The organism is Streptomyces sp. NPDC088923, from assembly GCF_044749745.1.
Taxonomy (GTDB): domain Bacteria; phylum Actinomycetota; class Actinomycetes; order Streptomycetales; family Streptomycetaceae; genus Streptomyces.
On the sequence record NZ_JBIVIO010000001.1, the window covers coordinates 1,535,771 to 1,593,164 of the forward strand.

Annotated in this window: 47 protein-coding genes and 1 pseudogene (1 of these 48 only partly in view); 17 read left to right on the top strand and 31 right to left on the bottom strand. The window is 73.9% G+C overall.

Translation table 11 applies throughout. From position 1 onward, the window contains the following. Positions 1-562: 562 nt before the first annotated feature. Genes ettA through ACIP4O_RS07055 form a run of 3 tightly spaced genes read left to right on the top strand, consistent with a single transcriptional unit; the run spans position 563 to position 3,451 of the window. Complete coding sequence (gene ettA / locus ACIP4O_RS07045) at positions 563-2,227, top strand: energy-dependent translational throttle protein EttA (protein ID WP_401572489.1); 1,665 nt, start codon at positions 563-565, stop codon at positions 2,225-2,227. A 6-nt stretch (positions 2,228-2,233) separates the two neighbouring features. Beyond that, positions 2,234-2,683, top strand: a complete 450-nt coding sequence (locus tag ACIP4O_RS07050; protein WP_361322883.1) for a thioesterase family protein — start codon at positions 2,234-2,236, stop codon at positions 2,681-2,683. A gap of 30 nt (positions 2,684-2,713) precedes the next feature. Beyond that, complete coding sequence (locus tag ACIP4O_RS07055; protein ID WP_401572492.1) at positions 2,714-3,451, top strand: hypothetical protein; 738 nt, start codon at positions 2,714-2,716, stop codon at positions 3,449-3,451. Here ACIP4O_RS07055 and ACIP4O_RS07060 read toward each other — a convergent pair. Beyond that, the gene (locus ACIP4O_RS07060) at positions 3,435-4,220 is read right to left on the bottom strand and encodes an ArsR/SmtB family transcription factor (RefSeq protein ID WP_401572495.1); all 786 of its coding nucleotides are present in this window, start codon (positions 4,218-4,220) and stop codon (positions 3,435-3,437) included. The genes ACIP4O_RS07055 and ACIP4O_RS07060 overlap by 17 nt on opposite strands. A gap of 65 nt (positions 4,221-4,285) precedes the next feature. On the opposite strand from ACIP4O_RS07060, the gene ACIP4O_RS07065 reads away from it, so the two are divergent. After that, positions 4,286-4,759, top strand: coding sequence for an OsmC family protein (locus tag ACIP4O_RS07065; protein WP_401572497.1), 474 nt, complete (start codon positions 4,286-4,288; stop codon positions 4,757-4,759). Here ACIP4O_RS07065 and ACIP4O_RS07070 read toward each other — a convergent pair. Beyond that, entirely contained in the window at positions 4,743-5,147 is a 405-nt protein-coding gene (locus ACIP4O_RS07070) for a globin (RefSeq protein ID WP_361322871.1), read from the bottom strand. The two genes, ACIP4O_RS07065 and ACIP4O_RS07070, sit on opposite strands and share 17 nt — an antisense overlap. Before the next feature lie 132 nt (positions 5,148-5,279). On the opposite strand from ACIP4O_RS07070, the gene ACIP4O_RS07075 reads away from it, so the two are divergent. After that, the gene (locus ACIP4O_RS07075; RefSeq protein ID WP_401572500.1) at positions 5,280-6,290 is read left to right on the top strand and encodes a methyltransferase domain-containing protein; all 1,011 of its coding nucleotides are present in this window, start codon (positions 5,280-5,282) and stop codon (positions 6,288-6,290) included. Between the two features lie 52 nt (positions 6,291-6,342). Here ACIP4O_RS07075 and ACIP4O_RS07080 read toward each other — a convergent pair whose 3' ends face one another. From ACIP4O_RS07080 to ACIP4O_RS07180, 21 genes are all read right to left on the bottom strand, one after another. After that, a complete protein-coding gene (locus ACIP4O_RS07080) occupies positions 6,343-7,611 on the bottom strand; it encodes an FHA domain-containing protein (RefSeq protein ID WP_401572503.1) in 1,269 nt (422 codons plus the stop codon). A gap of 128 nt (positions 7,612-7,739) precedes the next feature. Then, positions 7,740-9,062, bottom strand: a complete 1,323-nt coding sequence (locus ACIP4O_RS07085; RefSeq protein WP_401572506.1) for a VWA domain-containing protein — start codon at positions 9,060-9,062, stop codon at positions 7,740-7,742. Between the two features lie 49 nt (positions 9,063-9,111). Beyond that, entirely contained in the window at positions 9,112-10,641 is a 1,530-nt protein-coding gene (locus ACIP4O_RS07090; protein ID WP_401572509.1) for a PP2C family protein-serine/threonine phosphatase, read from the bottom strand. A 3-nt stretch (positions 10,642-10,644) separates the two neighbouring features. Then, positions 10,645-13,470 carry a tetratricopeptide repeat protein gene (locus ACIP4O_RS07095; protein ID WP_401572512.1) on the bottom strand — a complete coding sequence of 942 codons (2,826 nt, stop codon included), beginning with the start codon at positions 13,468-13,470 and terminating at the stop codon, positions 10,645-10,647. Between the two features lie 49 nt (positions 13,471-13,519). Beyond that, positions 13,520-14,842 (bottom strand): hypothetical protein, encoded by a 1,323-nt coding sequence (locus ACIP4O_RS07100; RefSeq protein WP_401572515.1) that lies wholly within the window; start codon positions 14,840-14,842, stop codon positions 13,520-13,522. A 146-nt stretch (positions 14,843-14,988) separates the two neighbouring features. Continuing rightward, positions 14,989-16,113 carry a sugar-binding protein gene (locus tag ACIP4O_RS07105; protein ID WP_401572518.1) on the bottom strand — a complete coding sequence of 375 codons (1,125 nt, stop codon included), beginning with the start codon at positions 16,111-16,113 and terminating at the stop codon, positions 14,989-14,991. Between the two features lie 65 nt (positions 16,114-16,178). Then, positions 16,179-17,687 (bottom strand): hypothetical protein, encoded by a 1,509-nt coding sequence (locus ACIP4O_RS07110; protein ID WP_401572520.1) that lies wholly within the window; start codon positions 17,685-17,687, stop codon positions 16,179-16,181. 332 nt (positions 17,688-18,019) lie between these two features. Beyond that, on the bottom strand, positions 18,020-19,078 hold the full coding sequence (locus tag ACIP4O_RS07115) for an N-acetylglucosamine kinase (protein WP_401572523.1): 1,059 nt from the start codon (positions 19,076-19,078) through the stop codon (positions 18,020-18,022). Beyond that, positions 19,069-20,355: a 6-phospho-beta-glucosidase gene (locus ACIP4O_RS07120; protein ID WP_401572526.1), complete on the bottom strand. Its 1,287-nt coding sequence runs from the start codon at positions 20,353-20,355 to the stop codon at positions 19,069-19,071. The genes ACIP4O_RS07115 and ACIP4O_RS07120 overlap by 10 nt, the downstream gene beginning before the upstream one ends. Before the next feature lie 30 nt (positions 20,356-20,385). Next, positions 20,386-21,291, bottom strand: a complete 906-nt coding sequence (locus ACIP4O_RS07125; protein ID WP_401572529.1) for a carbohydrate ABC transporter permease — start codon at positions 21,289-21,291, stop codon at positions 20,386-20,388. A gap of 3 nt (positions 21,292-21,294) precedes the next feature. After that, positions 21,295-22,344: a carbohydrate ABC transporter permease gene (locus ACIP4O_RS07130; RefSeq protein ID WP_401572532.1), complete on the bottom strand. Its 1,050-nt coding sequence runs from the start codon at positions 22,342-22,344 to the stop codon at positions 21,295-21,297. A gap of 11 nt (positions 22,345-22,355) precedes the next feature. Further along, positions 22,356-23,675, bottom strand: a complete 1,320-nt coding sequence (locus tag ACIP4O_RS07135; RefSeq protein WP_401573871.1) for an extracellular solute-binding protein — start codon at positions 23,673-23,675, stop codon at positions 22,356-22,358. A gap of 397 nt (positions 23,676-24,072) precedes the next feature. Then, a complete protein-coding gene (locus ACIP4O_RS07140) occupies positions 24,073-25,257 on the bottom strand; it encodes an ROK family protein (RefSeq protein WP_401572534.1) in 1,185 nt (394 codons plus the stop codon). 171 nt (positions 25,258-25,428) lie between these two features. Continuing rightward, positions 25,429-26,451 (bottom strand): beta-ketoacyl-ACP synthase III, encoded by a 1,023-nt coding sequence (locus ACIP4O_RS07145; protein ID WP_401573873.1) that lies wholly within the window; start codon positions 26,449-26,451, stop codon positions 25,429-25,431. 408 nt (positions 26,452-26,859) lie between these two features. Then, positions 26,860-28,074: a beta-ketoacyl-[acyl-carrier-protein] synthase family protein gene (locus ACIP4O_RS07150; RefSeq protein ID WP_401572537.1), complete on the bottom strand. Its 1,215-nt coding sequence runs from the start codon at positions 28,072-28,074 to the stop codon at positions 26,860-26,862. Then, the gene (locus ACIP4O_RS07155; RefSeq protein WP_361322827.1) at positions 28,071-28,325 is read right to left on the bottom strand and encodes a phosphopantetheine-binding protein; all 255 of its coding nucleotides are present in this window, start codon (positions 28,323-28,325) and stop codon (positions 28,071-28,073) included. Before ACIP4O_RS07155 ends, ACIP4O_RS07150 begins: the two co-directional genes overlap by 4 nt. Before the next feature lie 45 nt (positions 28,326-28,370). Beyond that, complete coding sequence (locus ACIP4O_RS07160; RefSeq protein ID WP_401572541.1) at positions 28,371-29,414, bottom strand: TauD/TfdA family dioxygenase; 1,044 nt, start codon at positions 29,412-29,414, stop codon at positions 28,371-28,373. Next, on the bottom strand, positions 29,411-30,493 hold the full coding sequence (locus ACIP4O_RS07165) for a ThiF family adenylyltransferase (protein WP_361322821.1): 1,083 nt from the start codon (positions 30,491-30,493) through the stop codon (positions 29,411-29,413). The genes ACIP4O_RS07160 and ACIP4O_RS07165 overlap by 4 nt, the downstream gene beginning before the upstream one ends. Beyond that, positions 30,490-31,452, bottom strand: a complete 963-nt coding sequence (locus ACIP4O_RS07170) for a hypothetical protein (RefSeq protein ID WP_401572545.1) — start codon at positions 31,450-31,452, stop codon at positions 30,490-30,492. The genes ACIP4O_RS07165 and ACIP4O_RS07170 overlap by 4 nt, the downstream gene beginning before the upstream one ends. Further along, positions 31,449-32,660, bottom strand: coding sequence for an acyl-CoA dehydrogenase family protein (locus tag ACIP4O_RS07175; protein WP_401572548.1), 1,212 nt, complete (start codon positions 32,658-32,660; stop codon positions 31,449-31,451). Before ACIP4O_RS07175 ends, ACIP4O_RS07170 begins: the two co-directional genes overlap by 4 nt. 504 nt (positions 32,661-33,164) lie before the next feature. Beyond that, entirely contained in the window at positions 33,165-33,485 is a 321-nt protein-coding gene (locus ACIP4O_RS07180) for a hypothetical protein (protein ID WP_361322812.1), read from the bottom strand. A 128-nt stretch (positions 33,486-33,613) separates the two neighbouring features. On the opposite strand from ACIP4O_RS07180, the gene ACIP4O_RS07185 reads away from it, so the two are divergent. Further along, the gene (locus ACIP4O_RS07185) at positions 33,614-34,000 is read left to right on the top strand and encodes a winged helix-turn-helix transcriptional regulator (RefSeq protein ID WP_401572551.1); all 387 of its coding nucleotides are present in this window, start codon (positions 33,614-33,616) and stop codon (positions 33,998-34,000) included. A gap of 161 nt (positions 34,001-34,161) precedes the next feature. Here ACIP4O_RS07185 and ACIP4O_RS07190 read toward each other — a convergent pair whose 3' ends face one another. The 3 genes from ACIP4O_RS07190 to ACIP4O_RS07200 all read right to left on the bottom strand — a co-directional run bounded on the left by ACIP4O_RS07190 (position 34,162) and on the right by ACIP4O_RS07200 (position 37,464). After that, positions 34,162-34,317: a hypothetical protein gene (locus ACIP4O_RS07190; RefSeq protein WP_401572558.1), complete on the bottom strand. Its 156-nt coding sequence runs from the start codon at positions 34,315-34,317 to the stop codon at positions 34,162-34,164. A gap of 97 nt (positions 34,318-34,414) precedes the next feature. Further along, on the bottom strand, positions 34,415-35,842 hold the full coding sequence (locus tag ACIP4O_RS07195) for an amidase (RefSeq protein WP_401572561.1): 1,428 nt from the start codon (positions 35,840-35,842) through the stop codon (positions 34,415-34,417). 11 nt (positions 35,843-35,853) lie between these two features. Then, positions 35,854-37,464 carry an MFS transporter gene (locus ACIP4O_RS07200; RefSeq protein WP_401572563.1) on the bottom strand — a complete coding sequence of 537 codons (1,611 nt, stop codon included), beginning with the start codon at positions 37,462-37,464 and terminating at the stop codon, positions 35,854-35,856. A gap of 83 nt (positions 37,465-37,547) precedes the next feature. On the opposite strand from ACIP4O_RS07200, the gene ACIP4O_RS07205 reads away from it, so the two are divergent. Beyond that, positions 37,548-37,961 carry a MarR family winged helix-turn-helix transcriptional regulator gene (locus ACIP4O_RS07205; protein WP_361322797.1) on the top strand — a complete coding sequence of 138 codons (414 nt, stop codon included), beginning with the start codon at positions 37,548-37,550 and terminating at the stop codon, positions 37,959-37,961. A 119-nt stretch (positions 37,962-38,080) separates the two neighbouring features. Here the strand turns inward: ACIP4O_RS07205 and ACIP4O_RS07210 are convergent, their stop codons facing one another. Next, positions 38,081-39,157 carry a mechanosensitive ion channel family protein gene (locus ACIP4O_RS07210; protein WP_401573875.1) on the bottom strand — a complete coding sequence of 359 codons (1,077 nt, stop codon included), beginning with the start codon at positions 39,155-39,157 and terminating at the stop codon, positions 38,081-38,083. A 228-nt stretch (positions 39,158-39,385) separates the two neighbouring features. Here ACIP4O_RS07210 and ACIP4O_RS07215 point away from each other — a divergent pair. Further along, positions 39,386-39,913, top strand: a pseudogene (locus ACIP4O_RS07215) (HNH endonuclease); the annotation flags it as partial. Positions 39,914-40,163: 250 nt separating this feature from the next. Here ACIP4O_RS07215 and ACIP4O_RS07220 read toward each other — a convergent pair. Continuing rightward, the gene (locus ACIP4O_RS07220) at positions 40,164-41,192 is read right to left on the bottom strand and encodes an LLM class flavin-dependent oxidoreductase (RefSeq protein ID WP_401572566.1); all 1,029 of its coding nucleotides are present in this window, start codon (positions 41,190-41,192) and stop codon (positions 40,164-40,166) included. 84 nt (positions 41,193-41,276) lie between these two features. Then, the gene (locus ACIP4O_RS07225; RefSeq protein WP_401572569.1) at positions 41,277-43,088 is read right to left on the bottom strand and encodes a protein kinase; all 1,812 of its coding nucleotides are present in this window, start codon (positions 43,086-43,088) and stop codon (positions 41,277-41,279) included. A gap of 364 nt (positions 43,089-43,452) precedes the next feature. Between ACIP4O_RS07225 and ACIP4O_RS07230 the strand changes: the two genes are divergently transcribed. From ACIP4O_RS07230 to ACIP4O_RS07265, 8 genes are all read left to right on the top strand, one after another. Then, positions 43,453-43,986 carry an EF-hand domain-containing protein gene (locus tag ACIP4O_RS07230; protein WP_361322788.1) on the top strand — a complete coding sequence of 178 codons (534 nt, stop codon included), beginning with the start codon at positions 43,453-43,455 and terminating at the stop codon, positions 43,984-43,986. Positions 43,987-44,046: 60 nt separating this feature from the next. Continuing rightward, entirely contained in the window at positions 44,047-45,351 is a 1,305-nt protein-coding gene (locus tag ACIP4O_RS07235) for an isocitrate/isopropylmalate family dehydrogenase (protein ID WP_401572573.1), read from the top strand. After that, the gene (locus tag ACIP4O_RS07240; RefSeq protein WP_401572576.1) at positions 45,348-45,995 is read left to right on the top strand and encodes a cysteine hydrolase family protein; all 648 of its coding nucleotides are present in this window, start codon (positions 45,348-45,350) and stop codon (positions 45,993-45,995) included. Before ACIP4O_RS07235 ends, ACIP4O_RS07240 begins: the two co-directional genes overlap by 4 nt. After that, complete coding sequence (locus tag ACIP4O_RS07245) at positions 45,992-46,954, top strand: SAM-dependent methyltransferase (protein WP_401572579.1); 963 nt, start codon at positions 45,992-45,994, stop codon at positions 46,952-46,954. The genes ACIP4O_RS07240 and ACIP4O_RS07245 overlap by 4 nt, the downstream gene beginning before the upstream one ends. A gap of 223 nt (positions 46,955-47,177) precedes the next feature. Next, positions 47,178-47,516: a hypothetical protein gene (locus ACIP4O_RS07250; protein WP_361322776.1), complete on the top strand. Its 339-nt coding sequence runs from the start codon at positions 47,178-47,180 to the stop codon at positions 47,514-47,516. A gap of 36 nt (positions 47,517-47,552) precedes the next feature. Continuing rightward, entirely contained in the window at positions 47,553-49,655 is a 2,103-nt protein-coding gene (gene malQ / locus ACIP4O_RS07255) for a 4-alpha-glucanotransferase (protein WP_401572582.1), read from the top strand. A 136-nt stretch (positions 49,656-49,791) separates the two neighbouring features. Then, positions 49,792-50,034 carry a hypothetical protein gene (locus tag ACIP4O_RS07260; RefSeq protein ID WP_361323082.1) on the top strand — a complete coding sequence of 81 codons (243 nt, stop codon included), beginning with the start codon at positions 49,792-49,794 and terminating at the stop codon, positions 50,032-50,034. Between the two features lie 209 nt (positions 50,035-50,243). Beyond that, positions 50,244-50,651, top strand: a complete 408-nt coding sequence (locus tag ACIP4O_RS07265) for a PPOX class F420-dependent oxidoreductase (RefSeq protein WP_401572585.1) — start codon at positions 50,244-50,246, stop codon at positions 50,649-50,651. Positions 50,652-50,833: 182 nt separating this feature from the next. Here the strand turns inward: ACIP4O_RS07265 and pssA are convergent, their stop codons facing one another. Next, a complete protein-coding gene (gene pssA / locus ACIP4O_RS07270) occupies positions 50,834-51,871 on the bottom strand; it encodes a CDP-diacylglycerol--serine O-phosphatidyltransferase (protein WP_401572588.1) in 1,038 nt (345 codons plus the stop codon). Between the two features lie 1,216 nt (positions 51,872-53,087). Then, positions 53,088-55,688, bottom strand: coding sequence for an aminopeptidase N (gene pepN, locus ACIP4O_RS07275; RefSeq protein WP_401572591.1), 2,601 nt, complete (start codon positions 55,686-55,688; stop codon positions 53,088-53,090). 526 nt (positions 55,689-56,214) lie between these two features. Here pepN and ACIP4O_RS07280 point away from each other — a divergent pair. Beyond that, positions 56,215-57,394 carry the 5' portion of an FAD-dependent monooxygenase gene (locus ACIP4O_RS07280; protein ID WP_401572593.1) on the top strand. 149 nt of this gene lie beyond the right edge of the window, so only the first 1,180 of its 1,329 coding nucleotides appear in the window; it begins with the start codon at positions 56,215-56,217; the stop codon falls past the right edge of the window.

The following is a 57,394-nucleotide window of genomic DNA, read 5'->3' on the forward strand; positions in this document are numbered from 1 at the left end:
CTCCGTCCGCGCCCCCCGCCGTCCCCGCCGTCCGCGCCCCCCGCCGTCCGCGCGCCTCCTCCGCCCCCTCCGTCCCCGCCGTCCCGGCCGCCCCCGCCGTCCCGGCCGCCCCCGCCGTCCCGGCCGCCCCCGGCGTCCCCGCCGTCCGCGCACCCCCCGCCGTCCCCACCGTCCGCACACCCCCCGCCATCCCGCCATCCGCCAGAGCCCGCCAGCCCCCGCTCAGCAGTCGCGCCCCCCGCCCCCCCGCAGTGACCCCGCCCTCACCCTCCCCCGCGAACCCAGCCGACCCCGAGCCCCCACCCCCGAGCCCCCACCCCCGACTCCCCACCCCCGAGCCCCTCCCGCCCTGCCCCCCACCCCCCCGAATCCGCAGCTCACATCCCCCAGAGGGGAACGGGTTTCCGCCCGAGGGGCAGCGTGCGGCAAGATGGGTGTGTCTGCCCTCCGGTGGGGCCCCGGGGCTCGGGGGAGGGCGGAGTCCCCCTTCACGGGGTGTCCCGTCGATCCTGGCGGGCTCCCCAGGACGACTGTCAGAATCCAGACTGCCGGACGGTTTCTCTTGGCTGAGTACATCTACACCATGCGCAAGACGCGCAAGGCTCATGGCGACAAGGTGATCCTTGACGACGTGACGCTGAGCTTCCTGCCGGGCGCGAAGATCGGTGTTGTCGGGCCGAACGGCGCCGGTAAGTCGACCGTCCTGAAGATCATGGCGGGCCTTGAGCAGCCCTCCAACGGGGACGCCTTCCTCTCACCCGGCTACAGCGTCGGCATCCTGCTCCAGGAGCCCCCGCTCGACGAGTCGAAGACCGTGCTGGAGAACGTGCAGGACGGCGTCGCGGAGACCATGAAGAAGGTCAACCGCTTCAACGAGATCGCCGAACTCATGGCGACCGACTACTCCGACGCGCTGCTCGAAGAGATGGGCAAGCTCCAGGAGCAGCTCGACCACGCCAACGCCTGGGACCTCGAAGCCCAGCTCGAACAGGCCATGGACGCCCTGGGCTGCCCGCCCGGTGACTGGCCCGTCGTCAACCTCTCCGGTGGCGAGAAGCGTCGCGTCGCGCTCTGCAAGCTGCTCCTCGAAGCCCCCGACCTGCTGCTCCTCGACGAGCCCACCAACCACCTCGACGCCGAGTCGGTGAACTGGCTGGAGCAGCACCTCTCCAAGTACGAGGGCACCGTCGTCGCCATCACCCACGACCGGTACTTCCTCGACAACGTCGCGGGCTGGATTCTGGAGCTGGACCGGGGCCGCGCCATCGGCTACGAGGGCAACTACTCCACGTACCTGGAGACGAAGCAGACCCGTCTCAAGGTCGAGGGCGCCAAGGACGCCAAGCGCGCCAAGCGCCTCAAGGAGGAGCTGGAGTGGGTGCGCTCCAACGCCAAGGGGCGACAGGCCAAGTCGAAGGCGCGCCTGGCCCGTTACGAGGAGATGGCCGCCGAGGCCGAGAAGACCAGGAAGCTGGACTTCGAGGAGATCCAGATCCCGCCGGGGCCCCGCCTGGGCAACGTCGTGATCGAGGTCGACCACCTCAACAAGGCGTTCGGCGAGAAGGTCCTCATCGACGACCTCTCCTTCACCCTCCCGCGCAACGGCATCGTCGGCGTCATCGGCCCCAACGGCGCCGGCAAGACCACGCTCTTCAAGATGCTCCAGGGCTTCGAGGACCCGGACTCGGGCAACATCAAGGTCGGCGAGACCGTCAAGGTCTCCTACGTCGACCAGGGCCGCTCCAACATCGACCCGAAGAAGACGCTGTGGGAGGTCGTCTCGGACGGTCTCGACTACATCAACGTCGGCCAGGTCGAGATGCCCTCGCGCGCCTACGTCTCCGCCTTCGGCTTCAAGGGCCCCGACCAGCAGAAGCCCGCCGGAGTCCTCTCCGGCGGTGAGCGCAACCGCCTCAACCTCGCGCTCACCCTCAAGCAGGGCGGCAACCTGCTCCTCCTCGACGAGCCCACGAACGACCTCGACGTCGAGACCCTCTCCTCGCTGGAGAACGCGCTCCTGGAGTTCCCGGGCTGCGCCGTGGTCGTCTCCCACGACCGCTGGTTCCTCGACCGTGTGGCGACGCACATCCTCGCCTACGAGGGCGAGTCCAAGTGGTTCTGGTTCGAGGGCAACTACGAGTCGTACGAGAAGAACAAGGTCGAACGACTCGGCGCCGACGCGGCCCGCCCGCACCGCGCCACCTACAAGAAGCTGACCCGGGGCTGAGGGAACGTGGCGCGTCACCTCTACCACTGCCCGCTGCGCTGGGCCGACATGGACGCCTTCGGGCACGTCAACAACGTGGTGTTCCTCCGCTACCTGGAGGAGGCCCGTATCGACTTCATGTTCCGGCTCAAGCCCGAGGGCGACGGACCGTCCTTCTCGGGCGGCTCCGTCGTGGCCCGGCACGAGATCGACTACCTGCGCCCGCTGGTGCACCGGCACACACCGGTCACCATCGAGTCGTGGGTGACGAACCTGCGCGCCGCGGCCCTCACCATCGCCTACGAGGTGAAGGACCCGGAGAGCGCGGACAGTCCCGAGGTGGTGTACGCGCGCGCCGCCACGGTCGTCGTCCCGTACGACCTGGAGGCCGGACGGCCGCGCCGTATCACCGCGTACGAGCGCGAGTACCTGGAGAAGTACCGCGACGACGCCGGGCCCGGCGGGCTCGTCGCGTGAGGGGGCGGCGCCTGTGACGGGACAGCTCGCATGAGTGATACGCCGGTGCGGTGCGCCGACCCGGGGGAGGCCGCGGACCTCGCGGCCTTCCTCGGGCGGCTGCTCCACTACGACAAGGCCGCCGCGGTGCGGCTCCAGGCCGCGGCGGGGGCGCTCGCCGTCTTCGGCCGCCCCCCGTCCTTCGAGGTCCTCGCGATCCGTACGGTGCGGCTCGCGCCGCAACCGGCCGCGCGGACCTTCGACGTGACCGTCTCGGCGGGCGACCTCCTGGAGACCGTGGACGAGGCCACGGCGCGCTTCGCCGTGCCCGCGCCCGTCACGGGCCCGCCCTGGGCGGGGCTCCTGCCCCCGCGCGGCGGCTGGCACCGCGAACCGGTCGCGCTCCTGCCCCAGGCGGTACGCGGCGCCGTCGCCCAGGCCGTGGCGGAGTTCCGTACCCGCATGGAACGGCTCGCCCCGGCCGGGCGGACCCGTGCCGAACTCGACCGGATCGGCGGCGAGGTCTGGTCCCGTACGGTCGGCGACACCTCGCTGCCCGTACGCGCCGCGCACGCGGCGCAGGCGCTCGGCTTCCTGCGCCCGCCCGCGTCCCCGCAGGCCCCGGGCGCCACGAGTCCGCGGCTTCCGCGGGACGCCGACGATCCCGACGCCGCGCACTCGCTCGCGCTCTTCAGCTCGGGCGCCTGGCTGCGCCTGCGCACGCCGTACGGCTCGGTCGCCGTCCGGCGCGGGGGCCTCGGGATGCTCGGGATCAGCCCGCGTTCCTGAGCTCCACCGCCCCGCCGGTGGTACGCGGCTCCTCGTCCACGCCGATGCCCCAACGCTCCGCGAGCAGCTCCCGCCCCGCCGGGGTCACCGACAGGCCCCGGTCCGTACGGTGCCGCTCCACCCACCCGGCGGCGAGGAACCGCGCGCCGACCGCCGCGCCCAGCGCCCCCGCGAGGTGCGGGCGACGCTCGGTCCAGTCCGCGCACGTACGGACCGTGGGGCGGCGCGCCGCTCGGGCCGCTGCCACGTCCACCCCGAGCCCCGCGAAGCCCTCCGCGCCCGCCGGGGTCAGCCCCTCGCGCAGCCACCCCGAGGCGTGCCACGCCTCGCTCAGCGCGACCCCGAGACGCCCCGCGAGGTGGTCGTAGCAGAACCGCGCCGCCGCGAGCCGTGCGGCCTGGCGGCTGGGGCGGTAGCCGCGCACGGGCGTCGGCCCGGTGAGCGCCCCGAGCGCTTCGAGCGCGCGCGCCACCTCGGGCCCCGCGAGCCGGTAGTAGCGCCGCCGACCCGAGGCCGTGCACTCCAGGAGCCCGGCGGCGACGAGCACGGACAGGTGCTCGCTCGCGGTCGAGGCGCCGATCCCCGCGGCGCGCGCCAGCTCACCGGCCGGGCGCGCGGTGCCGTCCATGAGCAGGTTGCAGAACACGGAACGCGCGGGGGCCGCGAGCGCTTGCGCGACCGCGCTGAAGTCGCGGTCGCGGCCGGGGACGGGGCCGCTCGCGGGAGCGGTCACCGAGCCGGTCGCGGCGGTGGTCACGGAGCTGGGCATACGGACGACGATAGTCCCGGCATCCTTCGGTACACACCGAAACGAACCCGCCCTACGGTCGCCCCATGACCACCCGGCCCGCACCCCACGCCTACCTCGCCCTCCTCCAGTGGCAAGGCTCCACCGCCGCCGGAATCCGCGGCTACTCCCGCACCCACACCGCCCTCGCCCCGCCCGCGGGGCAAGGCCTCGCCCTGAGCGCCGATCCGGCCTTCCGCGGTGACCCCGAACTCCTCAACCCCGAACAGCTGCTCCTGACGGCCGCCTCCTCCTGCCAGTTGCTCTCGTTCCTCGGCGAGGCGGCGCGCGCGGGCGTGGACGTCCTGGCCTACGAGGACGAGGCGAGCGCCCGCCTCGACCTGGAGCGCGGACGGCTCGACGCGATCCGCCTCGCGGTGACCGTACGGGTGGCACCCGGCACCGACCCCGGGGCGGTGCGGGACCTCGCCGCGCGCGCCCACCGCGCGTGCTTCGTCGCGAACAGCCTCGCCGTACCCGTCGACGTGGTCACCGAGGTGGAGGTCAGTCCGCGCGGTTGACCATCGAGGCGGCGGCGTAGGTGAGGTAGGTCCACAGGGTGCGGTCCTGCTCCTCGGTGAGACCGAGTTCGTCGACCGCGGCGCGCATGTGCGTCAGCCACGCGTCGTGCGCGGCCCGGTCCACGGCGAAGGGCGCGTGGCGCATCCGCAGACGCGGGTGGCCGCGGTTGTCGCTGTACGTGCGGGGGCCGCCCCAGTACTGCATGAGGAAGAGCGCGAGCCGTTCCTCGGCCGGGCCGAGGTCCTCCTCCGGATACATCGGGCGCAGCAGCGGGTCCCCGGCCACGCCCTCGTAGAAGCGGTGCACCAGGCGCCGGAAGGTCTCCTCGCCGCCGACCTGCTCGTAGAAGGTCTGCTCCTGGACTGTGCCGTGCGGGATCTCGTTCACGTGTCCATCGTCTCAGACACCCCGGCCGAGGACCGGGGGCGTAGGACCGCCGCCGTTCGTCGGCGCCGACCCGTCCGAAAGCACCCCGCACGCGTACTCGCTTCCCGCCCCCGCGCCCCCCACAGTGGACCCATGACCCCGCAGCCCGCCCAGCCCGCGAGGGCTCCCCGCACCGAGGAGGAGTGGCAGGACCTCGCCACCCGCTCCCGCGAGGGCCTCCTGCGCCGCCTGTCCCGCGAGTGCGACCTGCTTGACGAGGACTCGCCCTGGTACGCGGCCTTCGCCTCCGTCCCGCGTCACTACTTCGTCCCGTACTACTACGTCCGCGCCCCCACCGGCGGCTTCGAGCGGCTGTGGGGCGAGGACCCCGACCGCGAGCGGCGCGCCCGCTGGCTCACCGGGGCCTACGCCGACGTGCCGCTCGCGACCCGGCTGCGCGACGGTGAACTCCTCTCGTCGAGCAGCCAGCCCTCGCTCATGGCCCGCATGCTCACCGGGCTCGACGTGCGCCCCGGGGACCGGGTCCTGGAGGTCGGCGCGGGCACCGGGTGGAACGCCGGGCTGCTGTGCCACCGCCTCGGCGAGGACCTCGTCACGACCGTCGACCTCGACACCGACATCACCGAGTCGGCGCGCGCGCACCTGGCGCGGGCCGGGTTCAGGCCCGAGGTCGGCACGGGCGACGGGATGCGCGGCTGGCCCGCGCGCGCCCCGTACGACCGGGTGCTCATCACGGCGGCGGTCAACACGGTGCCCCGCGCGCTGCTGCGGCAGTGCGCCCCGGGCGCGCTCGTCGTGGCGCCGCTCGCGACGGGCCTGCTCGCGCTGCGGGTACGGGACGCCGAGCACGCCGAGGGGCGATTTCTCGCCACACCCGCCTACTTCGTCCCGATGCGGGGCGCCGAGCGCACCCCCGAGCCGGCCCCGTACCTCGGCGGGCTGCCCTCCTGGGCCGCGCGGGACGAGGACTTCCACTTCCTGCTCGCGCTCACCTCGGGCAGCCTCGACCCGCACGAGGCGCTGGCGCTGTGGCGGCGCGAGCAGTTGCCCGCCAGGGAGCGCTTCGGGGTCACGCTGCGCGGCGAGCACCTGTGGGCGTGGCTCGACGACCCGGACGGACCGTATGCCTGGGCGCTGCCCTGAGCGCGCGAGGGGGCCGCACGCGCGTGGCGTGCGGCCCCCTGAGGCGCATCGCTCAGCCGCGGTGGATCGTGATCGTCGTCCACGCGCCGACGTGCACGCGGTCGCCGTCCGAGAGCGGCTGGACCACGAAGGGCTGAATGGGCTCTTCCGAGCCGTTGACCGTCGTGCCGTTCGTGGAGTTCTGGTCCACGACCGCCCACGTGCCGTCCTGCTGGCGCGTCAGCATGGCGTGCTGGTGCGAGACCCCGGGGTCCTCCGGAGGCACCGACAGGTCGATGTCGGGCGTGTTGCCCGTGGAGTGCCTGCGGCGGCCGATCGTGATCTGGCTCCCGGTCAGCTCGACGCGCTGCTCCGGGGAGTACGCGGGCAGGCTGAGCCCGGCCGCCTCGGGGCCGCTGCGCTGCATCATCGCGAGGAAGTACTCACGATCGGGGCCGTACGTGGCGCTCCAGGTCCCCGGCGCGAGACCGGCGGGGCCCTGCGCGAAGGGGTCGCCGTGACCGCCCGGACGGGGGCCGCCGGGGCCGGGACCGCCCGGGCCGGGGAGGCCGGGACCGTTGGTACCCGGGCCGTTCGGGGCCGAGGTGTGGGGCATTCCGCCACTCGGTCCCGGGCCGTTCTGGCCGGGGCCGTTCGGTACCGGGCCGTTCGGCGGGTACGGGGCGGGCGGCGCGATCGGCCAGTCGTCCACGCCGGGCTGCTGGCGCTGCTGCGGTGGCTGGTGCTGCTGAGGCTGCTGGGGCGGCTGCGTGGTGGCAGGGCCGGGGGCGTAGCCGCTCGTCTGGCCGTACGGGTCGGGGAAGCCGCCCTGCGCGGGGCGGGCGCCGTGGTCGCCCGCCGTGCCGTGGCCGCCGGGGCCACCGTGGCCGCCGGAATTGCCGCCCGGGTACGACGGCGACTCCTGCTCGCCCTGTCCCGGATAACCGGACCCGGGCCGCTGGATCATGTCCGGGACGATCGGCTCGGGGGGCCTGTTGATCCGGGAGGGCCGCGATTCCTGGTACTCGTGCGTCTGGGGGCCGCCGGGGAAACCGCCTCCGGCGGGTGAGGCGGGCGGGGACGGCACGTAGGTCGTCGCCGTACCGGTCAGGAAGTTCCACCGGCAGTGCTCGCAGAACGGTCCACCGGATTCGCGTGGCGTACCGCACTGGGGGCAGCGCTCGGCCTCCGGCTGGCTCCCGCTGTGCGGGTATCCGTACGGGCTGGGCGCGGGGGGCGGGGAAGGCGGCGGCACAGGTCCGCCCGACCCGGCCATGCGATGGCCGCAGATCTCGCACCAGTCGTCGGAGCTCGACTGATGTCCGTTCGGGCAGGTCGGCATGTCGGCGCTTCCTCCTCTCCTTCTCTTCTCCGGCCTCCCGGCCGGTCACTGACAGCATCCGGCCCGGCGGGTCCGGAAGGGCGGGCCCACCGCCACACATGTGTCGTGCGGCGGGCGGCGCGCGAGGGCTACTTCCTGACCCGCACGGTCTTGGTGGACCGTGTTTCGAGGGTCATCTCGTCCGCCTCCGTCACTTTCGCCTTCAGTCGCACAGTACCCGCAGGCGCGTCCACGACGTCCACCACCTTGGCGAGCAGCTTGGCCGTCGCCTCGTTCCCCGAGGCGTGCGCGAGCTGGACCGCGCGACCGAGCCGCGCCGTGGCGCGTTCCTGGTCACCGGACTTGCGTGCCTGGAGTCCCTCCCGTACCGCGCCCGCGAGTTCGGCCTGCCCCGTGTAGTGCGCGACCTGCGGGTTGAGCTGCGTGGACGCCGCGATGTCGTCCGTCCACACGGCCCGTACGAGCCCCTGCCCGAGCCGCGTCACCGAGCCGTCCGCCTCGGGTACGACGAGTGACACCCGCCCCGCGAGCATCTCCTGGCCGAGCCCGGCGGGCGGGACGCGGACGCAGAAGTGGTAGTCCCGCGATTCGTCGCCCCACGAGCCGGTCGGGTAGTCGCCGGTGCGCGGGGCCGGCTCGGTGCGGCGCGCGGTGAGGTCCTCGACGCTGGGCGCGACCTGCTTGACGAAGACGGGCTCGGCGCCCTGCGGGGTCCACAGGCGCAGTGCGACATCGGCGACCTCCTTGCCCATGACGTTCTCCATCATGCGCGTGAAGTCCTCGGTGAGCGCCTCGGGTTCGGCGACGATGTCGGCGCTGCCGAGGAGCGCGGAGGCGATCCCGGTGACCTCGGCCACCTCCCAGTCGGTGCCGACCCCGCGCGCGTCGCAGGTGAAGCGGCCCACGCAGTCGTCGAGCGCGGCGCGCAGCTCCTGCGGGGTCTCGTGCTCGTTGCGCCCGTCGGTGAGCAGGATGCCGTGCCTGATCGTGGCGGGCGCCTGGGCGAGCAGGCGCTCGGCGAGGCGCAGCCACGTACCGACGGCGGTGCCGCCGGAGGCCCTGAGCGCGCGCAACGCCTGCTTCGCCTCGGCCCGGGTGCGGTCGTCGGCGACCGCGAGCGCGCCCCCGCGCGGGTAGACCTCCCTGGCCACGTGCGTGCCCTCGACGACGGCGAAGCGGGTGCCGTCGCGCAGCGTGTCGAGCGCGGCCCCGGTGGCCTCCTTGGCGTGGTGGAGCTTGCTCGGCGGGTACTGCATCGAGCCGGAGCAGTCGACCATGAGCACCACGGCGGCGTCCCGGCCCGGGCCCGCCGCGGTGAGCGCGCCCGTGCCGCCGCCCGTCGCGGTCACCGTGACGACGGCGTGCACCTCGCCGGAACCCTCCGGCAGGTACGGGTTCTGGTAGACCTCGACCTCGAACCGGGGCCCCTCGGGCTTCGAGAAATTCGCCATGACGCCGTTCCCCCTCATCGACTTCTGCCGCTACTGCCGCTGTCCGCCGTCACCGCGCTTCGAGCCGCACCGGTTCCCCCGGCGTCGGGTACGGGACGACGGCGACCGTGATGTTGTCGTGGCCGCCGCTGTCGAGCGCGTACCGCACGAGCGTGCGCGCCGCGTCGAGCGGGCGGCTGCCCGAGTCGGCGGGCAGCAGCGCGGCCATCGCCTCCGCGCTCTCCGCGTAGTTCCACAGCCCGTCCGTGCACACCACGACCGTCCCCGGCGCCTCCGGCCGGAAGGCGGCCGTGTGCGGCTCCAGTTCGTAGGCGTCGGCGCCGAGCCAGCCCGTGATGGCGTGCGCGCGTTCGTCCGCGTACGCCTCCGCCTCGCTCAGCAGCCGCGCGGCGACCATCTGCGCCGCCCACGAGTCGTCCTCGGTGAGGCGGTACGGGGTCGCGGAGCGGTCGGCGGGCACCCAGTAGACGCGGCTGTCGCCGACCCAGCCCACGACGAGGAGTTCCTCGGTGACGATCGAGGCGACGAGCGTGCACGCCGGAGCGTTCTGCCCGGGCTCCTCGGGGGGCAGGACCGGTTCGTCGGCGAGCGCGTTGACGGCCTCGGCCGCCTGCTCGATCGCCTCGCGCATCGCCTGCTCGGGGCGGGTGCCGCGCGGCAGCGAGGCCATCAGCGCGGCCTCGGCGGTCTGCGCGGCGGCGAGCGAGGCGGCGTCCGGGCGCGTCGCCGAGGAGACGCCGTCGCACACGACGGCGACGGCGGCCGTGGCCCCGTCGGGCAGCGCGGTCGCGGCGACCGCGAAGGCGTCCTCGTTGCGGTGGTGGCGCAGCCCCCGGTCGCTCACGGCCGCGAGCGTGCTCAACTCCCGCTCCATGTGGTCGCGCGGTCGCGGCTGCGCGTGCCCGCACCGCTCGCAGTACCCGTCCGCGTCGACGCGGCCCGCGCCGCACCGCGCGCACACCGGGCCCGGCTCGGGCGGCGGCGGGCTCAGGCGTGGATCGGGCGCGGCCTCGGGGGCGGCGCCCGGCGCCGCGTCGGGCGTGGGAGCGCTCGGCGCGGTCGCGTCCGGCGCGGCCCCCGGCGCCGCCTCGGGGCGCGGCGGTACGGGGGCGGAAGCGGACTGCGCCGGTACGTGCGCCCCGGCGTCCGAAGGCGTGGCCGCGCCGGGCGGCGGTAGGGGGGGCGGGGCTGCCAGGGCGTAGTCGCCGTCCGGGGGCTCGGGGTGCTCGGCAGGGCGGTCGCTCACGTGCCGGGGGCCGGCGTGCGCCCGTACCGCCGGGTCCTGAGGCGCCCGGGCCTCTTCGGGGAGCCGCACGCCCTCGGGCAGCGTCGGCTCCTCCGGCCGCGCGGACGTGTCCGAGACCGTCGCGGGCAGGTCCGAGGCGCGCAGGACCGGCGCGGGGCGGCCCGTGCCGTCCGTCTCGCGGGCCTGCGGCCAGTCGGGGGCGGCGGAGGGCGGGTCCGCGGGGGGCCCCGGCACCGCCGAGAGGTCGTAGCCGCAGCCCCCGCAGTACAGGTCACTCGCGTCGAGTGGTTCCGCGCACCGGGGACAAGCCGCCAGCTGATGCGTCCGCGCCATCAATCACACCCACGTCCGGGGGCGGAGTCGGTTGGCCCGCTCCACCAGTTCGATCCGTTCCCCGCCGTCACCGGCGAGCCTGGCCAAGGTCCGGAAGGCGCGTTCCAGGCCGAACCGGAGCCCGCGCTCGTCGAGCGGGCAGCCCAGCAGACCACCCTCCCGCTGCCCTGCGCCGTGGCGACCCGAGAGTACCCAGTCGAGCGCCGCGCCCAGTACCTCGGCCGTGAGCGTCTGCGCCCGCACCGCGTCGACCGCGTCGCCCAGGTCACCGACGCGGGCGGCTGCCGCGCGCAGGTCGGCGAGGGGCGCCTGCCCCGCAGACCGCCCCCGCAACCGCGCCCGGGTCGCCGCGATCCCGGCGGCGGCGTGGTGCGCCGAGGACTCGGGCACCGTCTCCAAGGCCCGTACCGAGGACTCGCGTTCGCCCGCGGCGAAGAGCACCCGCGCCAGGCCGAAGGCGGCGCTCACGTAGCCCGGGTCGGTCTGCCACACCAGCCGGTAGTACTCCACGGCGTTGTCGAGCTGACCGAGCGCCTCGGCGCACAGGGCGAGTGCGAGCTTCGGCGCGGCCTCGCCGGGAAAGGCGTCGTAGATCGCGTCGAAGGAGAGCGCGGCGCGCTCCAGTTCGCCCGTCACGAGCGAGGCGAGGCCCCGGTACCAGACGACCCGCCAGTCCTCGGGGAACTGCCGTTCCAGGTCGTCGAGCGAACGCCCCGCCGCGTCCGGCTGCCCCATCTCCAGGCGCGCCCGCACCTCGCGCAGCCGCACCTCGGGCGAGTCGGCCGGGGCGTTGCGCAAGGCGCTGATCAACTCTCCGTGCACCGCCGTGTGCAGACCGGCGAGGAAGCCCGCGCTCGGGTCGTTCGCGTCCACGCGGGGCACGGGCAGCGCGAGCGCCGCCTCGGGGACGCGCAAGGGGCGCAGCGCCTCGGCGGGGGACGCGGGGGGCGCGGACGGGGGAGGGGGGAGCGGGGGCGTGGTGCTGGGCGGGGTGCCGGGCTGGGCCGGGAGCGGGGCCGGTCCGGCGTGCGCGGAGGGGGCCGGTGGGGCTCCGAAGCCCGTGGGGGGCGGGGCGCCGGGGGTGAGGGCGGCCTGGGCGGTGGCCGCCGCGCCCGCCGCCGGCCCCCTCAGGGCCGTACGCGACCGCCGCCGCCCCTTGCCGCCCGCGCCGCCCGCGCGTCCCGTCTCCCGTACTCCGAGCGCCGAGACCGCCCCGCCCGCCGGGAGGAACAACTCCGTGTCGGGGACGCGCAGCTCGGGCCCGAAGTGGGTCGAGAGCGCGGGGTGCGGGCGGCCCGTGCGGCGGGCCACGATCTCCCGCAGCACCCCGGTGAGCTGCTCGGCCATCTCCTCCGCCGAGGCGAAGCGGCGCGCGGGGTCCGGGTCCGTCGCGCGCACGAGGAGCCGGTAGAAGGACTCGAACTCCTGGAAGACCGGGACCTGCGCCGGGTCGGGAAGGCTGTCCGCGTAGACCGTCGTGTAGCCCTGGAAGTCGAAGGTGAGCACCGCGAGCGTGCGCGCCACCGTGTACAGGTCGGAGGCGACCGAGGGCCCCACCTCGGCGACCTCGGGCGCCTGGTAGCCGACCGTCCCGTAGATCGCCGACTCCTCGTCGTCGGCGCGGCGCACCGCGCCCATGTCGATGAGCTTGAGCTGGTCCTCGGTCTGGATCGCGTTGTCCACCTTGAAGTCGCAGTACAGCAGGGAACGGCTGTGCAGGTGGCCGAGCGCGTCGAGCGCCTCGATGCCGAAGGCGCAGGCCTGCTCGACGGGGAGCGGGTCGCGGCGGCCCTCGCCGGTGCGGCGGGCGTTGGCGATCTCCTTGAGCGACTTGCCGCCCACGTACTCCATGACGATGTAGCCGTCGAGCGAGCCCGTGCGCTGGTCGAGGTGCTCGACGAAGTTGTAGATGCGCACGATGTTGGCGTGCTCGATCTCGGCGAGGAAGCGGCGCTCCGAGATCGCCGCCTCCATCGCGTCCTGGTCGCCCGTGTCGAGCAGGCCCTTGAGCACGACCCAGCGGTCCGAGACCGCGCGGTCGATCGCGAGGTAGACCCAGCCGAGCCCGCCGTGCGCGAGGCAGCCGACCACCTCGTACTGACCGTGCACCACCGTCCCGGGGCCCAGTTTGGGCACGAACGAGTACGGGTGCCCGCACTTCGTGCAGAACCCCTCCGTGCGCCCGGGGTGCTGACCGCGTGCACGCCCCACCGGGGCGCCGCAGTCGGCGCGCGAGCAGAACCGCTTGCGCTCGGGCACCTCGGCCCGCTCCAGGACCGCCGCGCGCGGATCGTGCCGGGGCACGGTCGGTACGCTCACGAGCCCGACGCCGAGCCGCCCGCGCGCCGAACCCGAGGACGCCGAGCCCGTGCTGCGCGCGCTCACCTGCCGCGCCGTACTGCTCCCGGAGAGCCGCCCGGAGACCGAGCGCCGCGAGGAGCGCGAGGAGCCGGAGGCCCGCGCGGAGGGCGCGGAGCCGTACGAGGCGGGCCCGCCCGAGCCGTACGAGGCGACCGCACCGGAGCCGTACGTGGCACCCGGGCCGGAGCCGTACGCCGCCCCCGCACCGTACGAGGCCCCCGAGCCCGAGCCGTACGAGGCCCCCGAGCCCGTCCCCGCCCCGCGGGGCGCGCCCGAGCCATGGGTGGCCGCCGTGCCGCCCGAGCCGCCGCGCCCGCCGCTCACCGTCATGCCGGTCGGCGGAGAGCCGAGCGCCCCGTCCGGGGCGACGACGGGCGCGAGCCCGCACGTGTCGCAGTACAGCTCTCCGCCGCCGACGTCCTCGTACCGGCCCTCGCAGCCCGGCCGCTGACACGCCTGCTCGTTCATCCGCTTCCCCCGTTCCGCCCCCACACGGCGGCACCCCGTTCCGTACGCCTCACTCCTGCCCCCCGGCCAGCGTCTCCGCCACCGCCCGCTGGTAGCGCAGCACCGCCTGCTCGGCCGCCCGCAGATCGCAGGGCGCGCTCCACAGCATGCGGCGGGCCGCGTCGTACCGCTCCATGAGGAGAGTGTCCTCGGCCAGACCGTGCCTCGCGACCTTCGCGCGGTACGCGTCGAGCCGCCCGCGCAGCTCCGCGCGGATCGCGAGCGGCGCCGCGACCGCGGACAACTGCTCCCGGGCGCGCAGGAGTTCGTCCTCGGCCCGCGATTCGAGCGAGTCGAGCAGCGGGCTGAGCCGCGACCAGTGCCCGCGCCTTCGGTACTCGGCGGCGCGCGAGAGCTCCTCCTGGAGCACGACGGGCGGGCCGCTCACCGCCGGGACCTCCGAGGCCGCTATCTTCGCGAGCACCTCACCGCGTGCCGCGCGCGCCTCGGCGAGCGTGCGGTCCGCGCGCGAGAGCAGGTCGCTCAGCTCGCGCAGCCGCGCCTCCGCGTCCTGGCGCACGGCGAGCACGGCCTCGATCTCGCGGCGCACCTCGTCGAGACCGCGCGCCTCGCGGTCGTAGCGCCGCGTGTCGGGACGGCCCGCGCCGGGGGCCGCCGCGCCCGCTTGCGGCTGCCAGAACTCCAGCGGATCGCTGACCACTTGTTCCCGCAGCGCGGCGAGCACGCGCGCGATGCGCTCCAGGTCGTCCCCGGCCGGGTGCTCGCCGGGGAGTACGCCGACCGAGTGCGCGAGCGTGCGGGTGCGGTTCAGCTCGGCCGAGAGCAGGTCGATCCGCGCGGGCAGCGCCGACCACACCGCGTCGGCCGCTATCACGACGCCCAGCGAGTCCGCGTACAGCTCGTTCATCCGCTCCACCAGCTCCTCCAGGGAGCAGCGGTGGCTGAGTCGGGGCGCCTCGCCCGTCAGGCTCGCGACGGGCCCGTTCCCCGCCGCCCCCGCGGCCCCCGGCACGGCGAGCGAGCGGCCCTCCAGGAGTTCGGTCAGCTCCGCGAGGTCCTCGCGGCTGGGGTTGCGGCGCCTCGCGCGCGCCGCGCGGGCGGTGGCGAGCGCTCGCGTGTACGTGTCGAAGCAGGCCCACAGGAGCGAGATGGCCGCCTCCGTGGCCGCCCAGCGCTGCCGCGTCACGCCGGTCAGCTCCGCGCCTTCGAGGAGCCGGCGTCCCGCGTGGTCCTGGAGCGCGAGCAGCGAGGTCTCGACCGCCTCGTGCTCGGCGCCGCGCCGCGCGAGCGCGCGGTCGACCGCCTCGCGGTCCATCACCGCGCCCGGCTCCTGCTCCCCAGCCCCTGCGGACATCGCTCGCGCGCCGCCCATCCCACTCCCTTCCGCCCGGCCCCAGCCGGAGCCGTATCCCCGAACGCGCCTCCCGGCCCCCGCCCGGTCGACGCGCCCGACACAGCGATCACACCCGCACCCTGCCCCTCAGAGCCCCCCGTCCATGCGCCGGAGTCGCGCCGCCCTCACCAGGCGATCTTCTCGTCGGCGCTCGGCGGGCTCACCGAGGCGTTCCCGAGGTCGGCCGCGAGCCACTTCTCGTACGACTTCCGCCAGCCCCGCGGGCCGGTGTCCTTGCGGTAATCGGCAAGGACGTGGTCGACGCGGCCGACGAGATCCGGGGCACTGTCCCGCATGGCGATGCCGTAGAACTCCGGCCGCGGGAGGTGCGCCGCGTCGCCCTCGTTCCCGTCGGCGATCTTCACCCCCGGGTCCTGCGCGAGTTGCGAGGCCGCGAGGGCGCTGTCGGTGACGACCCCGTTGACGACGCCGAGTTGCAGTTCGACGAGGCAGTCGAGCTGGCTGGGCACCTTCGTGACGGGCTTGAGCGCGTAGTACTCGCTCTGCGCGGCGAGGAAGGACTCGGCCGTCGAGCCCTTCGCGACGCACAGCTTGCTGCCCCTGAGCGTGGGCCCGAAGCCCTTGATGAGGGAGTCCTGGGGAACGACGAGGGACTGACGGGTCTCGAAGTACGGGGTGGAGAAGGCGATGCCGTTGTCGATGTGGCCACAGGTGATGGACATCGTCCGGATGACCATGTCCACGCTCGCCCCGGCGTCCCGCTCGGCGGCGGGCCTGCCCTTGTCCTTCTCGTCCCTGCCCAGCGCGGGGCCCCGGTCGGCGGTCGATATCGTCTTGAAGCGCACTTTGTTCGCGTCGCCCAGGATCTCCTTCGCGACGCGTCGCGCGAGGTCGATGTCGAAGCCCTCGGGTTCGCTGCCGTAGGTCCCCCGGTACGCCCAGTGGTAGCTGTTCTGGTCGACGCCGACGACGAGTTCGCCCCGCTCTTTGATCCCGGCGATGGTCGCACCGTCCTCGGCGGGCGGACGGTTCTCGTACTTCTCGGCGCAGGGCTTCTCGTCGTCCGCCGCTGCCGCTGCCGCCGTCAGGGCGTGCCCCGCGCTCGCGCCGCCCGAGGCCCCGGCGCTGTCGGGGGCTGTCACGCGGTCAGGGGCGCCGGTGGCCCGTGCGGTGCCGCCCACTCGGCCGGGCAGGCAGAACAGGGCCAGCGAGGCCAGCGCGCACAGGACGGCCATGGCGGCGACGCCGCCCCAGCCGCGGAGCCGTCCTCCTCGACTCGTCCACGTCATGGTCTCTCCCCTCACCGGGTGGATGCTGCTGCTGGGTCGGTCCGGTCCCGGACGGCGCCGGGCCTTCACCGGTACTCCGAGAGCCTGCGTCCGACGCCCATCAGGGCGCCGAAGGCGCCGAGAACGGCGAGGGCGCCGCCGCCGATCGCGAGACCGGAGAAGGCGTCGACACCGCTCCTCGCGGCCTCGATGAAATCGGCCCGCTCGGCCGCGATGGCCTTGCCGAGTGCGTCGTCCACCTTCTGGAACGCGGCGTCCGTGGAGGTGTTGTTCTCCTTCGCCCTCGGGTCCTCGCCGCCGACGACGAGACGCGCGGCCTCGGCGTACTCGCTCGCATCGGCCTTGTCCCGGACGTTCGTGTGTCTGGCACTCCACTGCTTCAGTTCGGCCACCGCCCCGTCGAGCGCTTCGCGTCCGGTGTCGCTGACGATCAGCTTCTCCGCGCGGAGCAGCAACTCGCCCCGGCCGTCGCCGTCGGTCCCCGCCAGCTGCCCGAACCGCTGCTGGAAGTGCGCCTCGTAGAGGTCGTCGCCGTTCTTGTCGAGGACCGCGCCCCGGTTGACCATGGACAGGTTCTCGTTCGCGCGGGCCTGGAGGGCGGCGATCCGCGCGTCCGTCAGGGCGGTGACGGAGGCGACCCCGCTCTTCCGCGAATCGCGCAGGTCGGCACGGGCGACGCCGTGCCCGGCCACGATCCACGCGAGCAGCGCGAGCGCCGCGGTGGCCGCGGCGACGAGGCCGCGGTTCAGAATGCGGTGGGTGCGCCGGTAGTCGCGGTACTGCGCGCCGCCGAGCGCGGCGAGGACCAGGACGCCGAGGACGATCGCGATCCAGGGATAAGGGGTCGCGGCGGCGTAGTCCGAGGCGAGCTGCTCGCTCTCCGCCTCGCGCAGCCTCGTGGCCTGTACGAGCGTGGTGTCCTGCATGACACCGCTCGCCTGCCGCAGCCAGGCTCCGCCGAGGGGCACACCGGAGCGGTTGTAGACGCGCGCGGTGTCGATCTGGGCGGTGTAGAGGGGGAGTTGCCTGTTGATCCGCTCGACGGCGTGGGTGGAACCCGCGGTCTTGTCGGCAGCCGCTCCCGCGAGGTTCTCCGATACCGCCGCGACGCTGTTCGTGTACCTCTCGCGGGCATCCGTCCGCGCCTCGCCGGTCGAGAGGAACTCGGTCGTGGCGGCGGTGTCGGCGGCGGCGAGTTCTCCGTAGATCAGGGCGGAGGTGTTCACCTGGGGTTCGCTGACGTGCAGGACGTCATGAGCCGCCGCCGCCCGCCCCGAGACCTGCCAGGCGCTCGCCGCGCCGAACGCGAGGAGCAGCAGCGCGAGACCGGCGCCGATGAGCCGCAGCCGTCCCGGTTCCGTTCCGGCACCGTGGCGCAGCCGGTCGAGGCCCTCGGCGAGCGCCGTCCTGCGGGGTGGGGCAGGGGTGGTGGCGGGCGGGGTCGCGGGGACCACGGGCGCCGACGCGACCGGGCCGCCCTGGGGCGGTACGGGGGCGTACCCCTCCGCCTCGACGGCGCCCACCGCGCCCGCGCGCCCCGGCGGTGCCGCGCCGCCCGTTCGCCGTTGTGCCACGTCGACCTCCCCCGTCGGTCCTGTCGGTTGCCGGGCGCCAGTATGTCCCCCGGCGGCCCCGGGAGACACGGCCTTCCCCCGGATCGTGTGCCGCGCGCCCCGGCGTTCACGGGCGAACCCGTGGAAAACGACCGGCGCACGCGCCCCCGCGCTCCGGGGTCGTCGCGCCCCCGTTTCGTGGCGCCGCTCCGTACAGGCGTGCGCGCCACTCGCTCTCAGATACGAACGGAGTCGCGTGCCCGGTTCCCCGCTGTTCCCGGTTCACCCGAACAAGTGAACGGCCGCCCCGCGTCAGCGGGACGGCCGTGTCAGGAGGGGGAGTTGGGGGGCGATCAGGCCCCGGCGGCGGTCGGCGAAGCGAGCGGCGTTGACGCCGCCCCCGGCCCCTGCGCGTAGTGCGCGCGCACCGTGCGGTGCGCGTCCGTCGGCGCGGCGAGGTGGTCGAGACCGAGGAGGGCGGCGCCGAGCACGGGACGCTCCTTGACCACGCGCGCCACCGCGCGCGGCGCCCGCGCGGCGAGCAACTCCTCGACGCGCCCGTTGAGCTGCGGGTGGCGCGCGGCGAGTATGCCGCCGCCGAGCAGGACGGGGACCTCCTCGTCGAGCAGCCCGAGCTTGCCGAGCGAGACGGTCGCCATGACGACGACCTCCTCGGCCATGCGCTCCACGATCGCCGAGGCGACCGCGTCCCCGGCGGCGGCCGTCGAGAAGAGCACCGGGTTCAGCTCGTGGCGGCGCCCGTAGGCGAGCCGTCCGCGGTGGAACGCCTCGATGAGCGCGTACATCGAGTCGAGCCCGAAGTACGCGGGCAGCTCCCGCGCGAGCGCCGTCGGCTCGCCCCGCCCGTCCTCGGCGCGCGCGGCGAACCACAGCGCCTCCTCGGCGAGCCCCCCGCCGCCGCCCCAGTCCCCGGAGATCTTGCCGATCGCGGGGAACCGGGCGGTGCGCCCGTCGGGGTGCATCCCGGCGCAGTTGACGCCCGCACCGCACACCACGGCGACACCGCGCGGGTCGGCGTCCTCCAGGAGCCCGGCCCGCAGGACCGCGAAGGTGTCGTTGTACACGCTCGTGCTCGCGCTCCAGCCGCGCGCCTCGATCGCGGCGGCCAACTCGGCCTCCTCGACGGGGAGGTCCGCGTTGGCCAGGCACGCCGAGGTGTGCCGCGCCCCGCCGACGAGGGGCAGCCCGGCGTCGGCGAGGGCGCGCTCCACGATCTCGTGGAGGATGTCGATCGCCGGCTCCACACCGATCACGGGCGGCTGGAACCCGCCGCCGCGCGCGGCCCCGAGGACGCTCCCGTCCTCGGCGACCACGGCGACGTCGGTCTTGCTGTTGCCCGCGTCGATCGCCAGGACGGCGGCCTGACCCGCGCCGGTCGTGCTCAGGCCCACGCCAGGTGCTCCCTGTTGTGCGCGATCAGCTCGTCCGTGAGCTTGTCCGCGTACTCGATCTGGCCGACCAGCGGGTGCGCGAGGAGGGCCTTGAAGACGGCGTCGCGGCTGCCGTGCAGCGCCGCTTCGAGCGCCAGGTTCTCGTACGCGGTCGTGTGCGCGATGAGCCCGGCGTACTGCGGGTCCAGCGAGGGCACGGGCAACGGGGTCGCGCCCGTCGCGTCGATGCCCGCCTGCACCTCGATGACGGCGTCGTCGGGGAGGAAGGGGAGCGTGCCCTTGTTGAAGGTGTTGACGACCTGGTACGGCGAACCGCCCGTCGCCATGCCGTCCGCCGAGCGGCCCAGCAGGCCGGCGGCGAGGTCGACGGCGGCCTCGGAGTAGAAGGCCCCGCCGCGCTTGGCGAGCAGCTCCGGCTTCTCGTCGAGCTTCGGGTCCCCGTACATCTCCAGGAGCCGCTTCTCCATCGCGGCGACCTCGGAGGCCCGCGTCGGCTTGGTGCGCTGCTCCCGCACGACGGCGTCGTGCTGGTAGTAGTACCGCAGGTAGTACGAGGGGACGACGCCGAGCCGCGTGACGACCTCGCGCGGCATGTGCAGGTCCGCGGCGATGGCGTCGAGGTGCTCGGTGAGCAGCCTCGGCAGCACGTTCTCGCCCTCGGGACCGCCGAGACGGGCGCCCAGCTCCCACGTGAGGTGGTTGAGACCGACGTGGTCGAGGTGGACCTCGGCGGGTGCCACATCGAGGAACTTGGCGAACTTGCGCTGGAAACCGATCGCCACGTTGCACAGGCCGACCGCCTTGTGCCCGGCGGTGAGCAGAGCGCGCGTGACGATACCGACCGGGTTGGTGAAGTCGATGATCCACGCGTTCGGGTTGGTGCGGCGCACGCGCTCGGCGATGTCGAGCACGATCGGCACCGTGCGCAGCGCCTTGGCGAGACCGCCGGCCCCGGTGGTCTCCTGGCCGACGCAGCCGCACTCCAGGGGCCACGTCTCGTCCTGGTCGCGGGCCGCCTGGCCGCCGACGCGGAGCTGGAGGAGCACCGCGTCCGCGCCCTCGACACCCGCGTCGAGGTCCGAGGTGGTGACGATCCTGCCCGGGTGGCCCTGCTTGGCGAAGATGCGCCGGGCGAGGCCGCCGACGAGTTCGAGCCGGTCGGCCGCGGGGTCGACCAGGACGAGTTCCTCGATGGGCAGGGTGTCGCGCAGGCGGGCGAAGCCGTCGATGAGTTCGGGGGTATAGGTCGATCCGCCGCCGACCACGGTGAGCTTCATTGGTTCTCAGCCCTTTGCTCGGGGTGGGCGTCAGCCCTTGACCCCGGTGAGAGTGACGCCTTCGACGAAGGCTTTCTGTGCGAAGAAGAAGACGATGACGACGGGCGCCATGACCAGCAGTGTGGCTGCCATCGTCATGTTCCAGTTCACGGCGTGAGCGCTCTTGAACGATTCGAGTCCGTAACTGAGCGTCCAGGCGCCGGGGTTCTGTGCCGCGTAGATCTGCGGGCCGAAGTAGTCGTTCCAGCAGTAGAAGAACTGGAAGAGCGCCACGGCGGCGATCCCGGGCTTGGCCATCGGGACGATGACCTTGAGGAGGGTCCTGAACTCGCCGCAGCCGTCGACCCGCGCCGACTCGATGTACTCCTTCGGGATCGTCAGCAGGAACTGGCGGAGCAGGAAGATCGAGTACGCGTCCCCAAAGGCCATCGGGATGATGAGCGGCCACAGCGAGCCGGAGAGGTGGAACTGCTGCGCCCACACGAGGTACATCGGGATCACGATGACCTGCGGGGGCAGCATCATCGTCGAGATCACCATGATCATCGCCGTCTTGCGGCCCCGGAAGCGGAACTTCGCGAGGGCGTACGCGACGGGCACGGAGGAGCAGACGGTGAAGAGGGTGCCGACGACCGCGTAGATGATCGAGTTCTTCCACCAGGTCAGGAAGCCGTCGGTGTGGAACACCTTCGCGTAGTTGTCCCAGTGCCAGGAGCTGGGCCACAGGTCGCCGCTCATCGCCTGGCCGTCGCTCATCACCGAGGTCAGGAAGACGAAGACGAACGGCAGGATGAACAGAAGCGCCACGGCGATCGCGACCGTGTGCACGGCGATGAAGTGGAGCGCCTTCTTGCGCTTGCCCGCACGCGGTGCGCGGGTCGTTCCGGTGTCCCCGGCGGCTGCCCGGACCGGCGCGTTCAAAGTGGTCGAGGTCATGGGTCAGTCCTCCGTCAGCAGGCCGGTGCTCTTGCGCATGAGCAGCAGGGTGACGGCCATGGCGATGGCGAAGAGCACGAGCGAGAGCACGCACGCCGCGCCGGTGTTGAAGTTCTGGAAGCCCATCGAGTAGACGAGCTGGGGGACCGTGATGGTCGAGTGGTCCGGGTAACCGGGCTGGATGACGGAGCCGGGACCGATGTTGACGCCGGAGGCGAGCTTTCCGGCCACCAGTGCCTGCGTGTAGTACTGCATCGTCTGCACGACGCCCGTGACCACGGCGAACATCACGATCGGCGTGATCGACGGCCACGTCACGTAGCGGAACTTGCCGATCGCGCCCGCTCCGTCCAGCTCGGCCGCCTCGTACTGCTCCTTCGGCACGTCGAGCAGCGCCGCCATGAAGATGACCATCAGGTCGCCGATGCCCCACAGCGAGAGCATCACGAGCGAGGGCTTCGACCAGTGCGGGTCGTTGAACCAGGTCGGCGCGTCGATGCCGAGGTGGCCGAGCAGCTCGTTGACCGGGCCCGTGGACGGGTTGAGCAGGAAGACGAAGGCGACCGTGGCCGCGACGGGCGGGGCGAGGTACGGCAGGTAGAAGATCGTCCGGAAGATGCCGACCCCGGACTTGATCTTCGTGACGAGCAGCCCGATGCCGAGCCCGAAGACCACCCGCAGCGCCACCATGACCACGACGAGCCACAGCGTGTTCCACAGCGAGGGGCCGAAGAGCGGCATCTGCGTGAAGACGTACTTCCAGTTCTTCAGCCCCACGAACGTCGGAGACTTGATCTGGTTGTAGTGCATGAACGAGAAGTAGACGGTCGCGATCAGCGGATAAGCGAAGAAGACCGAGAACCCGATGAGCCACGGGGAGAGGAATCCGGCCGTACGCAGTCGCGCGCGGTTCTTCTTGCGGCGCAGGGGCGCGCTGTCGCGGGGCGAGCCCTTGCGCGGCGTGCCGCCCTCGGAGCCGCTCGCGCCGCCCGCGGGGCCGCCGCTCGTGCCGTCCTTGGTGCCGGCGCGTCCGGCCGGGAAGGAGAGTGCCATGGTTCGCTGCCTCAGTTCTCGGACTGGAGGTTGTCGGCGTCGATCTGGTGGTCCAGGTCCTCAAGCCCCTTCTTGAGGTCGTGGACCTTGCCCTCCTCGACCGAGTACGAGAAATCCTGGAGGGAGGTGATGTACTGCCCGCCGTTGTTGGAGGGCGGGATCGCCTGGCTGTCGGGGTTCTGGGCGATCTTGAGGAACTGCTGGAAGGCCGGGTCCGCGTCGAGCTTCGGCGACTTGAGCGCCGCGAAGGTCGAGGGCACGTTGTGGATCGCGTTGGCGAAGTCCACGACCTGCTCGGTGTCCGTGGTCAGGTACCTGACCAGCTCGAAGGCCGCGTTCTGGTGCTTGCTGCTGTGCGCCACGCCCGCGACGGTCCCGGTCAGGTAGCCGCGCCCGTAGGTGTCGGCCTGGTCGTCCGGTACGGGGAGCGGGGCGACGCCCCAGTCGAACTTCGCCTTCGCCTCGTCCAGCATGAGACCGCGCCACTCGCCGTCGAGGTGCATCGCGAGCTTCTGCGTGAGGAAACCGTTCTGCGCGGACATCTCGTCGCCGAAGGAACCGCGCAGGTGCTCCAGCTTCCCGTAGCCGCCCTGCGCGTCCGAGATCTCGTCCATCGCCTTGAAGAACGCGTACGTCTTCGGCTCCTCGGCGAGCTGGGCCTTGCCCTTCGCGTTGAAGTACTCCGGGCCCCACTGCGCGAACATCCGGTCAGGACTGTTCTGGTACAGGCGGAAGTTGGGCATGAAACCGGCACGCTTGAGCGTCCCGTTGGAGTTCTTCTCGGTGAGCTTGGCGGCGTCCGCCTTCATCTCCGAGATCGTGTGCGGGGGCCGGGAGATCCCGGCGGCCTTGAAGAGGTCCTTGTTGTAGTACATCCCGTAGGCGTCGGCGAGCAGCGGCAGGGCGCACTGCGTGCCCTCGTACTGCGTGTAGTCGAGCAGCGTCTTCGGGAAGATCTTGTTCTTGTCGATGCCGTTCTTCTTCATGAACGGATCGAGATCGGCCCACATGCCCGAAGAGCAGTACTGCCCCACGTTGTTGGTCGTGAAGGAGGTCACGACGTCGGGGGCCTTCGAACCACCGGCGCGCAGTGCCTGGTTGATCGTTTCGTCACTGACGTTGCCGGTCGCCTGCACGTGGATGTTCGGGTGCAGCTTCTCGAAGCGGGCGATCGAGTCGTTGATCGCCTTGACCTCGCCGGGCGCCGACCAGCCGTGCCAGAACTTGATCGTGACGGGCTTGGTCGGATCGTCGTCCGCGCTCCCCGTGCTCGGGTTCGCGCAGCCGGTCAGGACGAGCGCGGCGCTCGCGAGCCCGGCGAGCGGGATCACGGCACGGCGCCGGGTCCTCGCGGCGGTCGTACGGGGGCGGGGGCCTGCGGAGGCCGTCCGTGCGGCCTTCGGCCGGGGGACGGGTATGCGCCAACGCGGCATGGCTGGCTTCCTTCGTGGGACGGGGATACGGGGGAGAGGCGGGGGGTCCGTCCGACCGGCCCGGTGGGAGTGGGGGCGGGGCGGGTCTCGCGGGTGCTGCGGGGGTGCTGCCGGTCGTGCCGGCCGTACGCGTACGGGTCGTGCGGGTGCGGACTGGTGGCCGGGGCCCGTCCGGGCTGGACGGGGAGTCTCCTCGGGCGGGCCCCGGCGGTCGGTGAGCGGGCGGGGGAGGCGCTTTCGGTGAACAGTTGTCCACCGGGAGTTCGACGCTCTCGTCCCGCTCGGTGAACAGTTGTCAACTGGTGTCGAAGACGGCGTCGCGGGCCTGTTCCAGCGCGATGTGCAGCGCGCCCACGAGGATCGGGTCGCCCTCCAGCTCGCTGATCCGCAGCAGCGGCCTCGGCAGCGCGAGCCCGGTCAGCTCCGCCTCGACGCGCGTGCGCAGCTCCTCGCCCCCGGCCTCGGCGACCTGCCCCGACAGCACGACGAGTTCGGGATCGACGACGGCGACGACCGCCGCCATCCCGGTGGCGAGCCGCCGCGCGGTCTCGTCGAGCACGGCGGGGGCGGCGAGCGCCTCGGTGAGCGGCGCGCCGCCCGCGAGGGCCCGTACCGCCGCGACGGACACGAGGCTCTGAAGGCCGCCGCCCCCGTCGTCCCCCGCCGTCGCGTCCTCGCCGCCGCGCGCGAGCGGGGCGCCGGGCAATGGCATGTAGCCGATCTCGCCCGCGCCGCCCGTCGCGCCGCGCAGGAGTGTGCCGCCGAGCACGATCGCGGCACCCACGCCGCGGTCGACCCAGGCGAGCACGAAGTCGTCGTGGTCCTGTGCCGCGCCCTGGTACTGCTCGGCGAGCGCCGCGAGGTTGACGTCGTTCTCGATCCGTACGGGCGTGCCGATCTCCTCGGCCAGCTCGGCGAGGAGCGTACGGGAGTGCCAGCCGGGCAGGTGCGGGGCGTAGCGCAGTTCGCCCGTGGCCGGGTCGAGCGCGCCGGGCGTGCCGATCACGGTGTGGTGCAGGCGGTCGGCGTGCAGCCCCGCCTCGGCGAGAGCGGCCTCGACGGCTTCGCGGACGAGCTGCGCGGTCCGGTTGCGTACGTCCTCGGCGACGGCTTCGGCCTCGACGCGCCCGCGCCCGACGACGCGGCCCGTTATGTCGGCGACGACTGCGCTGATCCCGGTGTGCCCGACGCTCAGCGCGGCGACGTGCGCGGCGCTCGGCTCGACCTCGTACAACAGCGCCTTCGGGCCAGGCCGTCCGCTCTCGCTCCCGCTGCTGCGGACGAGTCCGGCGGTTTCGAGCCGCGCGAGGAGCTGCGAGGTCGTGGGCTTCGAGAGCCCGGTCAGCTCCCCTATCCGCGTCCGGGTGAGCGGCCCGTGCAGGACGAGCAGGTCGAGAGCGGCGCGGTCGTTCATCGCGCGCAGGACGGCGGGAGTGCCGGGCGTCGCGGCCGGGGTGCCGGGGGTGGTGCTGGAAGCCATCGCCTGCGACCCGCCCTTCGGGGGTTCCTGACCTTCCCAACGGCATTGTTAGGAAGGTTTCCTATCGGTGGCAGGAACCTAAAGGACACCAGGGACGGGAGTCAATAGCGGGTGACGCGCGCGACGGAGGAGGGGACGGGGCGGCGCACGCTCCGCGCCCCGCCCTCGGCCCTACGACAGGGGCTCCACCTCCTGGTGCACCGGCCGGGCCCCGGACCAGAGCAGAGCGGTGGAGCCCCACGTCAGTCCGCCGCCGAACGCGGTCAGCACGAGCCGGTCGCCGCGCGCGAGCCGTCCCTGCCCCGCCGCCGAGGCGAGCGCGAGCGGGATGGAGGCGGCCGCCGTGTTGCCGACCTCCGCGATGTTCGCGATCACTCGCTCGTCGGGCAACTCCAGCCGTTTCGCCACGGACTGGAGGATGCGCAGGTTCGCCTGGTGGCCGACGAAGCCGTCGATCTCCCCGGGCCGCCACCCCGCCGCCTCGGCCACACGCCGGGCGGAGGCGGTCATGGTGGGCACGGCCCGCACGTACACCTCGCGCCCCCGCATCCGCAGAAACCGTTCGCCGGGCGGCACGGTGATCAGGTCCCGGCCCTCGCCGTCGCTGCCGAGATCGTGGTGGAGCACCGCGCCGGGAGCCGAGCGCTCGCCCCGCTCCAGAAGGACGGCACCCGCCCCGTCGCCGAAGATGATGGCCGTGGAGCGGTCGTCGGGGTCGACGATGGCCGAGTACAGCTCCGCGCCGATCACGAGCACGCTGCCGCACAGCCCCGCGACGATCATCGAGGAGGCGACGGAGAGCGCGTAGACGAAGCCGGAGCACACGGCGGACACGTCGAAGGCGGCGGCGCCGGTCAGCCCGAGCGCGGTGGCGACGCTCGGCGCCGTGGCGGGACAGGAGCGGTCGGGGGTGGTCGTGGCGACGATCACTGTCTCGCACGAGGACCGCCCGGCGGAGGCGAGTGCCGCCCGCCCGGCGGCGGTGGCGAGCGCGGCGGTGGTCGTGCCGGGGGCGGCGACGCGCCGGCGCGCGATGCCGGTGCGTTCGATGATCCAGTCGTGCGAGGTGTCGAGCCGCTGCGCCAGCTCGTCATTGGTCACGACGCGGGGCGGGAGGCTGGTACCCAGTCCGCTCAGCACGGCGGCCCGTGCGGACGCGGACGTGCGGGGTGCCGGTGGTCCGGGGGTGGGCAGGGGGTCAGAACTCACGGGGGTCCTCGCTGGTCGGCGGCGGAGTCGGATCGGGGGTTGCGGACGGGCGGCGCGGCCGCGGCGCGGACCTGCGGCGGTGCTCGCCGCCGTAGATCAGGCCGAGGATCTCCGGCAGGGTGATGAAGGCGAAGTCCGTGCTCGTGGACGGCTCCGCGGCGGGACGCCCGGGGACGGCGCGGCCTCCCGCCCCCGGACGCCCCCGAGCCGCGGGGCGCTTGCCCGCCTCCCGCCGTACGGCCGGTGGCGCAGGCTGCGCGGATTCCCGCCGTACGGCCGGCGGCGGGGGCTGCGCGGCCCCGCCCTCGCGGCCGGTGGCCGGGGGCGGGGCCGGGAGCCGGGCCCGGCCGGCGGGATCGCGGTGTGCGTCCCGCCCGCGCGGCCGGGGCGGCGTCATGCGCCCAGGACGAGGGCGCAGTTGGCGCCGCCGAAGCCGAGAGAGGTGCTGAGCGCGACCGAGTGCCGCTGCCGCCGCGCCTCGCCCACGACGAGATCGATCGCGGGCAACTCCCCGTCCACGGACGACGTGTGGGCCGTCGGCGGGACGAGCCCGGTGCGCAGCGCTCGGAGCGCGAGCACCGCCTCGATCGCCCCGGCGGCCCCCAGCGTGTGACCGAGCACCCCCTTGTTGGCGGTCACGGACGGCCGGTGCGGGAACAGCCGGTCGATCAGCCGGCCCTCGATCCGGTCGTTGAACGGCGTGGACGTGCCGTGCGCGTTGACGTGTTCCACGTCGCCCGTACCGAGCCCGGCGTCCGCCAGAGCCGCCCGGACGGCTGCCTCGGCCCCCGAACCGTCCGGATGCGGTTGTACGGGGTGGTGGGCGTCGGTCGTGGCCGCGTAGCCGAGCACCCGGCCCACGACGGGAGCTTCCCGGTCCCGCGCCGAGTCCTCCCGTTCCATGACCAGGGCGGCGGCCCCCTCGGAGAGGACGAAGCCGGACCTGTCGGAGGCGAAGGGGCGGGAGGCGTCGGCGGCGAAGCTGTCCGACAGGGCTCCCATGGCGGCGAACCCGGCGGCGACCACCGGTACGACACCCGCGTCGGTTCCGCAGACCACGACGGTGTCGCAGGTCCCGGCACGCAGCAGATCGCGCGCGACGCCGATCGCGACCGCTCCCGAGGCGCAGGCGGCGACCACGGTGTGGCTGGGCCCGGTGACGTGGTGGCGGATGGCGAGCGTGCCCGCCGCCATGTTGATGAGGGACCGGGGATGCAGGTAGGGGGACACGGTGTCGGCGCCGCGCTCGGTCAGCCGGGTCTGGGCGTCACTCGTCGTCGAGATCCCGCCGAGGCCGCAGCCCACCACGATGCCCACCCGGTGCCCCTCCCAGCTCCGGCTGTCGTGGCCGGAGGCGGCGACCGCCTCGTCCACGGCCACCAGGGCGTAGCGGATGAAGGGGTCGAGGTGCGCGGTGCCGCGACCGGGGAGGAGCTCCCGGCCGAAGGCCGGTACGGACAGGCAGTGGCGGCCCGGCATATCCGCGGGGCGGACGGAGCCGGCGAGCGTCCTGCCGTCGAGCACCGCCCGCCAGGTGGCGTCGGTGCCGGTACCGGCAGGGGTGACCATGCCGGTACCGGTGACGACGATCGGGGGATGGGCGCTCATGCGGCGGGCTCGCCCCGCAGAGCGGTCTCCACGAGTTCGGCGACGCCTTCGAGGGTGAGCGAGCCCATGCTGGACTCCTCGGCCGAGAGGTCGACGCCCGTCTCCTCCTTGATGCGTACGACCAGCTCGGCGAAGGCGAGGGAGTCGAGGTCGAGTTCCGCGAGCGCGGTGCCGGGCGCGACGCGCTCGGGCTCGACCTCCAGGTCGTCGACGATGATCCGGGACAGGGTGGTGCGCAGGTCGTCACTCATGACGGTCCTTTCGTGGGTCGGGGGGCGGGGGTGCGGGTCCCCGGATCAGAGCGTCGCGGTGGCCGGGGCGAGGCGGCGCAGGTGGGCGGTGTCCACCGGGCGGTGGCTGCGCCCCCAGGAGAACTGGTCGTCGAGCGGGCGCAGGTCGGAGACGGCGAAGGACCGGCGCAACCAGCGGTCGGTCCCGTCGTACCGGGGCTCGAAGCCCGTGCGGCCGTGCACCGCGCGGCGGTTGTCGACCACGATCAGGTCGCCGGACCGCAGGACGATGCCCTTGAGGGTGCGCCGCATGGCCGCCTCCAGCCGGTCCAGCGCCTCCTGCGCGCGGGGCGTGAGGGCGATGGTCCCGTGGAAGTCGACGCGCAACTCGGGGGACGCGCAGGGGCCGGTGAGGACCGGCATCGGGTCGGTCAGTACCTCGACCGACGGGTCGGACACGAAGGACGTGCTGAACCGGGTCCTGAACTCCGCCTCGCGCAGCACCCGGACGGTCTCGGCGTCCAGGAGCGGGAGCACGTCGCGGATGCCCGCGGTGACCGTGGCCGCCCGGCCGTCCTCGTCCCCGCGCAGGCAGATCAGGCTGAGGAAGTGCGGCGGGTGCGGGTGGAAGCCGTCCTCGGTGTGCAGTTCCAGCAGGACGGAGCCGCTGTTCTCCTGCCGCTCGGCGGCCCCTCGCTTCGGGCACACGTCCTGCACCAGGCGGCCCGACTTCTCGTCGCTGTAGGAAAGGGAGCGCCCCAGCACCGACATCACCATGAGCTGGCTCAGGGTGGCCACCGGGACCTCGGTCCAGGAGGGCTCCTTCTCCACGACGTCCGGTGTGGGCGGAAGCGGACCGACCGGCAGGCCGGTCAGGAGCAGGGCCCCGGCGTCGTTGCCCCGGTCCCGGAACGCGATCAGCTCCTTGCGCAGGGCGGAGGGCAGGGCCGCGGCCGCGATCTCGACGGCGTGCAGCAGGTCGGTGTCGTGCAGCGAATGGTCGGCGTACTTTCGGGCGAGCCGTACGGCGGCCTCCTCGATCCGCCCGGACGCCTCGGGGACGAGCCGGTGGGCCGTCGCCCGTATGTCCGTGCAGCGGAACTCGGTCATGCTGTCCTCTCCTTTTCGAGCGGGATCGTGTCCCGCCGTCCCAGACGGCGGGCGATGCGGTAGACCGGAGCGGGCGCGAAGCCGTTCCACGCCTGTCCGGCGGGCAGATGGGCCAGGAACCGGGCCCGCTCCACCTGGCGGTTCACCGCGTCGGCGAGGCGGCGGCCCCTGGTTCTGGTGATGCGGTGGACGTCGACCGCGACGGTGCGGGGCAACGGGCGGCCGGAGACCAGCACGTTGACCATGTGCACGGCCAGTGAGCCGAACTGCGTCGCCGCTTCCGTGAGTTGCGGCACGCTGTAGTCGGGCCTGCTCAGCCCGTCCCGCAGTTCGCGGTACATCTCGGCGGGTATGTGGCCCCGGGGAGCGATACGGAACACGACCTCCCAGGTGCTCAGTCGTTCCTCGTCACCCGGGTCGAGCTGGCCGTCGAAGACGCGGCGGACCACGCGGTAGTCGATGACCTGGGCCGCGAGCATGCCGGCCATGTCCCAGCCGGTGATCAGGGGTTTGCGCTGGCGGCACGCCTCGCGGTGCAGCTGGACCTTGGCGGCCAGACCGGCCGGGGTGGTCACGTCGACCCCGTCGACGACGACGTCGGCCCCCTCGACCAGGGCCCTGGCGTTGGCCGGGGTCACTCCCTCGGGGACGACGACCGCGTCGACGTGCGGGTTGATGCCGCGCAGGTGCCGGGCGCCGACCTCGGCCTTGTTGCGGCCCAGGTCGTCGATCGTGGCGTTCTGCCGGTTGAGGTTGTTCAGCTCGTACGTGCCCACATCGGCCAGGACGAAGTGCCGGTAGCCCATGCGCCCCAGCGGCTGGACGGTCGCACCGCCGATGGAGCCGCAACCGGCCACGAGCAGCCTGGCCGCCCCGATCCGGGTCTGGAGGGGAGCGGGGACGAGGCCGCGGTTGCGCTGGGTGAGGCAGGCGTAGAAGGTCTCCGGGTCCAGGGCACGGGCCTGCTCCGGGTCGTCGATGTCGCCGGTGCCCGTCGAGGCGCCGGCGGCGGCCGGGCCGGGGGACTCGCTCACCGGGCGGCCGACCGTGGGCAGGGTGCTCCTGCGTGTCGTGCTCATGCGTGTGCCTCCAGGAAAGCGGTGAGCCGGGCCCTGACCGATCCGGTCTCCCCCGAGGTGAGGACCGAGGTGAGGAAGTCGAGGGTGGGCCGGAGCCTTCCGCCGTCGGTCAGGACGAAGGGGTAGGAACGCTCGCGTTGGTCCCACATCGGGGCGAAGAGCTCCCCGGGCGCGGGCGGCAGGGGGGCGAGGTCCAGGACGCGGGTGTCGAATCCGAGCAGGCCGAGCTGGTGGATGGCCCCGTTCTTCTTGCCGTCGCCGACGATCGCGCCGCCCGGCCGCTCCAGCACGCTCAGACACGCGTGCGCCCAGGCGAGGTAGACCCACCACGGAACGGAGGCGGCGGCCTGGGAGCGGGGCATGTCCCGGTCGCGGACGAGTCGTTTGCCCTCGCCGACCGCGTGCGAGGCGGTGCCCGCGCCGAGGTGCTCTTCGAGGCGGAAGCCGTAGTCGCGTTCGATGAAGAACGGCCGGTGGGCGGCGTCGCCCAGCCGGGTGCCCTCGGGCGCGGCGGACAGGGCGAGGGTGCCGTAGCCGCGCAGCCGCCCGCTGTCCCGTTCCAGGACGAGCGTGTGGAAGTCGCGGACGGCCCCCTCGCCGTACGGTTCGTGCCACAGCTCCCGCTCGGCGGCCACCGCCTCGTCGACCCAGCCCTGGCGCACGTACTGGCCCAGCCGGAAGGCGTGGACGCGGCGCAGGAACTCCGCGGGCAGCTGACCGCCGTTCAGGGTCAGGACGAGCAGGCCCTCGGGAGTGGTGGCGCGGTACAGGGGCGCGCCGGTGAGGGCCGCGTCGATGTCGGGCAGGCACAGGCCGGCGGTCTCCCGCAGCAGCGCTTCGCGGTAGGGGGTGGTGTCCCGCCCGGAGTCGCGCGCGGTCCTCGGGGCGAGGGCCGCGCCGTTGCCGGGTGTCGCGACCGGGGGGCGGGTTCCGGGCCGGGCGTCGGAGGTCGCGGTCACCGTGACTCCAGCCCGTGCACGAGTTCGTCGGTGATGACGAGGGCCAGCGCCTCCGGGGTCCCCTCGTAGATCCGGGGGCCGTAGGCGTCGCGCAGGACGCGGTCCATGCCGTCGCCGCGCTGGAAGGCCTGGGCGCCGACGAGGGACATCGCGGCGTCGGCGTTGTCGATCGCGGCGCGGTCGGCGACGAGCTTCGCGACGGCCGACTCGTAGGCCGGGGTCGGCAGTACGTTGTCCGCCTTGGTGGCGGCGTCGAGGTAGAGGGCGCGCGAGGCCGAGACGCGGCCCGCCATGTCGGCGAGCTTGCGGGCCGTCATCTGGTGCTCGTGCAGCAGCCGCCCGCCCTGGCGCCGCTCCTTGCACCAGGTGAGGGCGCGCTCCAGGCTGTGCCGGGCGATGCCGGTGGCCACGGCGGCGCAGGTGACACGGGTCAGGTTGCCGATGGTGACGTTGAGGTCCCAGCCGCCGCGCTCGTCCCCGATCACGTTCCCCTCGGGCACCCGGGCGTCGTTGAGGTTCAGCTCCCCGGCCGGGGCGGTGCGGTAGCCGACCTTGTCGTGGATCTCGCCACGCTCGACGCCCTCCTGCTCCAGTTCGGTGACGAAGCACGTCAGGCCCGTGGATCCGGGGGAGCCTTCGAGGTTGGCCATGATCGTGGCGTAGGTCGCGACGGGGGCGTTGGTGATGTAGCGCTTCGTGCCGGTGAGGAGGTACTCGGCACCGGAGCGGCGGGCGGTGGTCATCTCCTGGACGTACTGGCCGTTCTGCGGCAGCACGAGATCCGTGCCGTTGCGCTCCTCGGCGACCGCGTTGCAGGCGAGGACGGGCTCGGCGCCCAGGAACGGGGTGAGATAGCGCTCCTGGAGTCCGGGGTCCCCGCAGACCAGCAGCGGGGTCTGGAACAGGCCGGTGGCGCCGAAGACCAGGGCCATTCCCGGGTCGGCGGCCGCGAGTTCCTCCAGGGTGAGGGCGAGGGCGAGCTGGCCCAGGCCGAGCCCGCCGATCTCGCGGGGTATCGCCATGCGCAGGAGCCCGAGGGCGTGTCCCTGCCCGATGGTGGCCCAGTCGACCTGGCCCTTCTCGATGCTGTCGCGCTCTGCGGCGCCGGGGGCCACCACCTCGCGAGCGAACGCGGCCACCGTGCGCAGGGCCTCGCTCTCGTGGTCCTGGAGCAGGGGGTGGTCGGCGGGGGAGTGCGTGAGCGTCATGATTCTTCCTCGTCTGGCCGTGTGGTGGTGTGTGCGTGCACGGGTGCGGGGACCGGGCGTACGTGGCGACGGCGCGGCGCGGCGCCGCCGGTGGTACGGGTCGGTGTCCCCGGCGGGTGTGCGAAGGTTTCGGGCCCTGGCGGTGGGCGTGGCCGTACTCGCGGCCGACGGCGGCGAACGGACCTGTGCGGCGCTTCCGCGGTCGGCGGTGGCGCGGGGTGCTCCCGGGTCGGCGGTGACGCGGGGCGTTCCTGGCGGTCGGCTCCCGGGTCGGCGGTGACGCGGGGCGTTCCTGCGGTCGGCGGTGGTGCGGGATGCTCCCGGGTCGGCGGTGACGCGGGGCGTTCCTGCGGTCGTGCTCCCGGGTCGGCGGTGACGCGGGGCGTTCCTGCGGTCGGCGGTGGCGCGGGGTGCTCCCGGGTCGGCGGTGACGCGGGGCGTTCTTGCGGTCGGCGGTGGTGCGGGATGCTCCCGGGTCGGCGGTGACGCGGGGGGTTCCCGGGGTCAGCGGTCGAGATCGAAGGATGCCAGGGCGTGTCCGAAGGCGATGGTCTGCATGACCGGTCCGTGCGCCGTGAAGTGGCGTCCGGTCAGGGAGCGGAGGAAGCCGCGTTCGCCCCGGGCGATCGCCAGCAGGTCGGGCCAGGCGATGCGCAGGACGTGCGTGGGGGGAGCGTCGGTCTGCTCGCCCGCCGGGCCGACAACGATGTCGGCCGGGGGTTCCGAGAGGACGAAACGCACGGTCGCGCCCGCGCTTTTCCAGGCGTCGGAGGCTTGAGCCGCCTCGGTGAGAGCATTCTTCACTTCGAGCGATGAAGCCGTCATGCCAATCCCTTCGTGGTGCGTCTGCTGCCGGGATATCTCTACCTGATAACGGTGGCGCACTTCATCGTGATGAACTAACGTTCGAGGCAGTTGGTCACGTAAAGGTAACCAGCCATTACGGGGGAAAAGTGGACGAGCAGATATGCCCTGCCCGCTCGGTACTGAGCCGGATCGGTGAGCGCTGGACGATGTCCGTGTGCGGTCACATCGACCGGGGGGTGACGCGGTTCGGCGACCTCTCGGCGTCTCTACCAGGGATTTCGGCCAAGGTGCTGTCGGAGACGCTCACCCGCCTGGAGCGCGACGGGCTGATCGACCGCCAGGTCCTGGACGGTCGGCCGCCGGGTGTGAGCTACGAGCTGACCGCTCTGGGCAGGGGTTTGCTGGAGACGGTGCGGCCCGTGGTCCGCTGGGCCGCCGAGAATTCGCCTCGCATGGAGGAGGCCCGTCGCTCCTATGACGCCGGGGATTCACTTCGCGTCACCTCGCGAAGGGCGTCATTGCGCCAGGCATAACTTTTCAGTCATCCCTGTTCCTGATGAGGGAAATGAAAAGTAAAGGGGATTGTAAAGATTCGGGCAGGAGGGTTTATCGGCAATCGATTTTTTTCGGACGTGACAGGGGCCCGGCCGGAGCATCGCTCCGGCCGGGCCCCTGTCCAGCGGGTTCGGTCGTCCTACGGGCGCGCGGGAGGCAGCGCGCCCCTGGCGGGCTGGAGGACGTCGGCGGGGACGTCGCGCAGGACGGCGGCGAGTTGCCGGGCGACCTCGGCGGCCGCGGCGACCGCGCCCCTGTCCTCCTCGGTGAGCGAGGGATGCTGAGCGAGAGTCATGTCTTCTCCTGGCGACGGTGACCGGTTCGTTGCGGCCCCGCGGCCTGTGGCCGGGGGATCTTTGCCCAGGCGGCGGCCCGTGGTCGGGTGGCCGGATTCATGCGGCGGCGGCCGAGGGGTCCGGACGCCGCAGGTGGTGTTCCGTGACGCGCTGGAAGGCGGCGGCGACGGCGATGACGCGTTCTTCGGCCCAGTAGGGGCCGACGATCGACATCGACAGCGGCAGACCGTCCTCGGTGAACCCGATGGGGACGACCGCGACGGGGTGCCCGGTCACGCTCCACGCCGTGGTGTGCATGGAGCCGAGGTAGGTCGAGGGATCGAGCGGGTGCATGGCGTCGAGACGCGGGGCGCCGAGGTGACAGGTCGGGGTGATCAGCACGTCGACGTCCCGGAACAGCGCCTGCACCCCCCGCGACAGCGAGGTCCGCACCCGCTGGGCCCGCAGGTAGTCCCTGGCCGAGAAGGACTCCCCGGCGGAGAAGACCCAGCGGGCGCCCCGGCCGTAGTCGGCCCAGTCGCTCACCAGGGTGTCGTGGTGGATCTCGTGCGCCTCGGCCAGCATGATCACGTTCCCCGCCACGTTGAGCAGGGGGTAGCCGGGCACGGTGAGCGCGGAGCGCCGCGTGCCCAGCGTGTCGAGAGCCTTCAGCGCCCGCGCGAAGACGGCCGGCTGAGCCGGGTCGACACCCGCGTCGGCGTGCTCGGTCAGGGTGTCCACGCCGACGCGCAGCCCGGCCACCTCGGCCCCGAGCGCTGCGAGGTAGTCGCCGGGCGGCGCGTCGGCCGCGAAGGGATCGCCCTCCGGGTCCGGACCGGCCATGACCTGGAGCAGCCGGGCGCACAGATCGATCGAACCGGCGATCGGCCCGACCGTGTCGAGGGACGGGGCGAGCGGGTACGTGCCGGTGACCGGGACCAGGCCCCGGGTGGCCTTCAGGCCGGTCGTGCCGGTGTACGCGGCCGGGATGCGCAGGCTGCCCGTGGTGTCCGTGGCGATCGCCGCGTCGAAGCAGCCGGCCACGACGCCGTTGCCCGAGCCGGAGCTCGAACCTCCCGCCCAGCGCTCCGGCGACCACGGGTTGACGCTGAGGGGACCGGGACCGCTGCCGTCCTGGACGCCGAGGGCGTACTCCATCGTCGCGGTCTTGCCGACCACCACCGCACCCGCGTCCTTGAGCCGCCGGACGGCCGTGGCCTCGGGCTGTGCCCCGGGCCCGCTCGCCAGCGCGACGCGGCTCTGCGCGGTGGCCGGCGCGGAGGACTCGAAGATGATGTCCTTCACGCCGAGCGTGAGCCCGGTGAGCGGACCGACGCGGGGGTGTTCCCGGTGTGCCCGCAGCGCCTCGTCGTGCAGCGGCTGTACGAAGACGCCCAGCGCCTTGTCGGCCACGGCGCTCGCCGCACGGGAGCGCTCGACGGCTTCGGTGACCGCGTCCCGCGCGCCAGCCGGTGCGGCTCCGGCCGCCGTACCGCTCTCCGCCGGGGCCGCTCTCCCGGTGCCGTTCTCGGTTTCGGGGATCACTGGAGCACCTCTCAGGACTGCGCGGGGACGGTCGGGCGGGTGAGGTGACGCAGGCTCAGGGCGACGACGCAGGCCAGGACGGCGCACACGCCGAGGGCCAGGAAGCCGTGGCCGACGCCGGCCGAGGTCGCCTCGGAGACGGACCGGCCCGCGCCGAGCCGGTCGCGGGAGGTGGTGGCCAGGATGGTGCCGACGACCGCGATGCCCAGCGCCGCCCCGGTCTGGTTGAACGTGTTGAGCAGCCCCGAGCCGACCCCGGACTCCTCCAGGCGTACGTGCGAGCTGCCGATCCCGTAGAGCGGGACGAAGCAGCTCGGCAGTCCGGCGCCGATCACGGCGAGCGCGAGCACGGTGACGGCGACACCGGAGGGCCGGGTCGCGAGCAGTCCGGCGCCGACGAGCTGGGCCAGGGCGCCCGTGAGGTAGAGCCGGGCCGGGCCGAGCGCGGTGACCAGCTTCGGCACGACGAGGGCGACGGCGAGCGAGGCGAGGCCCATGGGCAGCAGCGCCAGGCCGGTGGCGAGCGCGCCCATGCCGTGCACCCGCTGGAAGAAGATGCTCGCCAGGTACGAGCTGCTGATCATCACCGCGGCGGCGAGCAGCAGGCCGAGGCTCGCGAGCCAGTAGGTCGGGATGCGCAGCAGGTGCAGCGGGAGCAGCGGGTCCTTCTCGGACAGCTCGCGCAAGGTCAGGGCGAGGAGCAGGACGACCGCCGCGCCGAGGGCGATCCACGCGGCGGCGGTGCCGAAGCCGTCCTGGAGGCGGATCAGCCCGTAGGACAGGGCCGCGAGGCCCCCGGTCGCGAGGACCGCCGCCGGGATGCGCAGGGGGCGCCGCGTGGTCGCGGCCAGCGCGGGCAGTACGCGCAGGGCGCCGACGAGCGCGACGACACCGACGGGGAGGTTGATCAGGAACGCCCAGCGCCAGCTGATGACGGAGACCACCAGGCCGCCGAGGACGACGCCGATGGTCGCGCCCAGCACCCCGAGCCCGCTCCAGACCGTGAGGGCGATCTTCCGCTGCGCCGGCAGCCGGTACACGGCCAGGACGATCGAGAGGGCGGCGGCGGAGAGGAGCGCGGCCCCGAGGCCCTGGAGCGCGCGCCCGGAGACCAGCAGTTCCTCGTTGCCCGCGAGTCCGCAGAGCACGGAGGCCGCGGTGAAGAGGGAGAGGCCGAGGACGAAGGTCCGGCGCCGTCCGAACACGTCGGCGACCCGGCCGCCGAAGAGCAGGAGGCTGCCGTAGACGAGGACGTACGCGCTGATGGTCCACTGGAGGGCCGACGCCCCCGCGGGCAGGTCGGTGCCGATCGAGGGCAGTGCCACGTTCACGACGGTCGAGTCGAGCATGACCATGAGCTGGGCGATGCCCACCACGGCCATCGAGGCCCACGGCGCGGGTGCGGGCTGGTCCTCCTGCCCGCTCCCGGCCGCCTGCCGCTCCGGCGCCGCCTGCGCGTTTGCCGGCCGCTCCTCGGGTCGCTCGCCCGGCGGTTCACCGGGCTCTCCGGCCGGTGGCCGGGCGGCCCGCTGCCCCTCGGCCGGGGATTCCCCGGTCCCTCGTCCGTCCGCCCGCCCGGCGCCGGACCGTCCTGTCTCCTGATCGGAGATCGCTTCACTCATGGGTTCGTGCCTCCTTCAGCCGGGGAACTTACATGCATGCGAATGAATCGACAACCGGATGGGCCGCCCCTAGACTGACGGGCGTGGTGAATTCTCTGGGTGAGCAGTGGTTGTCGTACGCACGCGTCTGCGCACGCATGAACCAGGCGGTCGACCGGGCGCTGGCCGAGCGGCACAGCCTCTGCGCGAGCGCCTACGAAATCATGGACGTGATGTCGCACGAGCGTGGCTGGATGCGGGCGGGAGAGGTGAGCGCACGCTCCTCCCGGAGCCAGCCGCAGGTCTCCCGGCTGCTGACGCAGATCGTCAACGCCGGGTGCGCCGACCGGAAGCCCGCCAGCGGGGACGGGCGGGGCTCGGAGTTCCGGCTGACGCCGGCGGGGCGGACGCTCTTCCGTGAGGCGAGCGGGACGGTCGAAAGCGTGCTGGCGGGTATCGCGGAGGAGGACCCGGACACCCGGGCCCTGATGCGGCCCCCGTTGTCGCGAGCCGGCTGAGACCAGCGCGCGGCCTGCCGCGAGAAGCGGCGCGCCCGGGGCTCAGGGGGGCGTCGTGCGGGCCGGGCTCGCCGGGAGGGGGCGGCACCCCCGGCCGGTCCGGTGCCGCTCCCGCCGTCTCACTTCTGCAAGGGCGTCTGCGGCGGCAGCGGGCTCGCGTTCAGCGACTGCGGGGACGTCGTCGAGGCGTACGCCGACGGGGCCGCCACCCCCGCGGCCGGGTCGGAGCCGTCCGCCGCCGGGGACGAGACCGGCATGCCGCCGACGATGCTGATGCCCTCCTTGTCGAAGGCGTGCTTGATGCGCCAGCGCAGCTCGCGCTCCACCGCGACCGCCTGGCCCGGCATCGTACGGGCGGCCACGCGGACCACCATCGAGTCCAGGAGCACCGAGTCCAGGCCCAGCGTCTCCACCGGGCCCCACAGCCGCTCGCTCCAGGGCTCCTCCTTGCTCATCGCCTCGGCCACGGACGCCAGCGTCGCCTTGACCCTGTCCAGGTCCTCGTCCGTCTTGACCGTCACGTCCACGCCCGCCGTCGCCCAGCCCTGGCTCAGGTTGCCGATCCGCTTGACCTCGCCGTTGCGGATGTACCAGATCTCGCCGTTGTCGCCGCGCAGCTTCGTCACCCGCAGGCCGACCTCGATCACCTCGCCGCTGGCCACGCCCGCGTCGATCGTGTCGCCGACGCCGTACTGGTCCTCCAGGATCATGAAGACGCCGGAGAGGAAGTCCGTCACGAGGTTGCGCGCCCCGAAGCCGATCGCCACGCCCGCGACCCCCGCCGAGGCGAGCAGCGGCGCCAGGTTGATCTTGAACGTGGACAGGACCATGAGGGCCGCCGTGCCCAGGATCAGGAACGAGGCGACGGAACGGAGCACGGACCCTATGGCCTCCGAACGCTGGCGACGGCGCTCCGCGTTGACGAGGAGGCCGCCGAGCGCGGTGGTCGCCGCGTTCTCGCCGGGACGGTTCATCCGGGCTATGAAACGCGTGATCGTACGGCGTACGACTTGGCGCAGGACGAGCGCGATGACCACGATCATGATGATGCGCAGTCCCACGCCGAGCCAGTCGGACCAGTTCTCGCGCACCCACCCGGCCGCGTCCGTGGCACTCTCCTGCGCGTCCTGGAAAGTGACCGGATCAGGGCTCGAACCGGCGGCCGAGAGGACGGGCGACACCACGGGGACCTCCATGCTCAGGGGACGGCCCACCACACTAACGGGGCAGCGCCGAGGCTCCGTCGCTCGTGCGCCCCGGGGCCGCTCCGCCCCAGGCAGCGGCTCCGCGGCGGGGCCCGCTGTGGGCGAAAACACGTCGGGCCCGTTACCCGTCCATGGTGGCGCCGCCACCCGGGCCGGGGTGAGACTGGAGCGGATCGTCCCGGCGCGAGCCACGCGCCGCCGGCGTACAAGGAGGCACACGTGCCGCACGTCCTCGTCCTCAACGCGTCGTACGAGCCCCTCGGCGTCGTACCGCTCCGCCGCGCGCTCGTCCTCGTGCTGGAGAACAAGGCCCAGTGCCTGGAGGAGACCGGCGCCTTCCTCCACAGCGCGAGCCGCACGGTCCCCGCACCCAGCGTGGTCCGGCTCAAGCGCTACGTCCGGGTGCCCTACCGGGGCCCCGTGCCGCTGACCCGGCGCGCCCTCTTCGCCCGCGACGGCGGGAAGTGCGCCTACTGCGGGTCCGTCGCCACGAGCGTCGACCACGTCGTGCCCCGCAGCAGAGGCGGCCGGCACGCCTGGGACAACGTCGTCGCGTCCTGCCGCCGCTGCAACCACACCAAGGCCGACCGCTACCTCGCCGACCTCGGCTGGCGCCTGCGCCACGCCCCCGCCCCGCCCTCCGGGCTCGCCTGGCGGATCATCGGGACGGGCCACAGGGACCCCAGCTGGCTCCCCTACCTGCGCCCCTTCGGCGCCGACGACGCCCTCGCACGGATCGAGGCGCTCGGCGGGCAGCAGGCCGGAGAGGTGGCGGAGGGCTGGGGGACGGTGGCGGGCCAGGGCCTCGGCTCCGGCGGTCAGGCTCTCGGCTCCGGCGGTCAGAGCCTCGGGCCGGGGAGCCAGGGCCTCGGCTCCGGGGGCGCGCAGCCCTTCGGAGAGGTGTCGGCCCCGGCCTGAGCGCGCCCGCCCCCGAAGGCCGCGCGCCCCCGCCCCGGACGGTGCCTCCGTCCTCGGCCGCGGCGCGCCTCCCCCGCCTTCAGCCCCCCGGCCGCCAGCCCAGCGCCGGGCCCAGGTGGTGCGCGAAGTCGCCGAGGATCTGGACGTAGTCCTCGTACGCGAAGTCGAAGGGCAGCGCGAAGGCGACCTCGTCCACCTCCTGGAAGGCGGGGTCCGCGTGCAGCCGCTCGGCGAGTTCGGCCGAGGGGCCCACGAGGTCGGGCGCGAAGAGCAGCCCGGCGGGGCCCTGCGGCTTCGTCGTGCGGGGCAGGCGCTCGCGCGCGTACGCCTCGTAGCGCTGCCGTTGCGCGGGCGTCGCCGAGTCGGTCGGTACGACGACGAGGCCCTGCGAGACGCGGGCGCGGGCGCCGTCCGGGTGGGCCGCGCGGAAGGCGCGGATCTGCGCGCGCTGGATCGCGGCGAACGGCGGGAGGCCCTCGTCGAGGACGAGCTCGGGGTCCCACTTCACGACGCTGCTCGTCAGCAGGTTGAGCCCCCGCTCGCCCGCCCACCGCGCCGAACGCAGGCTCGCCGCCCCGTACCACAGGCGCTCGGCGAGTCCGGGGGATTGCGGCTGGACGAGGTCGGAGCGGGCCTCGAAGCCGGTCGTCGCGCCGCCCGCCGTGACCGCCTCGCCGCGTACGCACGCGAGCAGGCGCGCGACGCGCGCGTAGGAGAAGTCCTCTGCCTCCGCCGTGTCCGGGTACAGGGCGCCCTTGACCTCCTCGTACCGCGCCGGCGGCCCGACGCTGAAGCCCGGGTTCAGCCGTCCGCCCGAGAGCACGTCGACCGTCGCCCAGTCCTCCGCGAGCCGGAGCGGGTTCTCCCAGCCGAGCGGCGTGACGGCGGTGCCGAGGTGGATGCGCGAGGTCCGCTGGGTCGCGGCGGCGAGGACGGCGACGGGGGAGGAGATGCCGTACTGGAGGTGGCGGTGGCGGACCCAGGCGGAGTCGAGTCCGAGGGACTCGCCGTGCGTGATGAGGCCGAGCGTGGACTCGTGGCCCGCGCGTGGCGAGGCGGGGTCGAAGAGGCCGATCGTGAGGAAGCCGAGTTTGCTGAGCCGGGGCATGGGCGGACTCCGGGGAGGGCGGGGAGGCGGGACCGGCGGGGCGGGAGGGGGCTGTGGTGGCTTCACCCGGGGGCGGCTCGGGCGTCACTCCGGGAAACGGAAGCCGTCCAGGGCCGCGTCGAAGGTGGGGCGGTACGTCTGCCACTTGGCGTTCGGGGCCGCGAGGTACAGCTCGTAGAGCGTGCCGTCCCTCGTCTTGAAGGCCAGTTCCGCCGCCCGCGTGCGCACGCCGCCGTCGGTGTACGTGTACTCCCAGTAGGCCGCGTCGTGGCCCCGGTACGTCGTGCGCGACATCTTCTCGCGCTGGTAGGCCGCCACGCCGTGCGAGGTCTGCGGCTCCTCGGTCTCCTGCCAGTGCTGGAGCGGGTCGCCCGTGTACGTGCTGACATCGACGCGCAGGTTCGCGGCCAGGCCCGGCTCGTACGCGAGGAAGGCGCCCTCGCCCGAGGACCGCACCTTCCACCCCTTCGGCATCGGCACCGCGACCCGGCCCTTCTGGACGTCCATGAGGACCGAGCCCGCCGGTACCGGCGGGACGTCCCGCTTCGCCGGGGACGCGGGGCCCGTGGCGGCGACCGGCTGCTTCGGACCGGAGGCGGCCCCCGTGCCCGCGCTCTCCCAGGGCCTCGCGATGACCCCCGCCGTCACGACCCCCGCCACGACCACGGCGGCGAGTGTCCACCACAGGACCCGGCGCCGGGGCCCGCGCCCCGGTGCGTCCGGCAACCGCGTGTGCGGCGGGGTCGCCTGGTACGGGAAGGTGGGGGCCTCGCCGGGGAAGGTGGCCGCGAGGTTCGGGGAGGGGTAGGCGGGCCGGCCGGGAGAGGGGTGGCCGGCGGACGGGTGGCCGGGAGAGGGGTGGCCGGGATCGGGGTGCCGCGCGGGCGTCGCGGCGACCGGCCGCGTCCCCGTATCCGTACCCGTATCCGTACCAGGGAAGGGCGAGGCTCCCGCCGGCGGCAGTTCCTCCACCGCGCCGGTCCCCGGGTACGGGCTGCCGCCCGAAGGCGTCGCGTCGATGACCCGGGCCGTGGACTCGACGCCGCCGCGCAGCGGCTCCGGCCAGCCGCCGTCCTCGCGCTCCGCGCGCTCAAGGAGCCGTGCCGCCGTCGCCGCGTCCATCCGCCGCGAGGGGTCCTTGACGAGGAGCCCCTCGAGCACGGGGGCGAGCGGGCCCGCCTGACGGGGCGGCGGGTGGGCCGCCTCGAAGATCGCGTACGCCGTCTCGATCGGCGTGGGCCGGTCGAAGGGGTGGTGCCCCTCGACGGCCTGGTAGAGCGTCGCGCCGAGCGCCCACAGGTCGGCGGGCGGCCCCGGCACGGCGATGCCGGTGCGCAGCCGTTCGGGCGCGAGGTACTGCACGGAGCCGATGAGCTCGCCCGTACGGGTCAGCGAGGGCGTGCCGGGCTCGACGGCGATCCCGAAGTCGGTGAGCACGACGCGCCCGTCCCGGCCGAGGAGCACGTTCGCCGGCTTCACGTCGCGGTGCAGCACACCCACCGCGTGCGCGGCGCCCAGCGCGGAGAGCATCGCCGCACCGACGCGCGCGGCCTCGGCGACGGGCAGCGGGCCCTCCTCGCGGAGCACGTCGGCGAGCGTCCGCGACGGCACGTACTCCATGACGATGCACGGCAGCCCGCCGTCGTCGACGACGTCGTGCACCACGATGACGTGCGGGTGCGTGATCATCGCGGCGCTGCGCGCCTCCCGGCGGGTGCGCGTGTACAAGCGCTGGAGCTCGTCCTCGGCGAGGTGCGGCGGCACGTGCAGCTTCTTCAGCGCGACGCGGCGCCCGAGCATCGTGTCCTCGGCGAGGTGGACGGTGCCCATGCCCCCGCTGCCGACCCGTTCGAGCAGCCGGTAGCGGCCACTGATGAGCCGGTCCGGTTCGGACACGTGCCTGCTCCCCTCGACCATCCGCGCAACCACCCCTGGACACACGGAAACAACAAGATAACTTGTACGAATTTCAGAGCGGCCTGTGCCCACTGCCGTCCGCTCGATTCCGTGCCCCCGCACCGCCTCTCACCTGGCGTTCTTTCATACGGCACACGGGAGAGTGAACGCACCCGAAAACAGCGGCACTTCACCCTATTCGGTTAAATCTCCGGGTATTCGTGTGGGTGCGGAACGGCGGGGCAGGCATCCCCCGGGCCGGGCGACGTCCGGTCCGGCCGGGCACCGTCCGGCCTACAGAGCGGGCCGCCGGAGCAGCCGGGCCGCCGGAGCGACCGGTCCCGCCGCACGAGAGTGAGAGAACATGCGTGCTGAGGCCACCCAACGGGTCGCGCTCGTCTTCTCCCTGCTGGACGCCAACGACAGCGGCGTCCTGGAGGCCGAGGACTTCACGCTCATGGCCGACCGGGTCGTCGCCGCGGCGCCCGAGGCCGCAGCCCCGGCCAAGGACCGGATGCGCGGGGCCTTCGCGCAGTACTGGACGACCCTGCGCACGACGCTCGACACCAACGGCGACGGCGAGATCGACTTCGAGGAGTACGCCGCCTGCGTGCTCTCGCCCGAGCGCTTCGACGCGACCGTCACCGAGTTCGCCGAAGCCCTCGCCGCGCTCGGCGACCCGGACGGCGACGGGCTCATCGCCCGGCAGGACTTCCTCGCCCTCATGACCGCGATCGGCTTCGCGCCCGTCAACACCGAGGCGCTCTTCGAGGCCTTCGGGCCCACGACGGCCGATCAGCTCCCCGTCCCCGTCTGGGTCGACGGCATCAAGGACTTCTACGCGCCCGAGAAGGCCGACATCCCCGGCGACCAGCTGGTCGGCGGGGTCACGGTCTGAGCCGGGCCACCCGGGCCACCGAATCGAACGACATGAGCGAAACGACATGAGCGAAACCACATGAGCGAGCAGACAGCCGGACCCACGGCCGACACCGACCCCGCCCGCACCGCGGACCCCGCCCCCACCGCGGACCCGGCCCGCACCGCGGACCCCGCCCCCACCGTCGGCCTCGCCGTCGGGCGGGGGACGGGCGAGGAGGTCGCCGCCGTCTTCACCCGCGTGCTCGGCCACCTCGCCGCGCACCACGATCGGCCCTTCACCCTCGTCCGCTCCCCGCGCGTCTACCACTCCTACGTCTCGCTGCGTCCGCTCGCCATCGAACCGGGCGGGGCGGGCGTCCCCGAGATCCGCCGTCTCAGCGCGGAGGACGCCGGGCACTACGAGGAGTGGCTGCGCACCCGGGCCGCCGCCGGGACCCGCGTCGTCTTCCGCACCGCCATCAACGCGCAGAGCCTCTACCTCGTACGGCAGCGGCTGCGCGCCGTGAAGGTCGACACGCTCGACGCGGACGGGGCCAGGCTGCTGCTCGTCCGCGACGAGGCACAGGGCTTCTACACCGGCGGGAACACCCACACCCCCGGCCACGTCTCGCGCACCACCGAGTTCAGCCGCGAGATCACCGAACAACTCCTCGCCTACGCGCTGCGCCGCGCCCGCGAGGAGTGGCCCGAGGGCCCCGCCCGCATCGTCATGGCGTACAAGTTCCATCTCCTCGACGGGGCACTCGACGCCTGGGTGCGGGAGTTCGCCGCGCGCGAGGGCATCGAGGTCGGCGTCTTCCAGCCCGACACCGTCAACCGCAACCTCGTCGCCCACCGCCCCGAGGACCGCACCGTCCTCCTCGCGGGCAACGAATGGGCCGACATCATGCACCTCGTCCTCCTCGACCGTTACGGCTCCGGCCGCCAGGAGGACCACTGCACCCGCAACGTCCACCTGGACCCGGACGTCGCCGGACTCGTCGAGTACCAGACGGTGCACGGCTCCGCCGACGACCTGGAGGGCCGCGACCTCCTCAACCCGGTGGCCACCCTGCGCGCCGCCGCCGCGATCGCGGAGCGGTACGTGGGCTGTACGGGGGCCGAGGCCGCCACCGAGGCGGCACTCGCCCGGCTCGGCGACGCCGGGGTCCGTACCCCCGACCAGGGCGGCAAGCACACGACGACCGGGGTCGTGGACGCGTTCATCGAGGAACTCGGGGCCCACGCCCCCGTACCGGCCAAGTCGTCGGCTCCGGCGGGGGATTCGGCTCCCGCCGAGGCGTCGGCTGCGGCGGGGGAGCCCGTGCCCGCGACGGCGTCCCTCGCGCAGGCTGTCGTGCCCGCGCCCGGGCCGGGCCTCGCCCCGGGGCTCGCGAGGTGAGCGGCCAAGGCGGCACCGCCCTCGTCGTCGTCGACCTCCAGAACGACTTCTGCGAGGGCCCGCTCGCCGCGTCCCGTTACTCCGGCGAGCCCGCCGTGCTCACCGCCGTCGTCCGCAACACCGCCAGAGCCGTCATCGCGGCCCGCGACGCCGGGGTCCCCGTCGTCTGGGTCCGCTTCCTCGGCGACCCCGCCCACCAGGGCCCCGCCTGGCGCAGCCGGGACCGCGCCAGGGGCCGCCCGCCCAAGTGCCTCGAAGGCTCCTGGGGTGCCGAACTCGCGGCCCCGCTCGAAGCCGCCCCGCACGAGGCCGACTTCGTCAAACGCGCCTGCTTCGACGCCTTCCTCTGCGAGGGCTTCGAGGACCACCTGCGCCGCCTCGGCGCCGGCCACCTCGTCCTCGCGGGCGTCTTCACCGACATCTGCGTCGACAGCACCGCGCGTACCGCCTTCCAGAAGGGCTTCCACCTCACCCTTCTCGCCGACTGCACCACCGCGCTGCACACCCCCGACACGCAGATCCTCACCTTCATGCACCGCCTCTACGGTGCCCGCGTCGTCCCCCACGCGCGTACGGAGACATGGACACGGCACCCGGAGGCGATCCCGGGGCCCCAGGTACCGGTGCCGGGAGGCTCCTCATGAGCGACACCACGGGCGCGGGCCGCCCGCTCGCGACCGGGACCGGTCGTGGCGCGAGTGGCACCGTCGGGGCCGAGACGGGCGTGGCCGAGCGGGGCGGGGCCGAGACCGGCGTGGCCCGTACCGCGCTGCTCGTCGCCGCCGCGCGCGCCATCGAGACCCACCGCCCCGACGCGCTCGCCCGCGACCCTTACGCCGAGCACTTCGTCCGCGCCGCCGGAGGCTGCGCCGACTGGCCGCTGCACCCCGACGACGTGCCCGGCGGGGAGACGGATCCGCTGTGGGGGCGGCTCGGCAGGTACTTCGCCCTGCGCACCCGCGTGCTCGACGACCACCTCGGGCACTCGGCCCAGAGCGGCGAACGGCAGGTCGTCCTCCTCGGCGCCGGGCTCGACACCCGGGCGCTGCGGCTCCCCTGGCCCGAGGGGACGGTCGTGTACGAGATCGACCAGGCCCCCGTCCTCGCCTTCAAGCAGCGCGTGCTCGACGCGCTGCCACCCGTGCCGGGAGCCGCCGAACGCCGAGTCCTCGCCGCCGACGTCCGCGAGGACTGGGCCGGGCCGCTCAAGGAAGCCGGCTTCGACCCCTCCCAGCGCACCGCCTGGCTCGCCGAAGGACTCTTCCTCTACCTCCCCGCCGCCGCCGAGGCCCGCGTCCTCGCCGACCTGCACGCGCACAGCGCGCCGGGCAGCAGCCTCGCCTACGAGATCAAGCTCGGCCTCGAATCGGCGGCCGTCCGCGACTCCCCCGTCTACGCCCACACCCGCGACCGCCTCGGCATCGACCTCCTCGGCCTCTTCGACACCGGCCCCCGCCCCGACTCCGCCGCCACCCTCACCCAACTCGGCTGGCGCACAGAGACCCGCACTCCCTTCGACCACAGCCGCGCTCTGGGCCGCGGCCCGTTGCCGGAGCCGAACGACGCCCTGGCGGCGAACCGGTGGGTCTTCGCACTGAGATGACCCACCAAGCGCCTCCGGCACTTCATCCAGCCCCTCAGGCGTCCGAGCAGCCGGGCCTGGGGCGGAGCCCCCGAACCTCCGGCCGGAACGGCGCGCCGCCCCCCTCTCCCCACCCACCCCGGCCAAAATGTGACGCGCGCCACCTCCGACCCCCAATCAAGGGTGCCTCCGCCCCCAGCGGGTAGGGCTGCGTCTACCACGCACCCCACCCGAGGAGGCCCCCGTGGGAACACCGGCTCAACTGCTTCTGTCCGCCCTCTCCAAACGCCAGGACCTGCCGGCATCCCCGGTCGACCGCCACCGCCTCGCTGACTTCCGGCGTCCGCGACCCGCACGGCCCGACCTGTCGGCAGCGTCCGATCCCGACGCCGGCCTCCCCGGCGCCGCCTCGCACGGCGCCCAGGAACCCCCACTGACCAGCGAGCCTCCCCTCACCGACACCGCCCCGCTGACGAGTGAACCCCCACTCGCCGAGGCGGTCCCCCTCACCAGCGAGCCCCCGTTCGCCGACCCGCACCCCGCCGAGAACTACGCGCCCGGAAGGCCCTGCGTGGCCGTCTGACCTCCGGCCGCGCGACGATGAGAAAGCGGACCCGACATGGCACTCGCCCGGCTCGCCGCGCTCCACGGAGTGGCCACCTCCTACTCGCAGGGACCCGGGCAGACCGTCGACGTGCCCCGTGCCGCCGTCGTCGCCGCGCTCGCCGCGCTCGGCGTGGACGCCGCCACGCCCGAGTCGGCGGCGGCGGCACTCGCGGCGGCCGAGGCTGAGCGCGAGCGCCGGGTGCTGCCGCCGACCGTCGTCGTATGGAGTCCGCCGGACGAGGCCGAGGGCCCGGTCGCCCCACCGCAGGCCCTCGCGGACCTCCCCCCGGGCACCCGCTGCTCGGCCCGTACCGAGGACGGCGGGGTCACGGAGTGGACGGCCGCGCCCGGCGAGGCCGTCCCCGCGCTCCCGCTCGGCGTGCACGGCCTCCAGGTGCTCACCCCCGACGGCCGCGCCGCGCAGGTCCACCTCGTCATCGCCCCCGACCACGCCCCCGCGCCCACCGGCCGCGCCACCGGGCTGCTCGTCCAGCTCTACTCCCTCCTGTCCGCGCGCTCCTGGGGCATGGGCGACCTCGCCGACCTCGCGGCGCTCGCCGGCTGGGCCGCCCGCACCCACGACCTCGGCTTCGTCCAGGTCAACCCGCTCCACGCGGCCGTCCCCGGCAAGCCCACCGACCCGTCCCCGTACCGCCCCTCCTCGCGCCGCTTCCCCGACCCGGTACACCTGCGCGTCGAGGACGTCCCCGAGTACGCCTACCTCGACGCGGCGGCCCGCGCCCGTACCGCGCCGCTCCTCGAAGCCGCCGCCGGGCTGCGCCACGCCGTCCTGCGCGAGGACGCGCTCATCGACCGCGACGCCGTGTGGGCCCTCAAACGGCCCGCGCTCGCGGAGGTCTGCGCCGTGCCGCTCGACCCGGGCCGCGCCGCCACGCGCGACGCCTACTACGCGGAGCACGGCGAGGCGCTCGACGACCACGCCACGTGGTGCGCGCTCGTCGAGACGTACGGGCCCGAGCGCGCCGCCTGGCCGAAGGGGCTCCAGGACCCGCGCTCGGCCGCGACCGCCCGCGCGCGCGGCGACCTCGCCGAGCGCGTCGCCTTCCACCGCCACCTCGCCTGGCTCACCGAGGAACAGCTGCGTTCGGCGCAGCGCACCGCGCGCGAGGCGGGGATGCCGGTCGGCCTCGTCCACGACCTCGCCGTCGGCGTCCACCCCGAGGGCTCGGACGCCTGGGCGCAGCGCGACGTCTTCGCCGCCGGGATCTCCGTCGGCGCGCCGCCCGACGCCTTCAACGCGCGCGGCCAGGACTGGGGCCTGCCGCCCTGGCGCCCCGACCGCCTCGCCGCCTCCGGCTACGCCCCCTACCGAGCCCTGCTCCGCGCCCTCTTCGGCTACGCGGGCGCCGTCCGCATCGACCACGTCATGGGTCTCTTCCGGCTGTGGTGGATTCCGGCGGGCGAGGAGCCGACGGCCGGTACGTACGTGCGCTACGACGCCGAGGCGATGCTCGCCGTGCTCTGCCTGGAGGCACACCGGGCGGGTTCGCTCGTCATCGGCGAGGACCTCGGCACCGTCGAGCCCGGGGTGCGCGACGCGCTCGCGCGGCGCGGCATCCTCGGCACCTCCGTGCTGTGGTTCGAACGCGACTGGGCCGACGGCGCCCGCCCGCTCGCCCCCGAGGAGTGGCGCCCCGGCGCGCTCGCGACCGCCACGACGCACGACCTGCCGCCCACCGCCGCCCGCTTCACGGGCGACGACGTCATCCTGCGCGAACGGCTCGGACTGCTCAGCGGCCCGTACGAGGAGGAGCGCGCGCGGGCCGAGGCCGAACTCCGCGAGTGGCTCGACCGCCTCGGCGCACTGCGGCTCCTGCCGGAAGGCCCCGAGGACGAGGAGGGCGTGATCCGCGCGGTGCACCGCTTCCTGCTGCGCACCCCCGCCGCGCTCACCGGCATCTGGCTCCCCGACACCGTCGGCGACCGCCGCCCCCAGAACCTGCCCGGGACCTGGACGGAGTACCCCAACTGGCGTCTGCCGCTCGCCGACGCGAAGGCGCGCGCGCTGAGCCTGGAGGAACTGACGGCCTCGCAGCGCGTGGCGGATTTCTTCGCGGGCTTGCGGGACGGGGTCGGGGAGCCGGGGGAGTGGTGAGCGCGGGCTTCCGGTGCAGGCGGGCTTCGCCGGCGGCAGGGCTTCGGCCCGTTGCGGAAATACCTCCCCATACGGCCCCCCCGCCCGCGTGTCGCGGAAGCGGCCCGGCTAAGTTGGGAGCGTGGACAAGAAGCCCGTGGACAAGAAGAACTCCCTGCGCGCCGGCACCATCGCCGCCGGTACGACGCTGCTCATGCTGGCCATGACGTCCCCCGCTCTCGCGCTCACCCGCGACGACGGCGACGACCCCGGCTCAGGCCTGAGCGTGATCCAGACCCTCGGTCTGTTCGTCGGCATCCCGATCCTCGCGTTCCTGGTGATCGCGGGCCTCGTGGTCGTCGGCTCCAAGAAGAGCGCGGGTCAGCAGCCGCACGCCTGAGCCGCAGCGCTTCCCGTCCGCCGGGCCGGCCGGACCGTTCTCCTCCCCACGGGTGAGGACAAGGGTCCGGCCTCTGGCATGCCCGGATTCTCCCCGACAGCACCTTGCCCGGCGGGGTCTGGTCCGCGCGGGACATCCCAACAGGCCCCCGGCGTAGGGGTGTTGTCCTCCCGTTCCCCCGTACCGCCACCGGGCATAGCATCCGGCGCATGGCCATCAAGCTGAGCGATTCCGCCCGCGCACTGCTCGCGCGGCCCCTCTACGCCGTCCTCGCCACCACCGGCGCCGACGGCGCTCCAGCGACCTCCGTCGTCTGGTACGGCCTCGACGGCGACGACATCGTCGCCTCCTCGCAGGAGGGCCGCCTCAAGGTCCGCAACGCCCAGCTGCGCCCGGCCGTCAGCCTGTGCGTCTACGATCCCGAGGACCCGCAGCGGTACGTCGAGGTGCGCGGCACGGCGCTGGTCTCCGAGGACGAGGGCCGCGCGCTCGCCGTCCGCCTCGCCGAGCGGTACGCGGGCCCCGGGGCGGGCGAGGACTTCCTCAAGCTGCCGCCGGAGGACATCCGCGTCGTCTTGCGCATCACCCCGGACCGGATCACGGGCAACGCCGTCTGACACGGGCGCCGATACGGACCCCGCGCGGCGCGCGGGTGCGGGTGCGGGTGCGGGTGTGGCTGTGGCGGCAAGTGTGGGTGCGGGTGGGAGTGGGGGTGCGCGGTCACGGACCCGGTGCGGGCCGTGCCGACGCGAGAAGGGCCCCGGAGCGGTCTGCTCCGGGGCCCCTCCCTACGGCACGGTCAGGCGAGACGTCGGCCCGCCACCTTGCGCACGCCGGCCGTGACCGGCAGCGCGGCGGCGAGGGCGACCTGAAGGCAGCAGCCCATCACGAGCAAGGTCTCGCCGCCCGGGGAGTCCAGCGCCCACGCCACGAGGCAGCCGATGTTGACGGCCCCCCACCCGGCGGTGGCCACGGCGAGCCGCCCGGTCGGCTTCGGGTAAGCGACCCGGCTGACCATGAGATACGCGATCGCGAGCACCGCGAGGACGGTGATGACGAAGGAGAGCTGGAGCAGCACGACGGAGAGCACGGTGAGCGCGGCGAAGGGGATCGGCATCCCCTCGAACATCCCGTCCCGCATCGTCGTGATGGAGAAGCGCGCGAGCCGCATCACCCCGCCGAGCAGCACCGCGACGGCCGAGACCGTCGTGAGCCCGAGGTGGTTCTCGCCGCCACCGACGAGACCCCACACGAGGACGAAGTAGGCGGGCGCGAGGCCGAAGCTGATGAGGTCCGAGAGGTTGTCCAGCTCGGCTCCCATCCCGGAGCCGCCGAAGCGGCGCGCGACGATCCCGTCGCACAGGTCGAAGAGCGCACCGAGCAGGATGAACATCACCGCAGACGCCCCGCCCTGCCGCACCCCGTCACCACTCGTCCCGTCGAGCAGGTGCGGGATGAGGACGGCGGTGGTGACGCAGTAGATCGCCGCGAAACCGCACACCGCGTTGCCGAGAGTGAGCAGGTCCGCGAGCGAGAGCCGCAGCCGGACCTCCTCCTCACCCCCGCTGCCGCCCGCGGAGGCGCGCGGCGGGGTCCCGGAGGGAGTGCCGGGTGGGGGGTCGGAAGGCGCTTCGGCGAGAGCGGTGCCGGTGCCGGTGCCGGTGCCGACGGCGGAGCGGGACGGGACGGGGGAGGGAGCGGACGCGCTGAGCGGGGTGCGGCCTGCCCCGGTGGCGGGGCGGTGGACCTGGCGGGGGAGGCGGGAGAGGCGGGCCGTACGCCGGCCCCTTCGCCAGGTCCTGGTGGTCGTCTCCGGTTCGGTGACGCTCAAGATCATGCTCCTTGGGGGAACTTGAAGGTGTTCCGAAGCAGCGGACGCCACTGCGCCGCGCTGCTCCGGGAGTCGCGACGAGGCACGTCACCGAAGGGGGACGGACGTGCCCGAACCTTGACGGCTCGTCATCGCGAAGTGGCCACTGTAGCGAGCGGGGGCGCGCTCGGATGACTCCGGGCACCCACCGACCCCTCCACGACCCCCCGAATTCTCCCGATAAGACGCTTGCTGACGCTGCGTCAGTTCCTGCGCCGGGCAAGCAATATGCTCCGGAGTGCTCGGCGACGACGAAAGCCCCACGCCCCGCCGCCCCCACCCGCCACCCCGGGCGTGGGCCTGCCCGCACCCCAGCCTTCCGGACGGGTACACCGGGCTCTGGGAGTGAGGGCCGGCCGGGGGCGCGGGCCGGCCTCGGCCGTGGGCTTCGGTCGTGGGCTGGCCGGGGGTGAGGCCCGGCCCCGGGGGGCGAGGTCCGGCCCCGAGGGCGCGATCCGGCCCTGGCGTGGTCCGGCCTCGGGGGCGTGGTCCGGCCCTGGTCGTGGGCGTGTCCCGGGAGCGCCGCACCGGCCCCGGGCGGTGTCCGGGAGCCCACCGCCCCCGGGCGTGGGCCAGTGCTACGGGCGGCGCTCGATCGGCCTCCGGCCGTGGGCCGCCCCGGCAGGGGGCCGCCCCGGGCGCGTAGTGCGCCAGTCCTACGGCCGGGCGCTCGACCGCCCTCCCTGCGTGGGCAGGCCCTCGGACGGCCCGGGACCGGCCCTTCGGGCGTGGAGCGGTACTTGGAGTGGGGCGTCGGACAGACCTCCGGGCGTGGCCCGGCCCGGGGCGGGCGCTGAACAGCTCTGCATAGGGGGCTGGCGGCCCGTCCGTGGGTCGCCCCTCGGACCGGACTGGTGCTTCGGCCCGCACCGCCCCGGACCGCCCCTCGGCCCGGACCGGCGCTTCGGCCCGGCCCAGTGCTTCGGCCCGGACCGGCGCCTAGTCGGGGCCAGCACCCTCTCCGTGGCCCCGGCGCCCCGCTCGTGGACCGTTGGCTCAGGCCCTGGACCGCCCTCCACCCGGCCGCACGCCCGCCATCCCCGGCGAGGGCTACCCGCCCCCGCGGAGCCGGGACACTCGCCGCCCCGGTGGACCGGACCACTCGCCGCCCCCGGGCGGAGCCGGCCACTCGCCCCCGGCGGAGCCGGCCCGTCGTGGCCCCGCTCCGCCTGGAGGGCTCGGCTCAGTGGCCCGCTGCCGCGTCCGCCGATTGCGCCTTCAGGGCGCGCTCGATGCCCGCTCGGGACTCCGTCACCAGGCGCCGAAGGGCATCCGATGGCTCGGCCGACGCGAGCCAGGCGTCCGTGGCCGCGAGGGTGTCCTCGCTGACCTGCAGCGCCGGGTAGAGGCCCACCGCGATCTGCTGCGCCATCTCGTGCGAGCGGCTGTTCCACGCCTCGCCCACGCCGGCGAAGTACTTCTCCGTGTACGGGGCGAGCAGCTCACGCTGATCCGTCTGCACGAAGCCGAAGATCACCGCCTCCTGCACCGCGTTGGGCAGCGTGTCGGAGTCGACGACCGAGGCCCACGCCTCCGCCTTCGCCTCCTCGGTCGGGCGTGCGGCGCGGGCCGTCGCCGCGTGCCGCTCGCCGGCCGCCGTACGGTCCTTGGCGAACTCGGCGTCGATCTCCTCGACGTCGTACCGCCCCACCGAGGCGAGCCGCTGCACGAAGGCCCAGCGCAGCTCCGCGTCCACGGCGAGCCCCTCGATGCTCTGGGTGCCCTCCAGGAGACCGACGAGGATGTCGAGCTGGTCCGGGGTGCGTGCGGTGTCGGCGAAGGCGCGGGCCCAGGCGAGCTGGTGGTCGCTGCCCGGGGCCGAGGCCCGCAGGTGCGCCAGCGTCGCGTCGGTCCAGCGGGTCAGCCCGCGATCGCGCCACACCGGCGCCGCGTACTGGTCGATCGCGAGCTTCGCCTGCCGCTGGAGCGACTGCACGACACCGATGTCGGACTCCTTGCCGACCCCGCGAAGCACCAGCTCCACGTAGTCGCGCGCCGCCATCTCTCCGTCGCGCGTCATGTCCCAGGCCGCGGCCCAGCACAGGGCGCGCGGCAGCGACTCCTCGAAGTCGCCCAGGTGCTCGGTGACGACCTTCAGCGAGTCCTCGTCGAGACGCACCTTGGCGTAGGAGAGGTCGTCGTCGTTGAGGAGCACGACGGCCGGGCGCGGCTTGCCGACGAGCGCCTCGACGGGCGTCAGCTCCCCGTCCACGTCCAGCTCCACGCGGTCCGTGCGCACGAGCTTGCCGTCCGCGCCCAGCTCGTAGAGCCCGATCGCGATGCGGTGCGGGCGCAGCACGGCCTCGCCACGCGCACCGGCAGGCAGCGCGGGCGCCTCCTGCTTGACGGCGAAGGAGGTGATACGGCCCTCGCTGTCGACGTCGATCACCGGGCGCAGCACGTTGATCCCGGCGGTCTGGAGCCACTTCTTCGCCCACGTCGACAGGTCACGCCCGGAGGTCTCCTCCAGAGCGCCGAGCAGGTCGCTGAGCCGCGTGTTGCCGAAGGCGTGCCGCTTGAAGTACGCCCGCACACCGGCGAAGAACTCGTCCATGCCCACGTAGGCGACGAGCTGCTTGAGGACGCTCGCGCCCTTCGCGTACGTGATCCCGTCGAAGTTGACGAGCACGTCGTCCAGGTCCTTGATCTCCGCCATGATCGGGTGCGTGGAGGGCAGCTGGTCCTGCCGGTAGGCCCACGTCTTCTCGGTGTTGGCGAAGGTCGTCCAGGAGGCCGGCCAGCGCGTGCCGGGCGCGTTCGCCTGGCACGCGACCGAGGTGTAGGTGGCGAAGGACTCGTTGAGCCACAGGTCGTTCCACCACTCCATCGTCACGAGGTCGCCGAACCACATGTGGGCCAGCTCGTGGAGGATGGTCTCGGCGCGCCGCTCGTAGGCCGCGTCCGTCACCTTGGAGCGGAAGACGTACTGGTCGCGGATGGTCACCGCGCCCGCGTTCTCCATCGCGCCCGCGTTGAACTCGGGGACGAAGAGCTGGTCGTACTTCTCGAACGGGTACTGGTAGTCGAACTTCTCCTGGAACCAGGCGAAGCCCTGCCGGGTGACCTCGAAGATGTGCTCGGCGTCCAGGTGCTCGGCGAGCGAGGGCCGGCAGTAGATGCCGAGCGGCACGCGCTGCTCGCCGTTGACGTACTCGCTGTGCACCGAGTGGTACGGGCCCGCGATGAGGGCGGTGATGTACGAGGAGATGCGCGGCGTCGGTGCGAAGGACCAGACGCCCCCAGACTTCGTCCGGGGGGACCCCCCGTCCTTCGGCTCGGGCGTCGGCGAGTTCGAGATGACCGTCCAGCCCTCGGGAGCCGTCACGGTGAAGATGAAGGAGGCCTTGAGGTCGGGCTGCTCGAAGTTGGCGAAGACACGCCGCGCGTCCGGGACCTCGAACTGGGTGTAGAGATAAACCTGCTGGTCCACCGGGTCGACGAAACGGTGCAGACCCTCACCGGTGTTGGTGTACGCGCAGTCCGCCACGATCCGCAGCTCGTTGCGCCCCTCGCGCAGCCCGTCGAGCGCGATGCGGGAGTCGGCGAAGACCTGGGCGGGGTCCCGGGACTCGCCGTTGAGGACGACCTCGTGGACCGTGGGCGCGATGAGGTCGATGAACGTCGACGCGCCCGACTCGGCCGCGTCGAAGCGCACGGTCGTCACGGAGCGGTACGTACCGCCCTCCTGCGCGCCGCTGAGGTCGAGGTCGATGTCGTAGGCGTCGACCGTCAGCAGCCGCGCCCGCTCCTGCGCCTCTTCGCGGGTCAGATTCGTGCCAGGCACGCTCGCTCCTCGTCCTGCTCGGTCCGGTGCGGGACGGGGATGACCCGCCGCGCCGAATGTCGGTTTCGGTGTGTGATGCCGCCCATCCTTCCACGCGGGCAGGCCGTGGTGGGGCGTGGGAGGACCACGGATTGCCGCGCCGGACGCGCCGGGGCCACCGGCCCTCGGGGAGCGCTCGGGGTTTTCCCCGAGAGCGTCCCCGGGTTCTGTTCGAAGCCATCCCTGATCCACCCCCGAGACGGCGGTAGGGGATGTCCCCGAGACCCCTTGTCGCGTGCGCCCCTTCCCTCGGCGGCGCCCACGAATGCCCGTCCGGCTGCCCTGATATTTCCCTGAGTTCCGGCCGCGGGGGCCGGAAACCCCTTTCTCCGCTCAGAACGGAACACCCTGCCCACTCGGGCCGTTCTGCACCCAGTGCCACCCGGGGTACTATCCGCGCGCCGCGGCTCCGTCCCGGGCCGCGCCCGGGACCCGGGCCGCCCGGCGCCCGGCGCCGACGGCCCCGTAGGAGAGGCGGTGCGCGCCCGTGCCCGTGGACCACGACGTCCTGGTGTCAGGGGCCGGGATCGGCGGCCTCACCCTCGCACTCGCCCTGCACGCCGCAGGGATCAGGGCCGCTGTCGTCGAGGCCGCCGATCTCCCGCTGCCCGCGGGAACGGGCGTGAGCCTGCCGCCCAGCGCCGTCGCCGAACTCACCGCGCTCGGCCTCGGCGACAGCCTCGCCCACCACGCCGTCGCCCCCGCCGTCCTCTCACACTACGACCGGCACGGCGGCCACCTGTGGAGCGAGCCGCGCGGCCTCGGCCTGGGGCACCCCGTGCCGCAGTACAGCATCCACCGCGCCGTTCTCCAGGACCTCCTGCTCCAGGCGGTACGGGCCAGACTCGGCGCCGACGCGGTGCGCACCTCGACCGCGGTCGTCCGCTTCCACCAGAGCGAGAGCCAAGGGGTACGGGTCACCCTGCGCGGCGGCGGCCGCGTACGTACCGAGACGGCGCTCGCCCTGATAGGCGCCGACGGGCTGCGCTCCGCCGTCCGCGCGGGGCTCCTCCCCGGCGAGGCACCACCGGGGTGGAGCGGGGTGTGGCTGTGGCGCGGCCTCGTTCCCTGGCAGCCCGTCCTCGGCGGGCGCACCGTCGTGGTCGCGGGCGGCGGCGGGGTCCGGCTGCACGTCCACCCCGTCTCGTATCCGTACGACAACGGCACGCGGTCCCCGTACGGGTACGGGAACGGCCCCGGAGCCCCGTACGCGGGCGGCCCGTACCCCGGCGAGAGCCTCCCGCGTCGCGGCCAGGCGCTCCTGCACTGGACCGCGAGCGTGCGGCTCGATCCGGAGGCACTGCCCGGCGGGGCGGGGGCCGCCGACTGGAACCGCAGGGGGCGGCTCGCCGAGGTGCTGCCGCACTACGCGGGGTGGCGCATCGGCGACCTCGACGTGCCCGCGCTGCTCGCCGCCACGCCCCGCATCCACGGCAGCCCCCTCGTCGGCCGCGCGCCGCTCACGCGCTGGGGCGAGGGCAGGGTGAGCCTCATCGGCGACGCCGCGCACCCGCTGCTGCCCGCCGCGCCCGACGGCACCGGGCTCGCGGTGCTCGACGCGGCGGTCCTCGCCCGCTGCCTCGCCCGCACGACACCGGACCGCGCCGCCGGAATGCGCCTCTACGAGAGCCACCGCGCCGCCCGCGTCGCCGCGCTCGATGTCGCGG

Bases quoted from the DNA above. Each gene is read 5' to 3' on its own strand.
- ACIP4O_RS07180 (WP_361322812.1), bottom strand. From the start codon at position 33,485: ATGACGGCTTCATCGCTCGAAGTGAAGAATGCTCTCACCGAGGCGGCT.
- ACIP4O_RS07090 (WP_401572509.1), bottom strand. From the start codon at position 10,641: ATGGCGCGGACGCATCAGCTGGCGGCTTGTCCCCGGTGCGCGGAACCA.
- ACIP4O_RS07060 (WP_401572495.1), bottom strand. From the start codon at position 4,220: ATGCCCAGCTCCGTGACCACCGCCGCGACCGGCTCGGTGACCGCTCCC.
- ACIP4O_RS07125 (WP_401572529.1), bottom strand. From the start codon at position 21,291: ATGACCTCGACCACTTTGAACGCGCCGGTCCGGGCAGCCGCCGGGGAC.
- ACIP4O_RS07085 (WP_401572506.1), bottom strand. From the start codon at position 9,062: ATGGCGAATTTCTCGAAGCCCGAGGGGCCCCGGTTCGAGGTCGAGGTC.
- ACIP4O_RS07140 (WP_401572534.1), bottom strand. From the start codon at position 25,257: ATGGCTTCCAGCACCACCCCCGGCACCCCGGCCGCGACGCCCGGCACT.
- ACIP4O_RS07100 (WP_401572515.1), bottom strand. From the start codon at position 14,842: ATGGGCGGCGCGCGAGCGATGTCCGCAGGGGCTGGGGAGCAGGAGCCG.
- ACIP4O_RS07160 (WP_401572541.1), bottom strand. From the start codon at position 29,414: ATGACCGAGTTCCGCTGCACGGACATACGGGCGACGGCCCACCGGCTC.
- ACIP4O_RS07220 (WP_401572566.1), bottom strand. From the start codon at position 41,192: ATGCCCCGGCTCAGCAAACTCGGCTTCCTCACGATCGGCCTCTTCGAC.
- ACIP4O_RS07165 (WP_361322821.1), bottom strand. From the start codon at position 30,493: ATGAGCACGACACGCAGGAGCACCCTGCCCACGGTCGGCCGCCCGGTG.
- ACIP4O_RS07130 (WP_401572532.1), bottom strand. From the start codon at position 22,344: ATGGCACTCTCCTTCCCGGCCGGACGCGCCGGCACCAAGGACGGCACG.
- ACIP4O_RS07235 (WP_401572573.1), top strand. From the start codon at position 44,047: ATGAGCGAGCAGACAGCCGGACCCACGGCCGACACCGACCCCGCCCGC.
- pssA (WP_401572588.1), bottom strand. From the start codon at position 51,871: ATGATCTTGAGCGTCACCGAACCGGAGACGACCACCAGGACCTGGCGA.
- ACIP4O_RS07230 (WP_361322788.1), top strand. From the start codon at position 43,453: ATGCGTGCTGAGGCCACCCAACGGGTCGCGCTCGTCTTCTCCCTGCTG.
- ACIP4O_RS07095 (WP_401572512.1), bottom strand. From the start codon at position 13,470: ATGAACGAGCAGGCGTGTCAGCGGCCGGGCTGCGAGGGCCGGTACGAG.
- ACIP4O_RS07105 (WP_401572518.1), bottom strand. From the start codon at position 16,113: ATGACGTGGACGAGTCGAGGAGGACGGCTCCGCGGCTGGGGCGGCGTC.
- ACIP4O_RS07150 (WP_401572537.1), bottom strand. From the start codon at position 28,074: ATGAGCGCCCATCCCCCGATCGTCGTCACCGGTACCGGCATGGTCACC.
- ACIP4O_RS07155 (WP_361322827.1), bottom strand. From the start codon at position 28,325: ATGAGTGACGACCTGCGCACCACCCTGTCCCGGATCATCGTCGACGAC.
- ACIP4O_RS07210 (WP_401573875.1), bottom strand. From the start codon at position 39,157: ATGGAGGTCCCCGTGGTGTCGCCCGTCCTCTCGGCCGCCGGTTCGAGC.
- ACIP4O_RS07245 (WP_401572579.1), top strand. From the start codon at position 45,992: ATGAGCGACACCACGGGCGCGGGCCGCCCGCTCGCGACCGGGACCGGT.
- malQ (WP_401572582.1), top strand. From the start codon at position 47,553: ATGGCACTCGCCCGGCTCGCCGCGCTCCACGGAGTGGCCACCTCCTAC.
- ACIP4O_RS07190 (WP_401572558.1), bottom strand. From the start codon at position 34,317: ATGACTCTCGCTCAGCATCCCTCGCTCACCGAGGAGGACAGGGGCGCG.
- ACIP4O_RS07120 (WP_401572526.1), bottom strand. From the start codon at position 20,355: ATGAAGCTCACCGTGGTCGGCGGCGGATCGACCTATACCCCCGAACTC.
- ACIP4O_RS07200 (WP_401572563.1), bottom strand. From the start codon at position 37,464: ATGAGTGAAGCGATCTCCGATCAGGAGACAGGACGGTCCGGCGCCGGG.
- ACIP4O_RS07065 (WP_401572497.1), top strand. From the start codon at position 4,286: ATGACCACCCGGCCCGCACCCCACGCCTACCTCGCCCTCCTCCAGTGG.
- ACIP4O_RS07075 (WP_401572500.1), top strand. From the start codon at position 5,280: ATGACCCCGCAGCCCGCCCAGCCCGCGAGGGCTCCCCGCACCGAGGAG.
- ACIP4O_RS07175 (WP_401572548.1), bottom strand. From the start codon at position 32,660: ATGACGCTCACGCACTCCCCCGCCGACCACCCCCTGCTCCAGGACCAC.
- ACIP4O_RS07080 (WP_401572503.1), bottom strand. From the start codon at position 7,611: ATGCCGACCTGCCCGAACGGACATCAGTCGAGCTCCGACGACTGGTGC.
- ACIP4O_RS07055 (WP_401572492.1), top strand. From the start codon at position 2,714: ATGAGTGATACGCCGGTGCGGTGCGCCGACCCGGGGGAGGCCGCGGAC.
- ACIP4O_RS07265 (WP_401572585.1), top strand. From the start codon at position 50,244: ATGGCCATCAAGCTGAGCGATTCCGCCCGCGCACTGCTCGCGCGGCCC.